The sequence below is a fragment of the Roseibium sp. genome, from assembly GCF_039982295.1.
Taxonomy (GTDB): Bacteria; Pseudomonadota; Alphaproteobacteria; order Rhizobiales; family Stappiaceae; genus Roseibium.
Map to the genome: position 1 here is coordinate 1 of NZ_JBDWYP010000058.1, position 55,624 is coordinate 55,624.

General features: G+C 55.7%; 58 protein-coding genes, 1 tRNA gene and 1 pseudogene (1 of these 60 cut by a window edge). 25 read left to right on the forward strand and 35 right to left on the reverse strand.

From position 1 onward, the window contains the following. Window positions 1-220: 220 nt before the first annotated feature. From ABJZ52_RS12065 to ABJZ52_RS12090, 6 genes are all read right to left on the reverse strand, one after another. A complete protein-coding gene (locus ABJZ52_RS12065) occupies window positions 221-1,510 on the reverse strand; it encodes an amidase family protein (RefSeq protein ID WP_348191618.1) in 1,290 nt (429 codons plus the stop codon). 111 nt (window positions 1,511-1,621) lie between these two features. Continuing rightward, window positions 1,622-2,275, reverse strand: coding sequence for a DUF2848 domain-containing protein (locus ABJZ52_RS12070; protein WP_348192506.1), 654 nt, complete (start codon window positions 2,273-2,275; stop codon window positions 1,622-1,624). A 12-nt stretch (window positions 2,276-2,287) separates the two neighbouring features. Next, entirely contained in the window at window positions 2,288-3,568 is a 1,281-nt protein-coding gene (locus ABJZ52_RS12075; protein WP_348191612.1) for a TRAP transporter large permease, read from the reverse strand. Then, the gene (locus ABJZ52_RS12080) at window positions 3,565-4,098 is read right to left on the reverse strand and encodes a TRAP transporter small permease (protein WP_348192509.1); all 534 of its coding nucleotides are present in this window, start codon (window positions 4,096-4,098) and stop codon (window positions 3,565-3,567) included. The genes ABJZ52_RS12075 and ABJZ52_RS12080 overlap by 4 nt, the downstream gene beginning before the upstream one ends. Window positions 4,099-4,110: 12 nt before the next feature. Next, window positions 4,111-5,157: a TRAP transporter substrate-binding protein gene (locus ABJZ52_RS12085; RefSeq protein ID WP_348192512.1), complete on the reverse strand. Its 1,047-nt coding sequence runs from the start codon at window positions 5,155-5,157 to the stop codon at window positions 4,111-4,113. A gap of 23 nt (window positions 5,158-5,180) precedes the next feature. Next, a complete protein-coding gene (locus ABJZ52_RS12090; RefSeq protein WP_348192515.1) occupies window positions 5,181-6,020 on the reverse strand; it encodes a putative hydro-lyase in 840 nt (279 codons plus the stop codon). Between the two features lie 108 nt (window positions 6,021-6,128). On the opposite strand from ABJZ52_RS12090, the gene ABJZ52_RS12095 reads away from it, so the two are divergent. The 6 genes from ABJZ52_RS12095 to ABJZ52_RS12120 all read left to right on the forward strand — a co-directional run bounded on the left by ABJZ52_RS12095 (window position 6,129) and on the right by ABJZ52_RS12120 (window position 11,647). Further along, a complete protein-coding gene (locus ABJZ52_RS12095; protein ID WP_348192518.1) occupies window positions 6,129-7,031 on the forward strand; it encodes a LysR family transcriptional regulator in 903 nt (300 codons plus the stop codon). A gap of 259 nt (window positions 7,032-7,290) precedes the next feature. Continuing rightward, window positions 7,291-8,163, forward strand: a complete 873-nt coding sequence (locus ABJZ52_RS12100; RefSeq protein WP_348192520.1) for a PhnD/SsuA/transferrin family substrate-binding protein — start codon at window positions 7,291-7,293, stop codon at window positions 8,161-8,163. Beyond that, window positions 8,163-8,975 (forward strand): phosphonate ABC transporter ATP-binding protein, encoded by an 813-nt coding sequence (locus ABJZ52_RS12105; protein WP_348192523.1) that lies wholly within the window; start codon window positions 8,163-8,165, stop codon window positions 8,973-8,975. The genes ABJZ52_RS12100 and ABJZ52_RS12105 overlap by 1 nt, the downstream gene beginning before the upstream one ends. Then, a complete protein-coding gene (gene phnE / locus ABJZ52_RS12110) occupies window positions 8,968-9,807 on the forward strand; it encodes a phosphonate ABC transporter, permease protein PhnE (protein ID WP_348192526.1) in 840 nt (279 codons plus the stop codon). Before ABJZ52_RS12105 ends, phnE begins: the two co-directional genes overlap by 8 nt. Next, the gene (locus ABJZ52_RS12115; RefSeq protein WP_348192529.1) at window positions 9,804-10,481 is read left to right on the forward strand and encodes a class I SAM-dependent methyltransferase; all 678 of its coding nucleotides are present in this window, start codon (window positions 9,804-9,806) and stop codon (window positions 10,479-10,481) included. Before phnE ends, ABJZ52_RS12115 begins: the two co-directional genes overlap by 4 nt. Next, window positions 10,478-11,647 (forward strand): alpha-D-ribose 1-methylphosphonate 5-triphosphate diphosphatase, encoded by a 1,170-nt coding sequence (locus ABJZ52_RS12120; RefSeq protein ID WP_348192531.1) that lies wholly within the window; start codon window positions 10,478-10,480, stop codon window positions 11,645-11,647. The genes ABJZ52_RS12115 and ABJZ52_RS12120 overlap by 4 nt, the downstream gene beginning before the upstream one ends. Before the next feature lie 800 nt (window positions 11,648-12,447). On the opposite strand, the gene ABJZ52_RS12125 is transcribed toward ABJZ52_RS12120, so the two are convergent. From ABJZ52_RS12125 to ABJZ52_RS12140, 4 genes are all read right to left on the reverse strand, one after another. Continuing rightward, window positions 12,448-12,524 (reverse strand) — tRNA-Arg (locus ABJZ52_RS12125). Window positions 12,525-12,811: 287 nt separating this feature from the next. After that, window positions 12,812-14,293, reverse strand: a complete 1,482-nt coding sequence (locus ABJZ52_RS12130) for a HAMP domain-containing sensor histidine kinase (RefSeq protein WP_348192534.1) — start codon at window positions 14,291-14,293, stop codon at window positions 12,812-12,814. 75 nt (window positions 14,294-14,368) lie between these two features. Continuing rightward, on the reverse strand, window positions 14,369-15,796 hold the full coding sequence (locus ABJZ52_RS12135; protein WP_348192537.1) for an FAD-dependent oxidoreductase: 1,428 nt from the start codon (window positions 15,794-15,796) through the stop codon (window positions 14,369-14,371). Between the two features lie 54 nt (window positions 15,797-15,850). Then, window positions 15,851-16,645, reverse strand: coding sequence for a VTT domain-containing protein (locus tag ABJZ52_RS12140; RefSeq protein ID WP_348192540.1), 795 nt, complete (start codon window positions 16,643-16,645; stop codon window positions 15,851-15,853). A gap of 391 nt (window positions 16,646-17,036) precedes the next feature. Between ABJZ52_RS12140 and rpmH the strand changes: the two genes are divergently transcribed. The 9 genes from rpmH (at window position 17,037) to dapD (ending at window position 24,698) form a co-directional block, all read left to right on the forward strand. Continuing rightward, complete coding sequence (gene rpmH, locus ABJZ52_RS12145; RefSeq protein ID WP_153770627.1) at window positions 17,037-17,171, forward strand: 50S ribosomal protein L34; 135 nt, start codon at window positions 17,037-17,039, stop codon at window positions 17,169-17,171. Between the two features lie 29 nt (window positions 17,172-17,200). Continuing rightward, entirely contained in the window at window positions 17,201-17,641 is a 441-nt protein-coding gene (gene rnpA / locus ABJZ52_RS12150; RefSeq protein ID WP_348192544.1) for a ribonuclease P protein component, read from the forward strand. Between the two features lie 6 nt (window positions 17,642-17,647). Next, the gene (gene yidC, locus ABJZ52_RS12155; protein WP_348192547.1) at window positions 17,648-19,465 is read left to right on the forward strand and encodes a membrane protein insertase YidC; all 1,818 of its coding nucleotides are present in this window, start codon (window positions 17,648-17,650) and stop codon (window positions 19,463-19,465) included. 211 nt (window positions 19,466-19,676) lie between these two features. Continuing rightward, window positions 19,677-20,318: a CatB-related O-acetyltransferase gene (locus ABJZ52_RS12160; RefSeq protein WP_348192550.1), complete on the forward strand. Its 642-nt coding sequence runs from the start codon at window positions 19,677-19,679 to the stop codon at window positions 20,316-20,318. Window positions 20,319-20,388: 70 nt separating this feature from the next. After that, entirely contained in the window at window positions 20,389-21,036 is a 648-nt protein-coding gene (gene yihA, locus ABJZ52_RS12165; RefSeq protein ID WP_348192553.1) for a ribosome biogenesis GTP-binding protein YihA/YsxC, read from the forward strand. Between the two features lie 86 nt (window positions 21,037-21,122). Beyond that, window positions 21,123-22,010 carry an acetylglutamate kinase gene (gene argB / locus ABJZ52_RS12170; protein WP_348192556.1) on the forward strand — a complete coding sequence of 296 codons (888 nt, stop codon included), beginning with the start codon at window positions 21,123-21,125 and terminating at the stop codon, window positions 22,008-22,010. Then, window positions 22,007-22,747 carry a pyrimidine 5'-nucleotidase gene (locus tag ABJZ52_RS12175; RefSeq protein WP_348192559.1) on the forward strand — a complete coding sequence of 247 codons (741 nt, stop codon included), beginning with the start codon at window positions 22,007-22,009 and terminating at the stop codon, window positions 22,745-22,747. The genes argB and ABJZ52_RS12175 overlap by 4 nt, the downstream gene beginning before the upstream one ends. 78 nt (window positions 22,748-22,825) lie before the next feature. Next, window positions 22,826-23,692: a LysR substrate-binding domain-containing protein gene (locus ABJZ52_RS12180; protein WP_348192561.1), complete on the forward strand. Its 867-nt coding sequence runs from the start codon at window positions 22,826-22,828 to the stop codon at window positions 23,690-23,692. 157 nt (window positions 23,693-23,849) lie between these two features. Next, window positions 23,850-24,698 (forward strand): 2,3,4,5-tetrahydropyridine-2,6-dicarboxylate N-succinyltransferase, encoded by an 849-nt coding sequence (gene dapD / locus ABJZ52_RS12185; protein WP_348192564.1) that lies wholly within the window; start codon window positions 23,850-23,852, stop codon window positions 24,696-24,698. Between the two features lie 53 nt (window positions 24,699-24,751). On the opposite strand, the gene ABJZ52_RS12190 is transcribed toward dapD, so the two are convergent. The 4 genes from ABJZ52_RS12190 to ABJZ52_RS12205 form a co-directional block, all read right to left on the reverse strand. After that, a complete protein-coding gene (locus tag ABJZ52_RS12190; protein ID WP_348192567.1) occupies window positions 24,752-25,363 on the reverse strand; it encodes an isochorismatase family protein in 612 nt (203 codons plus the stop codon). 255 nt (window positions 25,364-25,618) lie between these two features. After that, window positions 25,619-26,200, reverse strand: coding sequence for a hypothetical protein (locus ABJZ52_RS12195; protein WP_348192265.1), 582 nt, complete (start codon window positions 26,198-26,200; stop codon window positions 25,619-25,621). A 3-nt stretch (window positions 26,201-26,203) separates the two neighbouring features. Continuing rightward, a complete protein-coding gene (gene dapE / locus ABJZ52_RS12200; protein ID WP_348192268.1) occupies window positions 26,204-27,385 on the reverse strand; it encodes a succinyl-diaminopimelate desuccinylase in 1,182 nt (393 codons plus the stop codon). Window positions 27,386-27,437: 52 nt separating this feature from the next. Further along, window positions 27,438-27,866, reverse strand: a complete 429-nt coding sequence (locus ABJZ52_RS12205; RefSeq protein ID WP_348192270.1) for a DUF805 domain-containing protein — start codon at window positions 27,864-27,866, stop codon at window positions 27,438-27,440. Window positions 27,867-28,094: 228 nt separating this feature from the next. Here ABJZ52_RS12205 and ABJZ52_RS12210 point away from each other — a divergent pair, with 228 nt between their 5' ends. Further along, window positions 28,095-28,910 (forward strand): DUF2189 domain-containing protein, encoded by an 816-nt coding sequence (locus ABJZ52_RS12210; RefSeq protein ID WP_348192273.1) that lies wholly within the window; start codon window positions 28,095-28,097, stop codon window positions 28,908-28,910. Here the strand turns inward: ABJZ52_RS12210 and truA are convergent. From truA to def, 5 genes are read right to left on the reverse strand one after another with little or no spacing between them, the layout of a single operon-like run. Beyond that, window positions 28,907-29,704, reverse strand: a complete 798-nt coding sequence (gene truA, locus ABJZ52_RS12215) for a tRNA pseudouridine(38-40) synthase TruA (protein WP_348192572.1) — start codon at window positions 29,702-29,704, stop codon at window positions 28,907-28,909. The genes ABJZ52_RS12210 and truA overlap by 4 nt on opposite strands. Window positions 29,705-29,712: 8 nt before the next feature. After that, entirely contained in the window at window positions 29,713-30,252 is a 540-nt protein-coding gene (locus tag ABJZ52_RS12220) for an N-acetyltransferase (RefSeq protein WP_348192575.1), read from the reverse strand. Window positions 30,253-30,296: 44 nt separating this feature from the next. Continuing rightward, a complete protein-coding gene (fmt, locus tag ABJZ52_RS12225; protein WP_348192578.1) occupies window positions 30,297-31,238 on the reverse strand; it encodes a methionyl-tRNA formyltransferase in 942 nt (313 codons plus the stop codon). 42 nt (window positions 31,239-31,280) lie between these two features. Continuing rightward, the gene (locus ABJZ52_RS12230; protein ID WP_348192581.1) at window positions 31,281-31,913 is read right to left on the reverse strand and encodes a MarC family protein; all 633 of its coding nucleotides are present in this window, start codon (window positions 31,911-31,913) and stop codon (window positions 31,281-31,283) included. Window positions 31,914-31,943: 30 nt separating this feature from the next. Continuing rightward, on the reverse strand, window positions 31,944-32,462 hold the full coding sequence (def, locus tag ABJZ52_RS12235; RefSeq protein ID WP_348192584.1) for a peptide deformylase: 519 nt from the start codon (window positions 32,460-32,462) through the stop codon (window positions 31,944-31,946). 190 nt (window positions 32,463-32,652) lie between these two features. On the opposite strand from def, the gene rmuC reads away from it, so the two are divergent. Then, a complete protein-coding gene (gene rmuC, locus ABJZ52_RS12240) occupies window positions 32,653-33,822 on the forward strand; it encodes a DNA recombination protein RmuC (RefSeq protein WP_348192587.1) in 1,170 nt (389 codons plus the stop codon). 19 nt (window positions 33,823-33,841) lie between these two features. Here rmuC and ABJZ52_RS12245 read toward each other — a convergent pair whose 3' ends face one another. The 3 genes from ABJZ52_RS12245 to ABJZ52_RS12255 all read right to left on the reverse strand — a co-directional run bounded on the left by ABJZ52_RS12245 (window position 33,842) and on the right by ABJZ52_RS12255 (window position 36,553). Further along, window positions 33,842-34,705 carry a C40 family peptidase gene (locus ABJZ52_RS12245; RefSeq protein WP_348192589.1) on the reverse strand — a complete coding sequence of 288 codons (864 nt, stop codon included), beginning with the start codon at window positions 34,703-34,705 and terminating at the stop codon, window positions 33,842-33,844. Window positions 34,706-34,743: 38 nt separating this feature from the next. Further along, window positions 34,744-35,094: a MarR family transcriptional regulator gene (locus tag ABJZ52_RS12250; RefSeq protein WP_153770609.1), complete on the reverse strand. Its 351-nt coding sequence runs from the start codon at window positions 35,092-35,094 to the stop codon at window positions 34,744-34,746. A 70-nt stretch (window positions 35,095-35,164) separates the two neighbouring features. Further along, a complete protein-coding gene (locus ABJZ52_RS12255; RefSeq protein WP_348192593.1) occupies window positions 35,165-36,553 on the reverse strand; it encodes a leucyl aminopeptidase family protein in 1,389 nt (462 codons plus the stop codon). A gap of 203 nt (window positions 36,554-36,756) precedes the next feature. Here ABJZ52_RS12255 and ABJZ52_RS12260 point away from each other — a divergent pair, with 203 nt between their 5' ends. Continuing rightward, on the forward strand, window positions 36,757-37,536 hold the full coding sequence (locus tag ABJZ52_RS12260) for a tetratricopeptide repeat protein (RefSeq protein WP_348192596.1): 780 nt from the start codon (window positions 36,757-36,759) through the stop codon (window positions 37,534-37,536). 56 nt (window positions 37,537-37,592) lie between these two features. On the opposite strand, the gene ABJZ52_RS12265 is transcribed toward ABJZ52_RS12260, so the two are convergent. The 9 genes from ABJZ52_RS12265 to ABJZ52_RS12305 form a co-directional block, all read right to left on the reverse strand. Continuing rightward, window positions 37,593-38,579 (reverse strand): type II secretion system F family protein, encoded by a 987-nt coding sequence (locus ABJZ52_RS12265; protein WP_348192599.1) that lies wholly within the window; start codon window positions 38,577-38,579, stop codon window positions 37,593-37,595. Window positions 38,580-38,591: 12 nt separating this feature from the next. Beyond that, window positions 38,592-39,314: a type II secretion system F family protein gene (locus ABJZ52_RS12270; protein ID WP_348200094.1), complete on the reverse strand. Its 723-nt coding sequence runs from the start codon at window positions 39,312-39,314 to the stop codon at window positions 38,592-38,594. Window positions 39,315-39,619: 305 nt separating this feature from the next. Then, window positions 39,620-41,107 (reverse strand): CpaF family protein, encoded by a 1,488-nt coding sequence (locus tag ABJZ52_RS12275; RefSeq protein WP_348192605.1) that lies wholly within the window; start codon window positions 41,105-41,107, stop codon window positions 39,620-39,622. Window positions 41,108-41,138: 31 nt separating this feature from the next. Continuing rightward, window positions 41,139-42,443 (reverse strand): CpaE family protein, encoded by a 1,305-nt coding sequence (locus ABJZ52_RS12280; RefSeq protein WP_348185989.1) that lies wholly within the window; start codon window positions 42,441-42,443, stop codon window positions 41,139-41,141. Window positions 42,444-42,451: 8 nt separating this feature from the next. Beyond that, window positions 42,452-43,168 (reverse strand): CpaD family pilus assembly protein, encoded by a 717-nt coding sequence (locus tag ABJZ52_RS12285; protein WP_348192608.1) that lies wholly within the window; start codon window positions 43,166-43,168, stop codon window positions 42,452-42,454. Between the two features lie 10 nt (window positions 43,169-43,178). After that, window positions 43,179-44,639: a type II and III secretion system protein family protein gene (locus tag ABJZ52_RS12290; RefSeq protein WP_348192611.1), complete on the reverse strand. Its 1,461-nt coding sequence runs from the start codon at window positions 44,637-44,639 to the stop codon at window positions 43,179-43,181. After that, window positions 44,636-45,403, reverse strand: coding sequence for a Flp pilus assembly protein CpaB (gene cpaB, locus ABJZ52_RS12295; RefSeq protein WP_348192614.1), 768 nt, complete (start codon window positions 45,401-45,403; stop codon window positions 44,636-44,638). Before cpaB ends, ABJZ52_RS12290 begins: the two co-directional genes overlap by 4 nt. A gap of 190 nt (window positions 45,404-45,593) precedes the next feature. Next, window positions 45,594-46,100, reverse strand: a complete 507-nt coding sequence (locus ABJZ52_RS12300; RefSeq protein ID WP_348192617.1) for a prepilin peptidase — start codon at window positions 46,098-46,100, stop codon at window positions 45,594-45,596. Between the two features lie 164 nt (window positions 46,101-46,264). Then, entirely contained in the window at window positions 46,265-46,438 is a 174-nt protein-coding gene (locus tag ABJZ52_RS12305; protein WP_348192620.1) for a Flp family type IVb pilin, read from the reverse strand. A 514-nt stretch (window positions 46,439-46,952) separates the two neighbouring features. On the opposite strand from ABJZ52_RS12305, the gene ABJZ52_RS12310 reads away from it, so the two are divergent. The 6 genes and pseudogenes from ABJZ52_RS12310 to ABJZ52_RS12335 all read left to right on the forward strand — a co-directional run bounded on the left by ABJZ52_RS12310 (window position 46,953) and on the right by ABJZ52_RS12335 (window position 51,291). Then, complete coding sequence (locus ABJZ52_RS12310) at window positions 46,953-47,408, forward strand: pilus assembly protein N-terminal domain-containing protein (RefSeq protein WP_348192623.1); 456 nt, start codon at window positions 46,953-46,955, stop codon at window positions 47,406-47,408. A gap of 122 nt (window positions 47,409-47,530) precedes the next feature. Next, the gene (locus ABJZ52_RS12315) at window positions 47,531-48,013 is read left to right on the forward strand and encodes a TadE/TadG family type IV pilus assembly protein (RefSeq protein WP_348200095.1); all 483 of its coding nucleotides are present in this window, start codon (window positions 47,531-47,533) and stop codon (window positions 48,011-48,013) included. After that, a pseudogene (locus tag ABJZ52_RS12320) lies at window positions 48,007-48,186 on the forward strand (TadE/TadG family type IV pilus assembly protein); the annotation flags it as partial. The gene ABJZ52_RS12315 and the pseudogene ABJZ52_RS12320, both read left to right, overlap by 7 nt. A gap of 84 nt (window positions 48,187-48,270) precedes the next feature. Continuing rightward, window positions 48,271-48,588 carry a hypothetical protein gene (locus ABJZ52_RS12325; protein WP_348200097.1) on the forward strand — a complete coding sequence of 106 codons (318 nt, stop codon included), beginning with the start codon at window positions 48,271-48,273 and terminating at the stop codon, window positions 48,586-48,588. Between the two features lie 119 nt (window positions 48,589-48,707). Further along, the gene (locus ABJZ52_RS12330; RefSeq protein ID WP_348192629.1) at window positions 48,708-50,120 is read left to right on the forward strand and encodes a bifunctional enoyl-CoA hydratase/phosphate acetyltransferase; all 1,413 of its coding nucleotides are present in this window, start codon (window positions 48,708-48,710) and stop codon (window positions 50,118-50,120) included. A 4-nt stretch (window positions 50,121-50,124) separates the two neighbouring features. Beyond that, the gene (locus ABJZ52_RS12335; protein ID WP_348192632.1) at window positions 50,125-51,291 is read left to right on the forward strand and encodes an acetate/propionate family kinase; all 1,167 of its coding nucleotides are present in this window, start codon (window positions 50,125-50,127) and stop codon (window positions 51,289-51,291) included. On the opposite strand, the gene ABJZ52_RS12340 is transcribed toward ABJZ52_RS12335, so the two are convergent. After that, a complete protein-coding gene (locus tag ABJZ52_RS12340; protein ID WP_348189016.1) occupies window positions 51,288-52,214 on the reverse strand; it encodes a PhnD/SsuA/transferrin family substrate-binding protein in 927 nt (308 codons plus the stop codon). The two genes, ABJZ52_RS12335 and ABJZ52_RS12340, sit on opposite strands and share 4 nt — an antisense overlap. A 90-nt stretch (window positions 52,215-52,304) precedes the next feature. Between ABJZ52_RS12340 and ABJZ52_RS12345 the strand changes: the two genes are divergently transcribed. Continuing rightward, window positions 52,305-52,922 (forward strand): HAD family phosphatase, encoded by a 618-nt coding sequence (locus tag ABJZ52_RS12345; protein WP_348192636.1) that lies wholly within the window; start codon window positions 52,305-52,307, stop codon window positions 52,920-52,922. Between the two features lie 9 nt (window positions 52,923-52,931). Here ABJZ52_RS12345 and ABJZ52_RS12350 read toward each other — a convergent pair whose 3' ends face one another. The 3 genes from ABJZ52_RS12350 to ABJZ52_RS12360 all read right to left on the reverse strand — a co-directional run. Next, a complete protein-coding gene (locus ABJZ52_RS12350; protein WP_348192639.1) occupies window positions 52,932-53,963 on the reverse strand; it encodes a histone deacetylase family protein in 1,032 nt (343 codons plus the stop codon). 26 nt (window positions 53,964-53,989) lie between these two features. After that, a complete protein-coding gene (locus ABJZ52_RS12355) occupies window positions 53,990-54,994 on the reverse strand; it encodes an aldose epimerase family protein (RefSeq protein ID WP_348192642.1) in 1,005 nt (334 codons plus the stop codon). 91 nt (window positions 54,995-55,085) lie between these two features. Beyond that, window positions 55,086-55,624, reverse strand: the 3' end of a protein-coding gene (locus tag ABJZ52_RS12360) for a phosphomannomutase/phosphoglucomutase (protein ID WP_348192645.1). Its footprint extends 961 nt past the window's final position; only the last 539 of its 1,500 coding nucleotides appear in the window; the start codon falls outside the window, past its right edge; the stop codon is at window positions 55,086-55,088.

Consider the following 55,624-nt stretch of genomic DNA (forward strand, 5'->3'; position numbering starts at 1 on the left):
TAATTTTGGACGCAGTGTCCGTCCGCCAGCGACGTTGCCGCCGTCGATGAACGTGGTTATAGGTCCACTCCCCATAACCGTCAACGCCTAAATCCAAAAAAAACAAACTAAATAAAAATTCAAAACATCAATTGTGGACAAAAGAGAAGAAAATTTGAAATATATCAATTATTTCAATTACTTGCCTATAACACCACATTCACATCGGCGAGCTCGCTTCTCAGCCAAGGCCTGCCAGAACCTCCTCTACAGCTTTGCCACAGCCCAGCAGTGCGGCGTCATTGTTCCTCACCCCGATCAGCATTGCACTCAGGGTCAGTCCGCTTTGCCGATAGGGCATGGCCAGACTACAGCCATCCGCGCAGTTGGCAAGTGATGGATTGCGCAGCGCCAGCAGATTGGCTCGGCCAAATTCCGCGTCATCTGAAAGATCCGACACTTTTGGTGGCAGCAACGGCGTCGTCGGCATCAGCAGAAAGTCACCGCCAAGCTCGGCTGCAAAAGCCTCGGCAAAGGCATTCCGATTGTTAAGCGCCTGACGATAGCCGACCGCAGTGAGTTCATCTGCGCGAGACATTCTGGAATGAACGCGAGGATCGAAATCTCCGGCACGACTTTGAAAGAGATCTTCATAGTGAGCGCGCGATTCAACCGAGGTCATCTGCCAAGGACCGAATGTCCCATACAGATCTATACAGCCCAGGTCCCTCTCGACAATTTCAAGGCCGGCGTCACGCAGGACGGCAAGAACCGCCTCGAAGCCCTTCGCGATCACGGGATCCATTTCGTTGAAGCCAAAATTGCGTGCGACGACGAGACGGCCGGCCCTGGGAGCTTTTGGCGCGGTGGTTAGACCGGCCATCACCTGCCAGGCCAGTTCGCAGTCGGCAACGGACCGCGCCATCGGACCGAAGCTGTCGAGCGTATCCGACAATGGCTTGCCTCCGGCCAGAGGAACAGTCGCCTGTGTTGGCTTGAACCCGGTGATGCCTGTGAACGCGGCTGGAATGCGAAGTGAACCGCCCGTGTCGCTGCCGATTGCGATGTCACACAATCCAAGGGCGACCGAAACTGCGCCACCACTGGTGGAGCCACCAGGTGCGCAGCCCGGATAGGCCGGATTATCGGGCGTGCCATAATGCGGATTCAAACCAAGGCCGGAATAGGCAAACTCGGACATGTTGGTCAGACCAAGGAAGACCGCACCGGCCTCACGCAGCCTTGCAATGGCGGGCGCGTCCTGCTCCGCGGGCGCGTCGCCCTGTAAAACCCTGGTACCAGCTGTTGTCGTTTCGCCAGCAACATCAAAAAGGGCCTTGATGCTGGTAATCGCGCCGGCAAGTGGCGAGTCATTGGACGAGGCAAGCGCAGCCTGTTCTCGCGCAAGACGAGGCAACTCCCTGGTAAAGACCGACACAGCTGCGGGATCCTCGGCCAGTCGCGCCAATGCGCTTTCTGTACGTTCCGAAGCAGTCTCAGCGCTCCAAGCGAGATCGGTCCTGGCACTCATCTTCATTTTCTTTCCAAAATTCCGCCGTCGATACCCCGATGTTTTTCGAAGTTCCGACTGTTTTACAAGCCATTGTCGGCCCCAGACGGTACGCTTGAATTGTCCGCTTCGCTATGAAACAGCGGAAAGACAACGAGTTCGATACTGCCATTCGATCTTCGCGCCGGAGACCGGATCGCTCAAAGACATCTTGAAATCTTCAGCCGGCCTTACTCCGCCAATGGCAGGCAGGGTTCCACAAAGCATGGTGGTCCCTTCCGGCATTTCGATCCCGGCCATCAAGGTGGCGAGAGGTAAAATCGAGGATAGGGTTCCGTCCTGGTAGAGTTTCCAGGAACCGTCTTCCAGAATCCAGGAGCGCAGCTCGAGCTGATCAAGGTGGTCTGAAACGTCGTCAAGCTTCCAGAGATCAGGAGCGACCGGCTTGGCGCAGATCTGCTTGGAGTGCGCCACGGAATAGGTTTCGAGCGCCCGATCCGTATGATCTGACGCAAGCCCCAGCCAGAGCGTGCCGTCGGCATTCAGCAAAAATGGCTCGGCCTCACCTGAACTCTCCGTGCCCAACACCTGAATCTCGCTATCTTGAGTCAGGAGTGCGGGCGCGCATTGGTAATAGAGAGGCACAGTCGAAGGAGCCGGGACGCCGATGGCCGCCAGTTCTTCGATGTGATGATCGACAGCAGCCCTGTCTCGCCCGGTCCACCCGGCAACAATCAAGGTGTGCGGTGTGCATTCGAGCACACCGGTCGGTGTCTGAAATTCCATTACAGGAGCCTCTTACAAGCTGGATGGGAGAAAGAGAGCGAGTTGCGGAGCCAGGATGAGAAGGCCAACCATCAACAGCATTGCGAAGGCATAGGGAATGCAGCCCAGCATGACATCTTTGAACGGCGCCCTGCCGCGAGCGGACTGAACCACGTAGAGATTCAGGCCGACCGGAGGTGTGATCAATGCCATCTCTACCAGAATGATCATCAAGATCCCGAACCAGATCTTGTCGTAACCCAGATGCACGATGATCGGCACGACGATGGGAATCGTCGCGACCATGAGGGACAAGGTCTCGATGAAAAATCCAAGAACAATGTACATCAGCACGATCACAAGGAGGGTCGCCAGAGGCCCCAGGCCGAGCCCGTTGAGCAAATCCTGCAAGGCACGGCTGACACCGGCAGCCGTCAGGACAAAGTTCAATACATAGGCCCCAATGACAACCAGCATAATCATCGCCGATGTGCGCACCGCACCGCGCAGCGCCTGGGACAGCATATCAAGACTGAACGCCCGCTGCTGAACGGCAATTGCCAACGCGATGCCGACCCCGATGGCGGCAGCTTCAGTGGGTGTCGCCCAACCCGCATAGATCGAGCCAACGATAGCTGCGAAAAGGCCGAAGATCGGAATCAGGTCAAGGAGCCCAATGAACCGCTCGCGCCAGGCACTCGGGCGCCGCGGGCCGCCGAGGGACGGCCACATCACGCAAAGGATCACCGTGAAGATCATGAAGAGCAGCGCCATCAGCAGGCCCGGCAACAGACCTGCGAGAAACAGCTGAGGGATCGAGCTTTCAGTCAGAAACCCGTAGACAATCAGGTTGATTGAAGGCGGAATGATAATGCCAAGTGTTCCGCCAGCCGCAATTGCACCGGAGAAAAGCTTCTCGTTATAGCCCAGCGCCCGCGCCTGCGGCATCGCAACAGTTGCCACTGTCGCGGCAGTCGCGACCGACGAGCCGGACGTTGCAGAGAACATGGTCGATGTGGCGATATTTGCATGGATCAGGCCACCTGGAAGCCAGGACACCCATTTGTCGAGCGCGGTGTAGGTCCTGCTTGCAACGCCGCTGCGAACCAGAATTTCTCCCAACAGCACGAACAATGGAATGGCGATCAAGGTCGCGCTGTTGGAAGACGACCAGACGACCTGACCAAGGCCGCGCATCAACGGGAAAGGACTGAAGAAAAAGTCGATTCCGAAGGCCAGTAGAAAGAGAACAATCCCGACCGGGATGGATAGTGCGAGAAGGCCGAGCAGACCGAAGGCTGTAAAAGGGATCATTCGCTTCCCCCCATACCAACAGCTTCTTCAATCGCGCCCTCGTCGCTCAAGAACAGCTTTTGCATGACATAGACAACCAGAAGAACGGCTGAGATCGCAAACCAGAGCCAACCGGACCACCACAAGATTTGCGGGATCCACAAGGGTGTTTCCAACGGAGTGTTTGCTCTTGCTCCTGTCGAAAGCGTTTTGGCAACGACAGACCAGCCACGCCAGGCGACGACCAGTGCCGTCGCTGCAAGGCTCATGATGGCGATCGCATCGAGTTGTGCCCGGCCTTTTGACACAAGGCGCTCGCGCACGAGGTCGATCCGCACATGCGCCCTCTCCGTCAGGGCATAGCTCACGCCCCAACTTGATGTGATTGCCATTGCGTAGCCGGAGATCTCGTCGACTCCGCCCAAGGATCCGCCAAGTTGGCGTGTCAGAATTTCAACGAGTGTATAGAGAACGCAGACCATCAGCATTGCGCCGACAGCAAGTGCAACCCTGTCGTTGATTTTCTTCAAGAGATAGATGAGCGGAGTCACGAGTTTCCAGCCTTAGTTCAGGGTCAGTTCGACGCCGGTGACGTTGCCGACACTGTCGTTCCAACGCTTGGCCCATTCAGGCCCGGCGCGTTCGGCCCACTCCGGCAGCACCTCGGAGATCAGAACCTCTTTTGCCTTGGCCAGATCTTCGTCATTTGCGGCGACAAGGATCATGTCGTGCGCATCGCCGTATGTGCATTCGCCGGTTCCGGTCAGGCAGGCAATATCATTTGCAAGCGCACCCTGGGCCGACTGCCATGCGGGAGCCTCGAACTTTTCCTTGATCGCACTTTCCAGAGTGCTCTTTTGAGCATCGCTGAGCGCGTTCCACTTGTCGAGATTGATCGCGGTGACAACGGGATCCCAGCCACCGAGCGGGAGGGTGATCAAATGGGTCGAAACTTCCCACCAGCCCGCATTGTACCCCGAGCCAGCTCCGGTGACGGCGCAATCGACAACGCCGCGTTGCAGGGCACCTGGCACTTCGCCAAAGCCGATATTGACGCCCTCAGCGCCCAGCGCTTCCAGGAACTTGGCGGTCATCCGGCCCGAGGCGCGCACTTTCTTGCCCTTTAGGCCTTCCAGATTGCTGACTTCCCCGTTGCAGAAAACGACCTGCGGCGGATAGGGCGCAATCGCCAGGACCTTGGCATTGAAGACATCCTTGTAGATATCGTCGACCATCGGACGGGCTGCCTCAACAGCCTTCTGTGCGGTGGCAGCATCCGTGGCGATAAGGGGCACATCCAGTCCTTCGAGGGCAGCGCTGTCGGCGACCGCATAATCGCCCACGGTCATGCCCACATCAAAGACGCCCTCAGACAGCATCCGGAACACATCGCCGCCGGCAATGCCCATCTGGTCATGCGTGGTCATTGTGGCCGTCAAGTCGCCGCCGGAAACTTCAGACAAGGTCTCCGTCCAGAAAGGCATTTCATACTGCTTGTAAAGTGGCAGGCTGCTCCAGCTGCCAACGACGGACAGCTCTTCCGCCTTAAGAGCGCTCGCTGCCGTCAGCGCAGCAAGAGAGAGCGTGGATATTGCGAGAAGTTTTTTCATGTTGTTCTCCATTCCGGAAAGGTTCAGAAAATCGGTTTTTTATTATCGTTGTAGGGATAAATCGGCGCACATTGATCGCTGACATCAGCGATGAGCATGGCGCCCGGGGCGTGCGTGATCGAAAGAGCGGGCTTGGCCTGCATGATCGCAACTTGCGGAGTGACACCGCAGGCCCAAAAGAGAGGAACCTCGCCCTCCCCTATGTCGACCGCAGTGCCCCAATCAGGCTTGCCGACATCCGCAATGCCAATTTCTTCTGGCGCACCGATGTGGAGCGGTGCGCCATGGGCGAGAGGATAGGCCCTGCAGATCTCAAAGACTTCGTCGATCCGGTCTTTTTGGACCGGACGCATGGACACGACTGTATCGCCACCAAAAGGTCCGCACGGAACGGTCTTTATCGACGAGCGGTACATTGGCACCGTCACATCCATTTCAATGTGGCGCATGGGAATGCCCGCACGCAGCAGTGCGTTTTCAAAGGTGAATGAACAGCCGATCGCAAAAGCCACGAAATCGGGCTGCCACACCCCCATCAAATCCGGCACCTGTTCGGCCAATGCGCCATCGCGGTAGATGTTGTATCGCGCGGCATCAGTGCGAATGTCCACGGTGTTGCCGAGCCGCTCCACCTGCGGATTGCCAGGCTCAGACACGCCCGCAAGCGGACAGGATTTCGGGTTCAATCGGCAGAACTCATGAAAGCTCTCCGCCAGATCGCCTGAGACAATTGCGAGGTTACATTGCAGATGTCCCTTCGCGAGACCTGCCGTGTGGCCCGTATACAGACCGGACCGGACTGCACTGCGGACCGCAGCGAAATCGCGTTCGACAAGTTCTGAAAAACTGACCATCTGGACCATACGCCCCCCTTCACTATGGAAAGGCTGAAGCTGACGGCCTATAAAGTCAAATTGCCATTTCTTGTTCAAAGTGATCGAATTTTCTGATCACCAAGTAGGACGCACAATATGACTCTGGAACAGTTGAGAACCTTCCTTTGGGTTGCCCGTCTTGGCGGGGTCCGTCGTGCCGCAGAGCAAATGAACATTTCCCAGCCCGCAGTCTCCTCACGCATTGCGAGCCTGGAAGCCTTCCTTGGCGCAGAGCTGTTTACCCGGAGTTCGACCGGTGTGTTTCTGACCAAACAAGGAGTGCTCCTACGCGCTCATGCGGAGCAGATCGCCGCACTGGTCGAGCGGATCAAGGCAGACATCATGCCGGCAGATAGCGTGAGCAGCCTTCTCAGGCTTGGTGTTGCTGAAACGGTAGCCCAGACATGTCTGCCGGATTTCCTGACCCGCCTCCACCAGACGTTCCCGAAACTGAAGATCGAAGTCTCGGTCGACATCTCACTCAACTTGCGAGAAATGCTGCTTGAACGTTCCCTGGACCTTGCAATCCTGATGGGTCCAATCTCCGAATATACGGTCGACAATGTCGATTTGCCACCGTTTCAGCTGAACTGGTATCGCCCCCTGAACATGGCTGAGCCCGACCTCAGGGTGACGCCTGTCATCACCTATAACCGGAACTCCAGACCTCACCGGGAACTGACCCGCGAACTTCGCGAACGCTATGGCAGCACGGCGCAGATCTTCCCGACCAATTCACTGTCCACCGGCTTTGAAATGGTTGCATCCGGACTGGGCGTTGGCATCCTGCCTCATGCCCTTGGGCGCAGATTTGTCGGTGAAAACAAGATCGCTACATTTGATCCAGGCTGGCTGCCCAATCCACTCCAGTTCACCGCCACCTATATCGGAGAACCACGTGATGAATTGGTCGCCGAGGCAGCGCGGATCCTTCAGGAGGTCGCTGTCGACTATCACCGCCGTATCGCTGATATCGACTTACAAACCGCCGAAGTCTAGATCTATCGCATAAAAAACAACAACTCACTGAGTAACTAAGAAAAATCTATTGCGCCACCTAATTTAGTATATTCTCTCCAATCATAAAAAATTCAATATACCCACAAATACAGAAATCAATACTTTCCTTATCCATATTCTATTTTACAGAAACGACATATTTCCATCACTGCCAGGTCAAGCAGGAATGGTATCCGGGATCGGGTTTTGCATATCCCCGCCAGCTTACGCAGCTCGCGTTCACCAGGGAGATCCTGAAATGAAGTTTCTAAAATCCGCAGCCCTCGCGGCTGCCACCCTTGCCCTGTCTTTTACGACATCCTTTGCAGACAATTTCAAATTGGCTGTGACCGATGTTGAAGGCCTTGAGCGCCTTCAGCTCGAGTGGGGTCCGTTCAAGGGCGCGCTTGAATCCGCAACTGGCCATACTTTTGAATTTTTCCCGGTTACAAGCCGCACAGCAGCTGCAGAAGCGCTGCGCGCCAAGCGCGTCGACTTCGTCGTCACCGGTCCGGCTGAATACATCGTCATCAACAAGCTGACGGAAGCCACGCCTCTGATCGGTCTCGGCCGCCCTGATTATTTCTGCGCAATCGTTGTTCGCGCTGACAGCGGCATCGTTCGCCCGGCCGAACTTGAAGGCAAGAAGGTTGCCTTTGGCGACATTGGCTCGACATCGAACATGCTCTGCCCAATGCAGCTGATGGCCGACTACGGCATCAATCCTGCCAAAGACGTCGATCGCCTGCATACCTCGCGCAACATTGCTCATGAAGCTCTGAAGAAGGGCGACGTCGCAGCCATCGGAACCAACCACAACTCGTGGATCAGCGTTCGCAACAAGGACGACAGCGTGCCGAATGGTTTCTTCCGCATCATCGCACGATCCGGCGACTTGCCGAACGACATGCTGATGGCTGCCGCACATGTCGACACCGAGACTGCCCAGGCCATTCGCCAGGCGATCCTCGACAACAAGGAAAGCATCATCAACGGCATCCTCGCTCATGAGGAGAACGACAAGTACTCCGGCATGGACCTGGTCGCGATCGAAGACGGCGCTTATGACATCGTCCGTTCGATGTACACCACCGCCGGTTTCCCGCAGTACGACAACTTCATCGGCGAATAATGCAGACCGCAGCTTTGACCACCGGCGTGCAAGCGCCGGTGGTCCATCCCCCGTCACCGGCATCTCCCGCCAAACTGGATCTAGCGATCCGCGGCCTATGCAAGTCATTCGAGACCAATCGCGCGGTTTTGACTGATGTCTCCTTCTCAATCGCCAACAAGGAAGCTGTCGCACTGATCGGATCAAATGGCGCCGGCAAGTCTACCGCCCTGAGGTGCGCCATGCGGTTGGTCGAACCCGACAGTGGTGAGGCGGTGCTCTTTGGCACGGAATTGCGTTCGGCCAAAGCCCGTCAATTGCGGAAAATCCGTAGCGATGTCGGTTTTGTCTTTCAAAAGCACAATCTGGTCCCACGCGTCTCTGCTTTGACCAATGTCGTGCATGGCAACCTGGGCCGAGCGAGCGGAATTCGCGGCTGGAGCCAGGCCTTCTCAGGACGCCACATCAGAGAACGGGCCTATGCCTGCCTCGAAAGGGTCGGCCTGTCCAGGCAGGCAATGAAACGCGCTGATCAACTTTCGGGTGGTCAATCTCAGCGCGTTGCCATCGCCCGTGCCCTGATGCAGCAACCCAAAATGATCGTCGCGGATGAGCCGGTCGCCAGTCTGGACCCGGTCGCCGGCCAAGAGGTCATGGACCTGTTTCATCATCTGGCAAAGGAAGAGGGCATCACGCTGCTCTTCACGACGCACAATGTTGCCCATGCGCTTGCCTATTCGGATCGTGTTGTCGCTCTTCGCGGCGGCAAGGTGGAACTCGATCAGACCAGCGCCCTCCTGTCCTCCTCCGACCTGAACGAATTCTATGGTTGAAACCTCACAAACCCGGCCTGGACGCCGGTCGATTCCAACGCGGCTAGAGCGACAAAATCCGCTGACCTTCGTCGCCTATGTCGCGTTGCTCGCTTTTGTTCTTTGGTCTTTCCAGGGTGCAGGCTGGTCGTTTTCGGCGCTCGTTTCGGGTGGTCCGTCGATGGTCGACTTTCTGTCCCGGGCATGGCCTCCAACGACGGAGCGCTTGCCGCAGCTGTCGACCGCACTGCTCGAGACCTTTCAAATGGCGCTGGCCGGAACAGTGATCGGTGTCATCTTGAGTATTCCGCTTGCCATGATGGCAACCAAGGGCCTAACGCGGCCAACCGTTCTGGGCCGAGCTGTCGGTGCATGCGCCCGGCTTCTGATCGCATTTTTCAGGACGGTCCCGGACCTTGTCTGGGCACTGGTCTTTGTCATCTCTGTCGGCCTTGGTCCATTCGCAGGAACGCTCGCCATCGCGGTCGACACCATCGGCTTTTGTGGCCGTTTCTTTGCTGAGTCCATGGAAGACGTTGAAAAGGGTCCTGGCGAGGCATTGACCGCCGCTGGTGCAAGCCGATTGGACACGATCTTTTGCGCCATCATTCCAGCTGCCATGCCGTCTTTCATCACGACCTCCCTCTTCGCTCTCGAAAAGGCGACGCGCTCGTCCGTCGTCCTGGGCCTTGTCGGCGCCGGTGGCATCGGCATTGAGCTGAAGGTCGCCATGGACTTTTTCGATTACCAACTCGCGATGACCATCATCCTGATGATTTTCGCGCTCGTGCTTGTTGTTGAGCGCCTGGGCTCGATCGCGCGCCGCAACATTCTTGAAGGAAACTCACAATGAGTGAACTAAGCTCTCTCGAACAAACCGACACTGCCCATCTTGAATGGCAAAAGCGTTGGCAGACAGAAGAAGGCCGCGCCGACTGGCTGGTCGCAGAGCCTGATGTCGCCACGCTTGTTGAACAGATGGCCAAAGACGGACCAAAGACCGCACTGGACCTCGGCTGTGGTGTAGGCCGTCATGCTCTCGCATTCGCCCGCGCTGGTTTCAAGACGCATGCGATTGATCTCGCCGAAGCGGGTTTGGCAGAACTAGGCGCCAGCGCAAATGCCGAAGGTCTTGATGTTGAAACGCACCTTGGTCCGATGAATGCCCTGCCGTTTGACGACAACAGCTTCGACTACGTTCTTTCATTCAACGTCATTTATCATGGCGATCCGGACATCGTGCGTCAGTGTATTTCAGAAATCGTGCGTGTCCTGAAGCCCGGCGGTATTTACCAGGGCACCATGCTGTCCAAGCGCAACGTCAATTGCGGCAAGGGGCGGGAGATTGCACCCGATACGTGGGTCAATGATAACGATGATGACAAGGCGCATCCGCACTTCTACTGCAATGCCAGCGAGCTCGTCGCGCTTTATAGCGATTTCGAGCTACGGTCTCTGGAAGACAAGCTGCACAAAAAGCCCGGCTCGTGGCACTGGCACCTGATCGCGGACCTGACAGCCAAATGAGACCCATCCTAATTCGCAACGGGCGCGTTCTCCTTGACGATACATTGGAAGATGCCGACGTGTTGATCCTAGATGGCATCATCCAACCTCTTGGAGCCTCGGTACCGGCTGATGCCCTCCAGCTGGATGCTCGCAACCGCCTGGTTTTACCCGGCATCGTCGACGTTCATGGAGATGCCTTTGAACGCCAGATCATGCCCCGTCCAAAGGTTTCCTTCGACCTTCCTCTTGCGCTTGGCGAAACTGACCGGCAACTCGCCGCCAATGGGATCACCACAGCTTACCATGGGCTGACGCTCTCCTGGGAACCAGGCCTGCGCTCAATCGAGGCAGGCAGCGCCTTTCTTGAAGCTCTGAATCGCGTGAGAAAGAACCTCTCCGTCGACCACCGCGTACAGATCCGCTGGGAAACCTTCGCGTTTGAGGCGATTGACCTGATTTGCGACTGGCTGGAGCGCCCACTCGACCTTTCGATTGCCTTCAACGATCACACAAGCTCAACACATCGAAAAATCACAGCCGGAAATCATAGCAAGCTGTCCGATTGGGCGAGCCGCGCAGGCCTTTCGAATGAGGGGTATTTGGCCTTCTTTGGACAGGTATGGGATCGACGTGCCGCAGTTGGCGATGCGGTTGACCGCGTCGCGACGATGACAAGAGCATCTGGCGTGCCGATGCTCTCGCATGACGATCTCACACTGTCAGACCGGGCCGCATTTCGCAGCCTTGGATCTGACATAGCCGAGTTTCCACTGGCCGAAGAAATTGCAAGCGACGCTCGATCGCATGGTGAGCATTGCGTCTTTGGCGCCCCCAATGTCGTGCGGGGCGGCAGTCACACGAATGCCCCGACCGCCGCCGACATGGTCACCCGTGGTCTTGGAACGGTCCTCGCCTCGGACTACTATTATCCGTCCCTTTTCTCGGCTGCGCAAAGACTGATCAGAGACTATTCCATGCCGCTTGCAATGGCTTGGGCACAGGTTTCAACCAATCCGGCGCAGGCCATGAGACTTGCTGACCGCGGCAGGATCGAGCCAGACCTTCGCGGTGATATCGTTATTGCCCAGGATCTGGCGCAGGACGGCGCCAGGATAGAGGCCACTCTTTCAGAAGGCACGATCGCCTATCTGGCAAACGGCGCCCTGCTCGAATGCACGCAGTGAACGACAGTCAAGTATCAGTTCCATCCGAACCAGGTGAGCACGTGGAAGCGACAGGCGTCGAAGATATGGCGGATGCGTCTTCCCGTTGAGGAAAATCCGAAGGGCCGACGGAAGCGGAGGTCAAGGCGTCGCACGCCAAGATCATGAAGTTGACCATCGGCAAAGACTTTTTAGCGCAAGGGCGCAAGAAGTGAGCCTGGCAAAGAAGAAGGCGATAGACTGGCGGGACCATACGGATCTGAGCATCAGGCAGCAATGCTACTTGGTGAAGCCAGGCCGGTCGTCATTCTACCACACGCCAGTCGGGTTCAGCGAGGCAACGCTGGAGTTGATGAAGGCCATCGACCGCGCCCTCACCAAACATCTGTTCTTCGCAAGCCGACAGATCGCTGCCGATTTGCGCCGGGGCGATGTCTTGGTTGGATGGACGCGGTCGGAGCGAGGACAACATCGTCATCGAACGGCTCTAGCGGTCCTTGAAGCAGATAACAGTCTATCTGGGGCACCTGACAGACGGCCTCAAGGAACATCGAGTCTTCCGGCACTGGATGATCTTCTATAACACCGAGCGACCTCATTAAGCCCTTGAGTAAAAAAACTCCCAGAGAGGTATACTGGGCTGACACAGATCTGAAATTGGCGGCATGAAAACCAACCCTGCGACATCTTAGATCGTACGCTGACGTTTCCGGAGAACCAGGATCACATCACATCGACCATGGCAGACAACGCGATCGCAAAATTCGAGAACAAATTGCAACCAGATTTTGCAAAACGGAGTGCAAAACAATGCTAGATGATGGCGCACCGGGGAGGATTCGAACCCCCGACCCCCAGATTCGTAGTCTGGTGCTCTATCCAGCTGAGCTACCGGTGCATAGGCGTGTGATCCGTTGTGAGGCGTCGTCGTTTTCGAGCTTCAGGCTGGATCCAGCGCGTTGTCCGTCTCGGTGCGGCGATCTCGCTGCCCCGGGACTGGAGGGACTTCTACTTTGCCCGCCTGTGCTTTGCAAGCGCCGTTTTGGTTTTTTTTGAACCGCTCGAAAGCCAAGCACCAAAACAAGCAAATCCGCCGTTTTCACCTGTGAAAAACTTCCAGGGCAAATTTCCAAGTCCCGTTTTTCCCCTATCGCTTTCCCTCGCCATGATGGCCCGGCCGCACCCTCAGCGCCGATCGGGCATCTGGATCCTGAAGCATGTGCCCTGCCCTTCATCGTCCAACGAGATTTCCCCGCCGTGCGCCTTGAGAAGCTCCGCGGCGATGGCAAGCCCCAGCCCAACGCCTCCGGCCTTGGACCCGCTGTGAAAAGCCTTGAAGAGAGCCTTCTTGATGTTGGCAGGGATGCCCGGGCCGGTATCTGAGACAATGATATGGACACAATCGCCGCGGCGTTCCGCCTCGAGAACGATCCGCCTGACAAGCGTCTCATCGCGTTCGCCTTCCAGAGCCTGAACAGCATTTCGACACAGATTCAGGAGGACGCGAAAGATCTGCTCAGGATCGGCGTCGATCTCGACACTGCCGTCGACCCGGTTTTCAAAAGCAATCGTCGCATGATCCGACAAGCCGAGCACTTCAGCGACATCATCACACACCCGCGTCAAGGCAATCAGGCGACGCCGGGGCGCTTCTTCCTGGGCCTTGCCGTAGGACATGACGGCCTGAGTGTAGGAGACCGCGCGGTCAAGCGTTGCCAGGATCTTTGGTGCCAGGCGGTTCACAGTCGGATCCGGCACATGCTCCAACCGCTCCAGGAACAATTGGGCCGAGGCAAGCAAGTTGCGCAAATCATGATTGATCTTTGAAACCGCCAACCCCAGATCAGCAAGCCTCTGCTTTTGTTGCAAGGCACGGGAGAGCGCCTGCTGCATTGCCGCCAGACGAACCTCTGCGTCCCCAAGCTCATCGTTCCGTCCCGATGGCGCCGTGATGCGGGATGCGTCCTCGGGTGCTTCCGCGAAAAAATCCATCGACCGGGTCAGCCGTTGCAGAGGCCTTACAAAAAGCGCGCGCAAACTGATGTAGACCAGCGCTGCCGTGATGATGGAAATCACGAGCGACAACGCCAGAATGCGACCTGAGAACGCCAGCATGTCCTGCTGAAGCAGACTGACCGGCAAGACAATATCGACGTGTTTGACCACCCCCATCTGACCTGCCCCGACGACGCGCATCAGTCCATCGCCGCTATAGAAAAGGACCCGGAAGCTCTCGACGATCGCCCGCAGGGGTGTCATTTGCGCAAGGTCGACAACAAACTCGACCTCAAAAGGTGCACTGCTCATTGCAATCAGACTGCGGCGGCTGCCCAGATCCAGGGAAATGGCAACAGCACCAGTGGTCCGCAAAAGCTCTTCCTGAAGGCGTGGTGCGATCGTGTTGGTTTCACTCAGAACCGCGGCTGCCACTCCGGCGGTCGTAAGACGATCCGTCAGCCAGGTACTACGAAAATTCGCAACCGAAGGCACGTAGATGAAGACCTCCGCCAACATCACGAAGACAATCGTCAGCAGCAGAAGCTTGCCGGAAAGCCCACCAAGTTGATAGCGGGATCTTGCGAGTTGCTCGCCTGCCGCCGCAAGATCGGATGCCTCATTCCCGACGGAAGGCTCAATGTCGCCCCCGGGAAGACCTTCGTGCTTCATTCAGGTCACTTTCACCGCTGTTTCGCGCAAGGCAGCAAATCATAAGGGCGAGATCAAGGCACCATCGCCATCGTCTCACCCAAACTGTGTCAGAAATCGCACGAGGCGCCGCACCCAGGGATTAGAAGGCGCATCAGCGTAATAGGAGGTCGCGGCACGGCGCACCAATTCTCCCAATGTCGGATAAGGCGCAACAAAACCCGCCAGGTCCTTCATTGTCATCTTCTTCGAAATCGCAAGGGACAGGAGATTGATCACTTCGCCGGCCTGGGCGCCAACGATGTCTGCCCCCAAAAGCTTGCCTCTCGGGCCTGCAACAAGCTTCAAACGACCGATTGTGGCACCTTCCGCCTGAGCCCGATCATTCGCGGCATAATCGGCGGTCAGGATCTTGACCTTGTCGCCGTGCCGTTTCCTTGCCTGCTCTTCGCTCATTCCGACGTGGCCAAGCTCGGGAGACGTGTAGGTGACCCAAGGCATGTTGACCCGGTCCTCCCGAACAGGCAGGCGGAACAGAATCGAACGAATGACAAGGCCGCCATGATATCCGGCTGCATGCGTGAATTGCAGACCACCAATCACGTCACCGATCGCGTAGACTTTCCGGTTCGACGTACGCAAGCCCTTGTCGACCTTGATGCCGCCGCGCTCGACCTCAACCCCGGCAGAATCAAGGCCCAATCCGTCGAGATTCGGCTTGCGGCCCGTGGCAACCAAAAGATGGCTGCCTTTGACTGTAACCGCGCCCTTTGAACTGTCGGCATTCACCTGAATCAGGCCATCTACCGATGATACGGACTGGACTGCAGTGCCTTCCAGAATTTCGACACCATCCTGCTTCACTGCGCTCAGAACGATGGCAGCCAGTTCCGGATCGTCCTTGCCCAGAGCTTTCTGGGCCTCAATAACAGTGACCCTTGATCCCAATCGGCTGTGCGCTTGCGCCATCTCCAATCCGATCGGCCCGCCGCCAATGATGATCAGGTGTTCCGGCGCCTTGCGAAGCTCGAACAGGCTCTCGTTTGTCAGATAGTCCACATCCGACAGCCCGGGGATCGGCGGCACCGCCGGGGACGAACCGGTGGCGACCACAAAGCGCCTGGCCCGGATTTTGATTTCACCTGCCAAAACCGTGTCAGGAGATGTGAACCTGGCTTCCGCCTTCATCACATTGACACCCAGTCCTTCGAAACGTTCAACAGAATCATGTGGTGCGATGGACGCGATCACAGACCGGACATGATCATTCGCACTGGCAAAGCTGGCCCCGGAAAAATCCGCCTCTACTCCGATCTTGGCATCAGGACCATGAGCCTTGGCCGATTTCGCCGCAGACAGGAGCGCCTTCGATGGAACGCAGCCATAATTGAGACAATCACCGCCCATCAGCCCCTTTTCGACAAGCACCACATCGACACCAAAGGCAGCAGCTGCCGCGGCGACGGTCAGGCCACCGGACCCGGCGCCAATCACACAAATGTCGGGGGTCAAAGTATCGGGCATTGTTCTCGCTTTCGCGTTGTTGTTCGTTCAAGAGCGGCTGACATTGGCCGCCATCTAGCTGTCCGTTCCGCGACTGCGGATTTTCTTCAGCGCGACCGGGATCAAGGAAGCGATTCCCAAGGCGAAGAACGCCAGCAAGAGTTCAGGCGTCACAAGCGCTCCAAGCTCAACGTGACAGGTCCCGGCTGCCGCGCATCCTGGGTTGGCGGCCTCCTGAGCTTCAATCACACTGTCGAGGCCCGCACCTATGAATGCAAACGCGTAGGTTCCCGGAACGATCCCGATCGCTGTGGCGCCGACATAAGTTGCCAGCGGCACATGGAAAATCGCAGGGGCGATATTCACCAGCCAAAATGGAAAAACCGGGGTCAGGCGCAGAAAAAGAAGGTAATTGAAAGCGTTCTCACGGAAGCCGGAGGCAAGTCTTGCGACGAAAGGACCGGCCCTCCGCGTAAAGACCGAGCCAAGCGACGAGCGGGCCGCCAAATAGATAACCGTTGCGCCCAGTGTCGCTGCCACGACTGTCGCCGTTCCACTGATCAGCCAGCCAAAGAGAAAGCCTCCGGCAATGGTCAAGAGCGATGCGCCGGGGAAGGACAGCGCAACTGCAACGGCATAAATCAGAATGAATGCCAGAACAGCGGCAGCCAGGTTCTGGGTGACATAGTTTGCCAGGTCCTGGCGATTGCGGATCAGTTCGGACAGCGTGAGGTGTTCATGCAAACCCATGAACCAGGCAGTTGCCATCGCAGCCAAGATGCACAACACAGGGAACCAGCGACGGATCGTATGGCCAGCACCTGTGGACGCCTCCGCATCGTCGCCGTCTTCTGCGGCATGTTTCGACATATTTCTTGCCCCGCTGACATTGGATCTTGGCACTGCCAAGTTCATCCGCAATTCGTTCGAAGTGCCTGCTCCCAGTCAGGTGTAGTCGAAAAGTGCAAATGAGAACTGTACTTCACCGACAATTGAGTGATGGTTGAACAAATCCGCCATCAATTCATCCAACTGCGCTTCCCGGCTCGCCAGATATGCGAACCCTTTTTCACTCGATTTGTGCAATATATTTGACATCTGACGCGTTGACTTGAGGCCTCCTGCCCCGTATAAGCGCGCTCGACCGGGACATGCACTCGGATCATCGCCTTTGGTATGGGCGCGCCGATGAGGCGTTTCGAGTGCTTCCTCCAAGAATTTCGAAAAACAAGGGCCGCGCTCATCTGCGCGGATAAGAACAATGAAGCGTACGTATCAACCGAGCCGTCTTGTCCGCAAGCGCCGTCACGGCTTCCGTTCGCGCATGGCGACGGCAAATGGCCGTCAAGTTCTCGCGCGCCGTCGGGCAAAGGGCCGCAAGCGTCTGAGCGCCTGATCGGGCTCATGCACGCGGCGTTGCCGGTGATGACTGTACCAGACACACAGCCTGCGCCGCCGATGAAAACACTTAAAAAGCGCTCCGAGTTCCTAGCTGTCGCCAAAGGCGGACGGGTGGGTCGGCGCGCTTTTGTGCTTCAAGGCCTCAAGCGCGACTGTGATGATGCTCCCCGCATCGGGTACACAGTGACCAAAAAAACGGGGAATTCAGCCGCGAGAAGTCGGATCAAACGCCGTCTGCGCGCAGCTGTCGCAGCCTTGGATGCGAATGATATTCCACAACGCGCCGATTTCGTCCTGGTCGGACGTGAATCCGCGCTCTCCCTTCCCTTTCAAAATCTGGTATCGGATCTTAAGTCCGGAATGCCGCTTGCGCTCGACCCAAAGTCGGGACAGCGTCGCAGAAAACCGCGCTCGTCAAATGGCAAGCCCGGACCAGAGACAGTGCCGAGCAGAAAACAGGGGTAAATCCAGTTGTTCTCCGAAAATAGAAATACGATTCTGGCAATCGTGCTATCCCTGATCGTGCTTCTGGGCTGGCAATATTTTGTCGCCCAGCCGCAGTTGGAGCGACAACAGGCGGAGCTGCAGGCACAGCAAGCAGCGGAGCAAGCGCAGGCCGAACTGAATGGCGACCCGACCAAACCGACTCCGAATGCGGTACCAGGGCAAGCAAGCGCCCCGACCAGCAGCGCTGCGGCTATCGGCCTGACGCGCGAGCAGGCGATTGCCAGCTCTGAACGCGTCAAGATCGAGACGCCGAAACTTTCAGGCTCAATCAACCTGACCGGCGCGCGCCTCGATGATCTGCGTTTGAAGGATTACCACGAGACCGTCGACAAGAGCAGCCCGACCATCGTGCTGCTGTCGCCCAAGGGCGGTCCGACACCTTATTATGCCGATTACGGCTGGGTCGCGGATCCCGGATCAGATGTCGTTCTGCCAGAAGCTGATACGCTCTGGACAGTCGAGGACAATGATCAGCTGACGCCGTCGACGCCAGTCACATTGAGCTACGACAACGGCTCGGGCCTGATTTTCAAGCGCACCTATTCGCTCGATGAAAACTACATGTTCACGATCGAACAGTCGGTTCAAAACAACACTGATACCGCCGTGAACCTTTATCCTTACGGCCTCATCGCGCGGAACGGTCAGCCGGAAACTGCAGGCTTCTACATTCTTCACGAAGGCCTTCTCGGCGTATTCGGTGAAGAGGGCCTGCGCGAAATCGACTATTCCGATCTTGAGGAAGAAAACCAGATCCGCCCCGCAGAGGTTGATCAAGGCTGGCTCGGCATCACTGACAAGTACTGGGCAACGACACTCATTCCGACACCTGGCGAGACCTTCCAGCCCAGCTTTAGCTACTCCTCAGTCTCGAAGAACTTTCAGGCAGATTTCCTCGGCCAGGGCGTCAGCGTTCCGGCCGGGGGCGAAGACGGCACGAGCTCATATCTCTTTGCCGGGGCCAAGCAGAAGCACCTTCTGGACGCCTATGAAGACAGCATCGGCGTTGCGAAATTCAATCTCCTGATCGACTGGGGCTGGTTCTATTTTCTGACCAAACCGATGTTCTTTGCCATTGACTGGCTTTTCCATCTGGTCGGAAACTTCGGCGTGGCGATCCTGCTCGTGACAGTCGGCGTGAAGCTCGTCTTCTTCCCATTGGCAAACAAGTCCTACGTCTCCATGAGCAAAATGAAGCTCGTGCAGCCGCAAATGACCGAAATTCGAGAGCGCTACTCGGATGACAGAGCCAAGCAGCAACAGGCGCTTATGGAGCTCTACAAGAAGGAAAAGATCAATCCGCTTGCAGGCTGTTTGCCTGTGCTGATCCAGATCCCGGTCTTCTTCTCGCTCTACAAGGTGCTTTTCGTCACGATCGAAATGCGGCACGCACCTTTCTTCGGCTGGATTCAGGATCTGTCGGCTCCCGATCCAACGACGCTCTTCAACCTCTTCGGCCTGATCCCCTGGGATCCGCCACAGATGCTGATGCTCGGTGTTTGGCCGTTGATCATGGGTGTCACCATGTTCGTCCAGATGAAGATGAACCCGGCGCCGCCCGACCCGACCCAGCAGATGATCTTCACCTGGATGCCAGTGATCTTCACCTTCATGCTGGCCTCGTTCCCGGCCGGACTGGTGATCTATTGGGCATGGAACAACACACTCTCGGTGGCGCAGCAATGGCTGATCATGAGCCGACAAGGTGTAAAGGTGGAGCTGTTCGACAATCTGAAATCGACCTTCAAACGGAAGAAAACAGAAGTCGAAGACAAGAGCTGACGACTCTTTGAAACCCTGCTAAAGATCAAGGGCTCCGCATTGCGGAGCCCTTTTTATTGAACTCGTTACGAACCTGCCGTCTGGGAGAGCCGCGCCAATGATCTTCTAAGTCCAGACCCGTTCTGCAAGGTCTTCGCCGACCACCGGGTCAACTGCAGCCCCATCAGCTGCATCCGTTCCTTGCTCAACATCTGATACTTACGGAGGCCCCATGCACGGTCCAGATCCGCAGACACGTTTTCCCTTTCAAGGCGAACAACACACGGTCTTTATCAAGAACGTCATTTCCGGCAGTAATATCGAGGCCGGCGACTATAGCTATTACAACGACCCGCTCGAAGCAGAACGCTTCCAGGAAAAATGCGTTCGCTACCACTTCGACTTCCTCGGGGATCGCTTGGTCATTGGCAAGTTCTGCGCTCTGGCAACAGGCGTCGAGTTTATCATGAATGGCGCGAACCATGCCTTCGACGGGCTATCCACCTACCCGTTCCATATATTTCAGGAAGGCTGGGAAACAGGGTACGACACCTCCGTTTTCCAGAAACAATCTCGCGGCGACACCATCATCGGAAACGATGTCTGGATCGGAACGGGAGCAACTATCATGGCCGGCGTTCGGATCGGTGATGGAGCAATCATTGGCGCCAACGCCGTCGTTGCACGCGATGTCCCTCCCTACAGCGTGGCAGTCGGCAATCCAGCCATGATCGTGAGACAACGTTTTTCCGACGACATTGTCTCCCAGATGCTGGAAATCGCCTGGTGGAACTGGCCGATCGACAAGATCACGAAAAACCTTTCTGCGATACGTGGCGCTGATCCAGCCGGATTAAGCGAGATTGACGGCTAACACCCGGCAAGCCATGGCGTCCTGCATCGTCTACTCGACGCGGGGCGCATTGCCAGCTAGAAGACCAGACATGAGCGAAGAAGAAAAATTCACCAAAGATCAAATTGAAGCTGGCCGTCTGCTATTCGCCAAGCGCTGGGATTTCCTGACCAGTGTTACCGACATGGCGAACCTGCCCGACATTGGCGACACGGAGATTGCCTTTGCCGGGCGCTCCAACGTTGGCAAATCCAGCCTCATCAACGCATTGACCGGACGCAAGGGACTGGCAAGAACATCGAGCACGCCGGGTCGAACCCAGATGCTGAACTTCTTTTCAGCCGATGAAGCGCCGCTGACGATCGTCGACATGCCGGGGTATGGATACGCGCAAGCGCCGAAGGATCTGGTCGAAGCCTGGACAAATCTGGTATTCGCCTATCTGCGCGGTCGGCCGACCCTGCGCCGCGTCTTCCTGCTGATCGACAGCCGGCATGGCATCAAGCCCATCGACTTGCAGGCGATGGCACTGCTCGACAAGGCGGCCGTCATTTACCAGGTTGTCTTGACCAAGTCGGACAAGATCAAACCTCCGGCCCTGAACCGCCTCAAGGACGAGACGCTTGCCAACCTGTCCAAGCGGCCCGCAGCCTATCCGGAAATCATCGCGACGTCCTCGGAAAAGGCGAACGGCATCGAGGAGCTGCGCGCGGAGATCAATCATCTGGTCCTGAATTGAGTTCAGGCCTTCTGATTGAGAAGCAGGCCGAAAAAAGCTATCAAGCCACGCACAAGACGTGAATACAAAGTGAGACCACCCGACCAATGACTTCCTCGGATCAGCACAGCCGCGCCCATGTCATCGCTCAGGCCCTGCCGTACATGCAGCGCTATGATGATCGAACCGTGGTCGTCAAATACGGTGGCCACGCAATGGGCGACCCGGAACTTGGCAAAGCCTTTGCACGTGACATCACCCTGTTGCGGCAGTCCGGCGTCCATCCTGTCGTTGTCCACGGTGGCGGGCCCCAGATCGGCAAGATGCTCACACGCCTCGGTATCGTGAGTGAGTTCAAGGCGGGTCTGCGCGTGACAGACAAGGCGACGGTCGAGATCGTCGAGATGGTTCTGGCCGGGTCGATCAACAAGGAAATCGTCCAGTCGATCAACGCTGAAGGTGGTCGGGCAGTAGGCCTTTGCGGCAAGGACGGGAACATGGTCACCGCCGAGAAGCTTCGGCGCACCGTTATCGATCCGGATTCAAACATCGAGAACGTCGTTGATCTGGGTTTCGTTGGCGAGCCGGCGGATGTCAATCCAACTGTTCTGAAGCTGGTGCTGAAGGAAGATCTCATCCCGGTCGTTGCGCCTGTTGCTCCGGGCCCCGAGGGCGAGACCTATAATATCAACGCCGACACGTTTGCCGGAGCGGTTGCCGGATCCCTCAATGCCAAACGCTTGCTGTTTTTGACAGACGTCCCCGGCGTTCTTGACGGCGAAGGCAACCTGATCAAGCAACTGACTGTTGCCAAGGCGCGTGAACTCATTGCGGACGGGACGATTTCCGGCGGCATGATCCCGAAGGTGGAAACATGCATCGAGGCTCTGGATCAGGGCGTGGAAGGTGTTGTCATCCTCGACGGGAAAGTGCCTCACGCCGTGCTGCTGGAACTCTTTACCGATCGCGGTGTCGGGACATTGATCCGCCCGTGACCGGCAAAAAAATCATCTCTCGCGAGGGTTCCCATGCCCATGCGCAGGACCTGCGGGTCTTCAAGGGGGTCGAAGCCTGGGTCTTCGATCTCGACAATACGCTGTATCCTGCCGAGACCGATCTCTTCAGCCAGATCAATGATCAGATCGCCAGCTATGTTGCCCGCCTGCTCAACCTGGGCAAGGACGAGGCAATGGCGCAGCAGAAGGCCTACTATCATCAATATGGCACCACGCTGCGCGGCCTGATGATGGAACACAACATCGACCCTGACGATTTCCTCAGACACGCACATGACATTGACTATTCAAACATAGCCCCCGACCGAGCCCTTGGCGCCGCGATTGCTGACTTGCCCGGGCGCAAATTCATTTTCACAAATGGCGACAGGCCCCATGCAGAGCGAACAGCTGCAGCTTTGGGGATCACCGAACACTTTGAAGACATCTTCGACATAGTAGCCGCCGACCTGATACCGAAGCCAAACCGGAAAACTTACGACATGTTCCTGCAAAAAACTGGCGTCAGCCCAGCACGTGCAGCAATGTTCGAAGACCTTCAGAAAAACCTCGATGTGCCGCACCGGCTTGGCATGCGCACTGTTCTGATCGTGCCCTCGGGAACGAGAGACGTTTTTCGCGAGGGCTGGGATCTGGAGGGCGAAGACCGAAGTCCTGTCGATTTCGTCACTGACCACCTGGCCGGTTTCCTGACCGCAGTGAAAGGCGCACTCTAAAGCACGACGTTAGCCGCTGGCTCTGGGCTTCTACCTGTCGTATATTGAGTAAATCTCAAACGATGGGTCGATCGAGCCATGGCGTCCTTGCGCGCTCTTCATGCATTTTCTCTTCTGGCGCGCCATGGCCGGGCAGCACAAGCGGCTGAAGAACTTGGCGTCTCGCCATCCGCACTTTCCCATCTGATGCGCAAGCTCGAAAGTGAGCTTGGTTCAACGCTTGTTCTACGAGATGGGCGCGGGCTTACGCTCACCGAAGAAGGCCAGCGTCTTGCTCTTGGCATGGGCGACGCCTTCGATCGGATTGAAGGCGCTGTAGACAGTTTCAAGCGACGTGGACGCACAGAACTCAGAATCAGTACGGTCTCCACATTTGCAACCCGCTGGCTCATTCCGCGCCTCCCCGAGTTTCAAGCGATTCAGCCCGACGTTGAGATCCTTCTGTCCGCCTCAACGCGCGTCATCGATCTCGAGCGAGAGAATTACGACTGCGCCATTCGCCTAGGCAAAGGAAACTGGCAAGCCATCGACAGCACCTTGCTGTGGCAAGAACATCTTGCTGTTGCCATGGCGCCTTCTTTGCTTCCCCTCGAGGATGGCAAGCCCGGTGAGATACTTTCCGAGCTGCGCTTGCTGCACAGTGCAAGCCGCCGCAATGATTGGTCGCTTTGGCTTAACGAAGCTGGACTCGACCATAGTGAGGCGACATCCGGAACGCTCCTTGAAAGCCGTGATCTGGCAATTCAGGCGGCGATTGCCGGTATGGGGGTGCTCGTTATCGACCGACGGTTCGTCGAGCAGGAAATCGCAGCCGGCCACCTGATCATGCCCGATTGGCCAATCCTCGAGCTCGATACAGGCTACTGGTTTGTCCGCTCTCCCAACCGGCCCATTTCAAGGCCCGTGTCGGCCTTCAAGACCTGGCTCCTGGAAGCAGCGGGCTAAAGCAGTCTGTTTCAAATCGTGTTCGCCAAAGCTGGGTGTGCCCGTCCTCAACGTTTCTGTGACTCCGGACGCCCGCCTTTACCTTGACAGGGACGAGCATCGCAGCTTAGGTCCGCGCGATGAGAAACAACCGCCATGCCGGAGAGAGTCCCAGCCGATGAACACAGATCTCGCCAAACTTGCCGAAACAATCGATGCGGCATTCGAGGATCGCGACAATATTGATACGCACACCACAGGCGACGTACGTGATGCTGTCGAGAAGACACTCAACCTGCTCGATCGCGGTGAGCTACGCGTCGCGGAGAAAAAAGACGGCGAGTGGATTGTAAATCAATGGACCAAGAAAGCGGTTCTTCTGTCTTTCCGGCTCAACGCGATGGAAGTTATCAAGGGCGGCCCTGGGGACGCGACTTGGTGGGACAAGGTTCCTTCCAAGTTTGACGGATGGCGTGGCGTTGATTTTCAGGAAGCCGGCTTCCGCGCCGTTCCAAATTGCACGGTGCGTCGCTCCGCATTCATCGGCAAAGGCGTTGTACTGATGCCGTCGTTCGTCAATCTCGGCGCCTACGTCGATGAAGGAACAATGGTCGACACTTGGGCGACCGTCGGCTCCTGCGCACAGATCGGCAAGAACGTGCACCTTTCCGGCGGCGTCGGCATCGGTGGCGTCCTGGAGCCTCTTCAGGCCGGTCCGGTCATCATTGAGGACAACTGTTTTATCGGGGCGCGCTCGGAAGTTGTTGAAGGCGTTGTCGTGCGCGAGGGTGCCGTGCTTTCGATGGGTGTGTTTATCAGCGCCTCCACGAAGATCATCGACCGCAACACAGGTGAGATCTTCATCGGAGAAGTCCCTGCCTACTCGGTCGTCGTTCCGGGCAATATGCCCGGCAAACCTCTTCCCGACGGGACACCGGGCCCAAGCCTCTATTGCGCGGTCATTGTAAAGCGCGTCGATGAACAGACACGTTCCAAAACCTCTATCAACGACCTTCTACGCGACTAAAGCTCAAACATAAGACGCTACAGCACCCGCGCAGCAACGCTTCGCGGGTGTTTTCATATCGCACAGACGTTGGGCAAAACTGCTGCAAAAAGGTCTGCCATCGAGGCCATCGCAGCGTCATGTACCGTATATCCCGGTAAACTACCTCCTGCGGGCAACGGCAGAGGCCGACTCGCGCAGGCACTTGCCACCACTGCGCTGCGAAATCCATGTTCAAAACCGCCACGGATCGTATTTGATACGCACAGGTGGGACATAAAACCGCCAACGATAATGTTCTTGACGCCATCCCTTTGAAGCTGTTCGGCAAGACCTGTGTCTGCAAAAGCATTCGGCGTGGTTTTGGAAATGACCAGCTCACCTGGCCTGGGAGTGCCCTCAGAACAAAATATGCCGCTGGCCGCCGGCTCGAAAAGATCACCAAGCCCACCTTCATTGCACGCATGCACAACAGGTATTCCCAGTTCCGAGGCACGGGCGCGAAGTTGTACAATTTCGCTCAGAGCTTCATCGACGCCGCTTAGCCGCAGGCGTCCCGATCTATATTCTTCCTGAACGGCAACAAGGATTACGACCGTTTCAGCAGAGGTAGGCCGCCGCCACTCAGACGCTCCACCCGTAAGCTCCAAAAGAGTTTGAGGGCGCCTCGCCCCAGCTCGCATCATGCAGTTTCTCCAGACCTTCCATGAAGGAAACTATACTTTCACATGAGGGAATTAAACACTCGATACTGCAGGAAGCACTTACAAAATGCAGGAGTGATCGACCGAATTTTCTGAGCCTCTACGGCTTCTGACCTCCCGTAGACGCACAGTGTCCGCCGAGGTCCCCGATGTCAACGAAACAACAGTTGCTTACCGACTGGCCCGCAGAGGCGCTTGCGGAACCTCAAAACGGCCAAATCGATAGGACCGTGGAGGTCACAACCCCCAAATCCGGCCCGCAATCTCGCCAATCAACAACGACAGAATGATGTCCAGCATGACGACGCCGATCGTCATGCTCATGCTTGCTTGCAGGGCCACACGCGTGATGATGAAGCGGTACCAGATAACGACAATCAAGGTCACGAGGGACAGCAAAACCATGATGCCAGGCGCGATCAGTCCTGCCAGATAGAGAAGACCGACAAAGACATACGGCAGAGCTGCGAGGAGGCTCGTCCAGTTGCGCGCAACGATGAAAGGTACATAGCCTGCAGAAATGCCGAGAGGCTTTGCGAGTCCGGCGAGCAATAGAGGCAAGACCACCCAGTCCAATCCGAGACTGGTAAATTGGGCCAGCCAGAAAGACCCCGCGGGAAGAAAATCTGTCTCGTCCAGCAAGAGCTTTCGCTCAGCCAGTGAACTGACAACAAAAAGTGGCACAAGCAGGAAGACAACCGCGAACGAGCGCCAGAACCCCTCAATCGACAGATCGAAGCCACGCATGCCTTCGGGACGATTGCGCAAAAGCATCCAGCTTCCCTGAAGAGCGCGCGCAATTTCTTGTCCGCTCAGCATGGATCAACCACCTTTGGTTGCCTTGAAATAATCATTGAGGAATTGCCGATAGATGGCTGTGAGACCATCGACGTCAGCCAACGCAACACATTCGTCGACCTTGTGCATGGTTTGGCCGACGAGACCGAATTCAACGACAGGACAATAGTTCTTCACGAACCGGGCGTCGGAGGTACCGCCGCCCGTCGTCAGCGCGGGAACTCTGCCCGTTGTCGCTTCGACGGCACTGCTCAACGCCTTGATGAGTGTTTCATCACGGGTCAGGAAGGACTCGCTCGCGTCACGCCGGAACGTGACCGACCATTCAAGATCATCGCTCGCTGCGTCTGACAGGATACTCTCGATTTTAGCCTTCAGAGTATCCAGGGACCAAGTGTCATTGAAACGGATGTTGAAACGCGCTTCGGCCTTCGCCGGGATGACATTAAATGCTGGATTGCCCACATCAAACGTTACGATTTCCAGATTGCTCGGCTGAAAGCGATCGTTACCACCGTCGAAGACAACATCATCCAATGCAGTCATCAGACGCATGAGGCCCGGGATCGGGTTATTTGCATTTTCCGGATAGGCGGCATGGCCCTGCGTGCCGGTCACGACAACAGTCCCCGACAAGGACCCACGACGACCAACCTTTATGGCATCACCGAGCTGCGTCGGATTGGTCGGCTCTCCAACGATACAGGCATCAAAGCGATGCCCCTGCTCTTCCGCCCATTGGAGGAGCTTTACCGTACCATTCACCGCCGGCCCTTCTTCATCACCAGTAATCAGGAAGGATATTTTCCCGCCAAACTCGGTGCCATTGGCCTTTAGGAAATCCAATGCCGCAGCAGCAAAGCAGGCGACACCACCTTTCATGTCGACGGCGCCCCGACCAAAAAGCGTGTCGCCGACGATCTCTCCGCCGAAGGGAGCGTGGCTCCAATCAGCCTCGTCACCTGGCGGAACCACATCCGTGTGCCCGGCGAAGACGAAATGAGGGCTTCCTGACCCAATCGTTGCGAAGAGGTTCTCGACACTCGGGGTGTCGCTGTCGGTGAATGTAACGCGATCTAAGTTGAAACCTGCGCCACCCAGAAGTTTCTCCAGGTAATCCAGCGCCCCGCCCTCTACCGGCGTCACAGACGGGCAACGGATCAGATCACGGGCGTATTGAATTGCGGGAGAACGCTGGGCGGACATGGAACCTCTGGATTTGCGCGGTCACGGTCTGAATTAGCATAGCCTGAAGCGATCAGGGCTTGCGACGATAATAGCTGTTCGGAAACGGACCAAAACGGTTGGGCATCTGCTGGCTCGGAATAAAGCCAAGCACGAGCACTACAAGAATATTGACGCCGGGAACAAAAATCAAAAGCGCGAGAAAACCGGTGACGCCAATGTCCTGGCACCGCTTGATGACCAGTGCCAATTCAACCCATTGAAGGACAAAGAACAGGACCGGAAACAACGGATTCGATTCAACGAAACCCTGAAGGGTCAGGTCTTCGATCGTGACATCCGGGTCGATCGAACCGAACCACATGTTGATTGCGATGCCGATAACAATCCAGACCAGGAACAGAACCAGCCAATAGGGCTCACGGCCCAGCCGCCCAATAGGGCTTGCAAAAAGCCAAGCCAATCCGGGTGTCGCGTTTACCTGGCTTTCGTTCGAAGACATTCAAAATTCGCTCGCGGCTCAGAATTGCAAATACAGACCAGCAGTTAGTCGCAAGCTGCCGCTTGATCAAGCACAGATCCGGTTTTGCGGCCAGCGAGCTGCTCCAAAAGCAATCTTCCGCTGGTTTCCGTGCGAATTTTCAATGAGCATACCGAAAAGTACGGTTGGCGTCCGACTTTCCGCTGGTCATGATGGCGAGGTCGTTTTGGGAGAAACGCGGGAGGAAAAATGACAGACAGCACGGACAAGATCGATACGGATACAGCATCACCTTTTCGAAAGGCACCAGTCGTTCGCCAAATCTCGATATCTGACGTGATCGATGCTCTCGGCGATGGCATGCGGGACTTCCGCAAAGCGCCGATCTTTGGCCTCGCTGTGGGCGCATTCTTCACCTTTGGCGGCCTGCTTATCGTGCTGACTGCAGCTGCATTCGACATGAGCTACCTGAGCTACCCTCTTGCCGCAGGTTTCGCACTGTTTGGCCCATTCGCAGCAGTCGGGCTCTATGAAGTCAGTCGCAGACTGAGCCGAAACGAACCGCTGAGCTGGTCTGCGATCCTTGGCACCATGTGGGCACAGAAAAGCCGCGAACTTTCCTGGATGGCGTTTGTTGTCCTGTTCGTCCAGATCATGTGGATGTACCAGGTGCGCCTTCTGCTTGCACTTTTCCTCGGCTTCAGGTCCTTCGCTTCCTTTGGCGAATTCCTGTCGGAGATCGTCAACACACCTGAAGGCCTCATGTTTCTGGCCGTAGGACATGTCGTCGGCGCAATCCTGTCCCTCATCCTGTTCTCGTTGACGGTCGTCTCCTTTCCTCTCCTTATGGAGGAAGACCGGGACTTCATCACCGCAATGATCACGAGCGTGAAGGCTGTTGCGATGTCTCCCGTTCCGATGATCGGCTGGGCTATCGTGGTCACGATCAGTCTGATAGTTTCGATCGCACCGGCTTTCGTCGGGCTGGTCATCACGCTGCCTATACTCGGCCACACAACCTGGCACCTCTACAAGAAGTGCGTTGAACCGGAGGTCCAGTGCTAGCGCTGGCTTTCTTCCAATTTCTTGGCCTTCGCCTTGGCAAGGTCCTCGTCCTTGGGTCGGTAGTCGACGCCGGTCAGATACAGACCATCAGCAGGCGCGACAGGCCCGCAGAATTTCCTGTCGCGAGCCGCCAGAGCAGCTCGGACATCCTGCGCCGTCCACTTCCCCTCGCCAACCAGCTTGAGCGTGCCAACCATCGACCTCACCTGATTGTGCAGAAATGAACGCGAGGAGCATTCAGCAATCACAAACTGTCCCTCTCGCCTAACCGTGAAGGCCTCGAGCGTTTTCTCCGGACTTTTGGCCTGACATTTTGAATGGCGAAACGTCGTGAAGTCGTGATGGCCGACAAACTCTTGCGCAGCGTCATTCATCGCCCCCGCATCCAGCTCTGCCTTCACATGCCAGGCGAGGCCACGTTCAAATGTGAGACGCGCAGGACGATTGAAGATCCGGTAGCGGTAGGAGCGGCGAATGGCTGAAAATCGGGAGTCGAACCCCTCATGCTTTTCGGCACAATCAAGCAGCACAACCGGGTCGGGCTGAATATGAAAATTGACCGCACGCAAAACTGTTGCTGCAGGCCATGCCTTCTCAAGGTCCACATGAGCCACCTGGCCAGTGGCATGGACACCGGCATCCGTTCGTCCAGCACCACCAATGGTGACTTCTTCGCCGCTGAATGCCTTGATTGCACGCTCAAGAGCGGCCTGAACAGACGGTCCATTCGCCTGGCGCTGCCATCCGCAGTAGGGCCGTCCATCATATTCAACAGTGAAGCTGTAACGCGGCATTGCGTATCTTACTCGAATTCCTGAAAGGGGGTGGCAAAGGTGACTTCGATCGGCAGATCGGCTTCCACCGCCTCTGAAAGAGCATTTGCCTGGAACGCATCACCTGCATAGGGTCCGCTGATCTTTCGCGCCAGGGCCGGATCAAAGCCGAACCGTGGATAATAAGTCGGAGGACCAAGCACCAGAACGAGATCTTCCCCCAAATCCTTGAGTTGATCCAGCCCGGCGCGAATGACCCTGGAACCAATTCCCTGACGCTGAAATTCCGGCCATACAGAGACGGGCGCGAGACAACTGATTTTGAGCTCCTGGCCCGCGCCAATATTGGTTGGCGTCACACGGCTGAACGCAACATGACCGAGGAGCCTTCCCCGCTCTGTGACTGCGACAAGTTCGAGAACCAGCGCCCCGCAGTGTCTGAGTTTATGGACCAGGCCCGCTTCAGTTGGTTGATCAAAGGCAGCCGTCACAAGCTCCTTTACACCAAGCTCATCAGCAGGCTCGACCTTTCGAACGATCAATTTTTCCGGCTCGAACTGATCGCTCATTCTACAGTCCCCTCCTGTCAGCTCTGCTGCTGTCTGTCATGGTTTCAAGGCAGCGTGTCGCCCACTGATAGCGTTGCGCCTCTCAGGAAGTCCTCGCCAGACACTGCTTTCTTGCCCGCGCGTTGCACCTGAACGAGCCTGACAGCACCAGTACCACATCCCACGACAGGACCATTGCCGTCCAACGCCAGGACCTCGCCGGCCGGACCAGCGCCTTCCGCAAGCTGACTGCGGAGAACTTTGACCCGCTCAGCCTTGCCCGCGAGCATCATTTCGCACCAGGCTCCTGGGAATGGCGAGAGTCCACGAATATGATCATGCACGCCTTTCGCACCGAGCGCCCAATCAATCCGGGTTTCATCCTTCGAGAGTTTGCGCGCATAGGTGATGCCGCTCTCAGCCTGCGGCATTTGATTCAAAGCGCCGCGAGACAATGCCGCGAGCGCACGGACCATCAAGTCACTGCCCAGTCCAGACAGTTGGTCATGCAGTTCTCCAGCGGTCGTATTGTCGCCAATCGCGACAGTCTCGGACATACACACGGGGCCAGTGTCGAGACCTTCCTCCATCCGCATGACCTGAACTGCAGTCTCCGCATCGCCTGCCATGATTGCGCGATTGATCGGTGCAGCACCGCGCCACCGCGGCAGCAACGAAGCGTGGAGATTGAGGCATCCCTCGCGCGGCGCTTCGAGAACAGCCTTTGGGAGAAGCAAGCCATAGGCAACGACGACCGCAACATCCGCATCGAGATCAATGAATTTTTGCTGCTCTTCAGGATCTTTCAAAGAGGCGGGCGTAAAAACCGGGATTCCGAAAGATTCCGCGGCTTCATGAACCGGGGACTTCTTGAGCTCCATGCCACGGCCTGCAGGTCGTGGAGGTTGCGAGTAACAGGCAACAACATCATGGCCATGGCCAACGATTTCCATCAGTGTCGGGACGGAGAATTCGGGCGTACCCATGAAAATGATGCGAAGTGTCATATCGTTTCCGGCTGTTTGAGCAATCGCGCCCTTATTGCGCGATCAGGCCAGTCCCGGCAACAGGGCTTTGAGGCTGGACACCATCATTTCCATCGCAATTGCCGCCAGGATCATTCCCATCAGGCGACTCATGACGCTTGTCGCGGTCTGGCCAAGCAGCTTTGCCAAGAAAGGCGCCGAAAGGAACGTGACGCCCAACAATGCAACTGAAGCTGCCGCGGCAGCGCCATATGCAACTTCCTGAGCAAGCCCTTCAGCCTGACCACGAAAGATAATGAGTGTGGAAATAGTCCCAGGCCCCAAAAGGATCGGCACAGTCAACGGATAGATTGCCGGATTGTCCTGAGAAGCGTGATGCTCCTGTTCCTTTTCGGTCCCATGGTGCGCCTTGCTTTGCTCGCCCGAGATCAGATTCAGCGCGATCAAAAGGATCAGGAAACCACCCGCTAGACGAAAGGCATCCAGAGAGATACCGAATACGGCCAGGATTTCATTTCCGGCCAGGGCGACGATGCAGCAGCCAACGACAAGAGCGACAATCAAGATGATCGCGACCGCCCGTTGTCCGGCCGGTGTCTTGTCCGCAGTGAGCGACAGGAAGACCGGAAGATTGGCGATCGGATTCATGATCGCGAACAATGCGGCGAACATCTTCAGGAAGAACGCATAATCCATTGATTTTTCTTCCACTTAAATCGGCTAAGGTCAGCCCTTGCCGAACTGTCTGGCCTGTTTTGCAAATTTCTTCATCACACGGTCGCGCTTCAATTTCGAAAGATAATCGATGAAGAGTTTGCCGTTGAGGTGATCCAATTCATGCTGGATGCAGGTTGATAAAAGGCCGTCGGCCTCGATTTCCTGCTCGGCACCTTCCCGGTTGAGAAACTGAACCCGTACCGACGCGGGACGTTCGACCTCTTCGTAGAATTCCGGTATCGAAAGACAGCCTTCCTGATAGACGGAAAGTTCTTCACTTTTCCAAACGATTTCCGGATTGATGAAGACCATAGGCTCCTTGGGCGCATCTTCCTGGGCAACATCCAGCACAAATACGCGCTTCAAGACGCCAATCTGACTGGCGGCAAGGCCAATTCCCGGCGCCTCATACATCGTCTCAAGCATATCGTCGGCCAGAGCGCGCACGTCGTCATCGACAGAAGTTATGGGCTCACATACTTCGCGCAGGACCTGATCGGGAATAATTATGATGTCACGTTTCGTCATGGGACTGACATAGGCAAAGCCGTGCCAAGGGTCAACGTGAAAGGCAAGTAAATATGCCCGTTTCGCGGGCCGTTTGGCCGTTAGATCCGATCCGGAAAAGCTTGATCACGCGCCCGGCAACGATGGTTGTCGTTGGACGGCAGTCAACATGCGGACTGCACGTGCGAGCGAATCGTTCTATGTTTGTTTCATGCAAACTGTTCTTTTTGTCCTGAGTGGCCATCCTGTAACTGCGCTGGAGGCTTCTGTCGCTGGCGGTCTTTTCCTGTTGTTGCTTATCGCGTGGCTGGTTTTGGGGTCGCGACGACAGATGCGTATTCGCGCCGAAGCCGAAACCGTCGCCACCGAGCGGATTCACGAGCTGGAGAGCCACCTTGCGACACTTTTGAAATCGCAAGGGGAAATGACAGGCCGTATGCAGACGATGGCCGAGGTGTTCGGATCGCGGCAATCCGACATGATGCGCGCGGTAAACGACCGTCTCGACGGAATGGGCCACAAACTCGGCATATCGATGGCCGACACGACCAAGCAGACGCACGAGGGACTGAGACAGCTGCATGAGCGCCTGGCCGTGATCGACCGCGCCCAGCGCACCATCACCGATTTGTCAGGGCAGGTCGTGGAGCTGCAAACCATCCTTTCCAACAAGCAAACGCGAGGCGCTTTTGGCCAAGGACGGATGGAAGCCATTATCCAGGATCAGCTGCCGCCAAGTGGGTACAATTTTCAGGCGACGCTCTCGACCGGATCCCGACCGGACTGCCTGGTTCACATGCCCAACGGAGCGCCATCCCTCGCAATCGACGCAAAGTTCCCTCTCGAAGCCTACAACCTCCTCAGGCAGGCCAAGAGCGAGGAACAGCTCAAACAGGCGCAGTCCCAGTTTCGGCGGGACTTTACCAAGCACATTCAGGACATTCGGGAGAAATACCTTCTGCCCGGCGAGACCCAAGACACGGCTTTCCTCTTCGTGCCATCCGAAAGCGTCTTTGCCGAGCTGAATGAAGGCTTCGAAGACCTGGTCCAAAAAGCCCACAGATCACGTGTCGTGATCGTCTCCCCATCCTTGTTGATGCTATCGATACAGGTGATACAGGCTGTTCTTCGCGATGCCAGGATGCGCGAGCAGGCACACCTCATTCAGGCCGAAGTCGCCCACCTCACTGCAGATGTTGGACGCCTCAATGATCGCGTTTTGAAGCTGCAGTCCCACTTCGGACAGGCCAACAAGGATATAGACCAGATCCTGATTTCGACGGACAAGATCGCCAAGCGCAGCCAGAAGATCGAAGATCTGGACCTTGGCGAGATTCCCGGAGAAGCCGCCGCAGCAGAGGCGCTCCCTTCGGAACATTGAGCGCGGAGCGTAAGCTCATTCACAAGCGCCGGAGGCTTGTGACAGCTCCCCACTCATTTTTTGAGATCCGCTCCACGGCCTCATCAAGAGGCTCACTGGACACAATCATGGTGTGGCCGTTCGCATGCAGAAGACAGTTCTGCTCCTGAATGATCCCGACATGTCCCTTCCAGAACACCAAGTCGCCACGTTGGAGGTCGGACAGTTCGATATCAGACAGCAGAAAACCTGCGTCCTTCTCCTGCATATCGCTGTCGCGTAAGAGCTTATGCCCGGCAAAGCGGGCTGTCAGCTGGACCAGCGCTGAACAATCAAGGCCGAGGCTCGTGCGGCCACCCCATCGGTAAGGCGTGCCGATGAACTGTTCCGCAACACCAACCCAATCTATGAGCGTCTCGCCCAATGGCATGAGGTGACGCTCAACCACAGCCGATCCATCGCTCAGGATTGCGTAGTCCAGACCGCGCGTCGTCTTGCGGTCGACAACAGAAACATGCGCTCCGATAGAGAGCAGACCAAGGGGCGGAAATTTAAGATCGGCGACCGGATAGCGATAGGTCCGCAGAGCTGACACTTGATGCGTCGATGAGTGGTGTGGTCCCAGCCCCTCCGACAAGACCCAGCCGACATATCCATCGGTCTCGAGCTGCCCCCAAGACCAACCATCGTCCGTCTCCTCGAAAACGGTCACAACCTCGCCATGGAGTACCTGGCTGTCGATTGATTTCTCAAGATCAGGAGCCGGCCGCATGTCCAACAAGTCAGCAGTCACGGTCTTGGCGACTCCCGGAACGAAATTTTCAGCTGCCACACGATCCTCGTAGCCACTCGTGGCAAGGTCAGCACGAACCGGATGTAGACGACGATCGAGGTCAATAGGCATTCAATAATCTCCAAATCCACTTTGGACGCGACAAGTCACTAACGGGGTAGCTCACGTGCCTTTTCAACGACAAGATCGCCAAGTTGCTCAAGATAAAGCGCACCCTCGACCGTTCTCGTGATGATAACGTTCCGCCGATCAGCTTCATCTCTTTTCCGGGATAGAAGCCGCATACCTCCTAGAGTATCCAGCGCCCGCGTAATCGCAGGCTTTGTGACATTCAGCTTGGCAGCCAGTCCTCTTACCGTATGCGGCGGCGGCTCGAGATAGACCGTCATAAGGATCGTGATCTGGCGCGCAGAAAGATCCTGCTCCTGATCTCTCACAAGCGCCAGATTTACCTCGTGCAAAAGCTTCAGCGCCTGAGAGGCGCGTATCTCAACTGCCATATCGGAGGTGCATCCTCTTCGATTTCACATCCGATCATTCAAGCATATAACCGTTTCGGAGCCGTTATCTTCAGGACGAATATTTCTCGCTGACAAGATCGAAGAGGCAGCGAATACCCTGCGCCTCTCCTCCAGACGGTTTTCCGGGCTTGTCAATCGGCGTCCAGCCATAGATGTCGAAATGCACCCAGGAAGCGGAATTTTCGACGAACCTGGACAAAAACAGCGCTGCGGTGATCGAACCGGCAAAACCCGCGCCCGATGTATTGATATGGTTGATATCGGCGATCTTGCTATCGAGGTACTTCATGTAGGGTTGCCAAAGAGGGAGACGCCACAGCGGATCTGCGCTCGCCTCAGATAGAAGAGCGATCTCTTCTGCCAGCTCATCATCTTCAGTGTAAAAAGGTGGCAAATCCGGCCCAAGCGCGACCCGCGCTGCCCCCGTCAATGTCGCCATATCGATCAGAAGATCCGGCGTTTCCTCATCAGCAAGTGCGAGCGCGTCTGCAAGCACCAGCCGGCCTTCGGCATCCGTGTTCCCGATTTCGACCGTAAGCCCCTTGCGACTTGGCAAGACGTCACCGGGCCGGAAAGCAGTTCCCGAAATGGCGTTCTCGACACAGGGCACAATGACCCGAAGGCGGATAGGCAGTTTCGCGGCCATGATCATGGATGCCAGGCCGAGGACGTTAGCCGCGCCCCCCATGTCTTTCTTCATCAATGTCATTGCATTGGCAGGTTTGATATCGAGCCCCCCCGTGTCAAAGATGACCCCTTTGCCGACCAGGGTAACCTTGGGCGCCTTTTCATTCCCCCATGTGAAATCGGCCAGCCGCGGCGCGTTCGCACTCGCCCGGCCCACAGCATGGACCATTGGAAAACCGCGCTCCAGCAAGGCTTCTCCGACGATGACTTCTCCTTTGCCACCATGCTCTTCAAAGAGTTTGGTGATTGCAGCTGCAAGCTCCTGCGGACCAAGATCATTGGCTGGTGTGTTGATCAGATCGCGCGCAAGCTTTACGCCATCCAACACCGTGTATAGGCGTTCGAGGTCAATGTCGTCCGGAACCACAAGTCGCGGGAGGTCGCCCCCCATTTTTCGGTACCGATTGAAGCGATAGGACGAAAGGGCGAACCCAAGGAGACCCAGTTCAATATCTGGAGATGGGGTCTCGAAGACATAGTCCCCGGATGGCAGCGCAGTTACGAGCGAACCCAAGGCAAAACTCGAAGAAAGCCCACCCTCATCGGTGCCGTAAAGAACCGCGAGCGTCGTGCCTTCGGCTGCCGGAACCAGCAATGTGCGTCCTGGCTCACCCTTGTATCCATGACGAGCGACCCAGTGTCCGGCGGCTGATCCGAGCTGATCAACGACACCTTCAACACTTGCCTCGTTGACCGTATAGATCGGAGTAGGGTTCAACGCGTCGCTTTTGCGGATAAGAGAATGGCGCAAGACTTGCTCCTTGAGGATGAAGGGCTTTGATCCTCAAAACTGTTACGCGCCCCTCCCCTGATTGGCAACCTGAAGAGCCAGACCTTCCAAGGCAATGCGCTCAGATCTCACATGCAAAATGCGACATTTAACAAAGCATTAGGGTTAACAGGTTATTTCAAAGGTAGTCCTTAACATTGCGTCCTCTTGTCAGGAAGTCAGCCATGCCTTCTCAAGCCAACAATATGCAGCGCCGTCGTTCGCGCCTGATCCCGATTGCCGCGGCAATGAGCGTACTCATGTTGGCAACAGGGTGCTCGACGACGAAGCGCGGCAGCATCGGAACGCATGCCTCTGCCACCAGTCAGCCCTATGCGGCCCCGGGGTCCGCTCAGGCACGACGAGCCGTTTCAACCTGGGGCGCGCAGTATGAGAAAAATCGTCAGGACAAAACGGCCACTCTTGGCTATGCGGATGCACTGCGGCAAAATGGACAGATTACACAATCGATGGCCGTTCTGCGCAGTGCCGTGATCGCCCATCCCAAGGATCGCGAGATCGCGTCGGCATACGGCAAGATCCTGGCGATGAACGGCAAGTTCAGCGAAGCCCTTAACGTTCTGCAGCGTGCTCAATCCCCGCAAATGCCTGACTGGAAGCTCATGTCAGCAGAAGCGGCTGTACATGACCAGATGGGAAATCATGAGCGTGCACGAGCTCTCTACAATCAGGCACTCAAGATCCAGCCAAACGACCCGAGCCTTCTGAACAACCTCGGCCTGTCACACCTCTTGTCCAACCAGCTGCCGGAAGCCGAGTACACGCTGCGCAAGGCCTCAGCTCTTCCCGGCGCCGACAGCAGGGTGAGGCAGAACCTGGCCCTCGTCCTTGGCGTTCAAGGCAAATTTTCCGAAGCTGAACAAGTTGCTCGCGCCGAGTTGGATCCGCGACAGGCAGAGGCAAACATCGCCTACCTCAGGCAGATGCTCTCAAGCAACGGCTGATTTATATGATAAGACCCAATTGGCCTTGAGCTTATTTTTACGGGTGAAGCTCAGCTTCACTTGGGTGAACCAAATGTATCCAGCACCTGCATAACTGCCGGACCCAAAATAACAAAGAACAATACTGGCAGGAAAAAGACAATCATCGGAACTGTCAGTTTGGGCGGCAGGGATGCTGCCTTCTTTTCGGCTTCCTGCATACGTTGCTCGCGATTATCATCCGACATTACCCGGATCGCATTTCCAACAGGCGTTCCGTATCGTTCGGCCTGAATGAGAGCCATCATGACATTCTTCACGCCATCCACGCCGGTTCTCGTGGCAAGGTTTTCGTAGGCGAGCCTGCGCTCGCCGAGATACGACAACTCGGCGTTCGTCAGCGTCAATTCCTCTGCTAGCGGAACCGATTGTACACCGATCTCTTCTGCGACCCGTCCAAACGCGGCTTCAATCGACATTCCGGACTCAACACAGATCAGCATCAGATCCAGTGCATCGGGCCAAGCCCGGCGGATAGAAAGCTGGCGGTTGGTAATTCGATTTTGCACGTACAGGTTCGGTATGAACACGCCCAAGCCCGCAACAAAGATGCAACCCGCAATCCGTGTCACAAGCGGAAAAGCATCAACGAGAATTACAAAGGCATAAAATGCCGCGACGATCAGCAGAATCCCGGGCAGCGCAACACGCGCAAATAGGAAAGTGTACAGTGGGCCGGTGCCGCGATAACCTGCCATTCTCAGCTTGTTCTTGGTCTCTTCATCAGACAACATCGCCATCAAATTCAGACGATCCACGATGTTCTTGACTTGCTCTTTGGGTTTAGCACGTAACGCAGTGCGTGGATCGTTCTTCTCGGCCGCGAGACGCGACCGTTCCCGCGCACGCATCTTGTCGCGCTCAAGCGCGACCGACTTCATACGTGACTTCAGACTGTCACGCTCAAAAAATGGCACGACCAGTGTGTAGAGCGTTCCAGCGACCGCCACGGCGGCCAAGACAGCGATCAGGAATTGACTGTTGGCAATTGCTTCCAGGTCCATTTCGTCTCTTTCCTAGAAGTCGAAGTTTATCATCTTGCGCATCACCATGATGCCGCAGAACATCCAGAACAAACCGCACGCAATGATGATGTGACCAGCCGTTCGCGTAAACAAAAGCATGATGTAATCGGGAGCGATCATGTACATGGCGCCCGTAACCAAAAATGGCAGCGCACCAATAATACCGGCAGAGGATTTTGCCTCGGAACTGAGCGCCTGGATTTTACGTTTCATTGTTTTTCGGCCGCGCAACACCTTGGACAAATTTCCCAACGCCTCGGACAACCCACCACCGGCCTTTTGCTGAATCGCCACCACGATCGCAAAGAAATTAGCCTCAGCGACGGGAACACGCTCGGGAAGTCTCGCAACGGCATCCGTTAGCGAAATGCCCATAACCTGCGTCTCGACGATTTTCTGAAATTCACTTGCGACCGGTTCAGCTGCTTCATTTGCAACGATCCGGATGCAGTCTCCCAACGGCAAACCTGCTTTTACACCACGAACGATGATGTCGACTGCGTTCGGTAATTCATTCAAAAACGCGTCAAAACGTCGGCGGCGTTTGGCGTTGATAAACCACCTGGGAAAGCCAAGCCCACCCGCAAATCCGAGCGCCAGAGCGACCAGAAGGTTCTTGCTGAAGACAAGACCCAACAACAAAAATACTACGGCACAAGCAATGCTGAAGAAAACGAAGTGCTTTCGCTCCCAGTTCAAGCCCGCCTGCTCCATACGCACAGTCAACGGGATATTGGATTGCTTGTTCAGCTTCTTTTTTTGCCGTTCCTCGAATTCCTTAAGCTGATCCTGGACAGATTTCCGCCGTTTGTCGCCATCTTTTGTTTGCGAACGAACCTCAACTGATTGGGATCGGGTCGCGATCACATTGATGCGCTCGTCTCGACGCCTGGTGCCAGACAGCGCAGGCTGAAACAGAGCGTAGATCACGCCACCGATGCTCACGGCGACCAAGATCGCAACGCCGAGAGTGGTCAGGCCGGGACCAAGCAAAGACTGAAGGTCAGGCATGGGCGCGCTCACTCATTGACATATTCCGGTTGTTCAGAAGCATCCAATGCGGCGGCGAGGCGATGCTCTTCGCCAAAGTAACGCGCACGCTCCCAGAACCTCGGACGACCAATACCCGTAGACCGGTGCCGCCCAAGAATTCGACCGCTCGGATCCTCACCAATCATGTCATAGAGGAAGACGTCCTGGGTGATGATGACGTCGCCTTCCATGCCCATGACCTCTGTCACATGCGTAATTCGACGAGATCCGTCACGAAGCCGCGTGGCTTGCACCACCACATCGATCGACGACACGATCATTTCCCGGAGGGTCCGAGAGGGCAGAGAGAAACCACCCATGGTGATCATAGATTCTAGGCGCGACAGCGCCTCGCGCGGAGAGTTCGCATGCAATGTGCCCATGGAACCGTCGTGGCCGGTGTTCATTGCCTGCAACAAATCAAATGCCTCGGGCCCGCGAACCTCACCGACGATAATTCTTTCAGGCCGCATGCGAAGGCAGTTCTTGACCAGGTCTCGCATGGTGATTTCGCCCTCACCCTCGAGATTCGGCGGCCGCGTTTCCAGGCGCACCACATGAGGCTGTTGCAGCTGAAGCTCCGCTGAATCCTCACAGGTGATAATGCGTTCGCTGCTCTCGATATACGCCGTAAGGCAGTTTAGAAGCGTAGTCTTTCCCGAACCCGTGCCACCAGAAATGAGCACGTTACATCGAGATTTGCCGATGATCTGCAGGATTGTTGCGCCTTCCGGGGTGATCGACCCGAATTTGACCAGCTGATCGAGAGTAAGCTTGTCCCTCTTGAACTTACGAATTGTAAGCGCGGGGCCATCGATCGCGAGCGGCGGAGCGATGACGTTTACACGGGACCCATCGGGAAGGCGCGCATCACATATCGGGCTGGAATCGTCGACGCGGCGTCCGACCTGACTCACGATGCGCTGGCAAATGTTCATAAGTTGCGCATTGTCGCGGAAATGAACGCCGGTCTGCTGCATTTTGCCTTCGGTCTCGATGTAGACCGTATGGGCACCATTGACCATAATATCTGCGATATCATCACGCGCGAGAAGCGGCTCCAGCGGACCATAGCCAAGAACGTCGTTACAGATGTCCTCGAGCAAGTCTTCCTGCTCAGAAATCGACATCACAACATTTTTAAGCGCAATAATATCGTTGACGACGTCCCGAATTTCATCGCGGGCGTCTTCTGGACCAAGACGGCTCAGTTGCGAAAGGTCGATTGCTTCAACGAGGGCGCTAAAGATCTGCCCCTTGGTCTCATAATACTCGCCGGACTTCCGGCTTTTCCTATCATTCGGCTCAGTTTTTGGTTTAGGCGCATCTGTCGGCGGCACCTCAGGGGTTGCCGCATCGTTCCTGACTGCGACTTCTTCGATAGGCGTAGCCGAAGGAGATGCTTGCGCCGCTTCTGGCCGCAAGGACCTTCCCGACGCCGCTCCTGAGGGCGATGTACCACGTCTACCGAACATCGTTGTCTATTTCTCCGCTACGCTGGCGAGGCTAAGCCGTCTTGCCAATCAGTTTCGAAAGCAATGAATTCAACCCGTTGCGCTTTGCCTTGTTGGTATCGCTGCGGCCAGATACCTGTTGTGCAAGCTCCGAGAACAGGGCACTCACGCTATGTTTTGCGTCCAACTCGGCGATCATCTGCCCGTTGTTGGCAGCTGTTCCGAAGAGCTGTGGATCAAACGGGATGATCAGCGGCGTCGGCAAACCTAGAGCAGACGCAAATTCATCGGGCTTGATCTCAGGCCGTTTCGGCACATTTACCCGGTTCATGACCAGTTGCGGCAACCTGTCATTCGGACGCAGTTGCTTCAATGTATCGACGACATTCTTCGCATTGCGAAGATTGGCGAGATCCGGCTCCGCAACGATTACAACCTCATCGGCACTAACCAGGACATTCTTGGTCCAGCCGCTCCAGACATGCGGCACATCCAGTACAATTGTCGGCGTAGAGCTGCGCATGGTATCGATAAGGCCATCGAAGGCATTCTCGCCATAGTCGTAGGTTCGCTCAAGAGACGCCGGAGACGCCAGCAAACTCAGATGCTCGGTGCACTTGGACAAGATGCGATCCAGGAACGTTTCGTCGAGACGTTCTGGTGAAGACACGGCTTCCAAAACGCCCTGCAATGGGTCCTGATTAAAATCCAGTCCGGCTGTTCCGAAGGGCAAGTCGAAATCTGCAACCGAAACTTCGTTTTCAAAATTGCGAGCAAGCGCCCAGGCACTGTTATGTGCGACCGTTGAAGATCCGCACCCGCCCTTTACGCCGAAAAATGCGATTGTGCGACCTAGAGGTTCTGTATCAGGATCACCGTAAAGCTCACCGATCGAACCAATGAGCTGATAAACGTCTATTGGTGCAACCAGATACTCGCTGACGCCTTGATGAATGAGATCGCGATAGAGAGAAACATCATTGATGCCACCGATAACAATAACCTTCGTGCCAGCGTCGCAAAACTCTGCGAGCCGCTCCAGATCTGCGACAAGCGCTGATCGCTCGTTGCCAGCCTCCACGATGATAAGGTTTGGCGTCGGGGCTTGCGCATAAAACTCAACCGCCGCCGGAATGCCGCCCATGTGAACTTTCACATGGGCTTTCGCCATCCGTCGATCCTCGGCCGCGATCTCAATCGTGCGGCTGGTGTTGTCACTAAGACAAAAACCTTGAACCGAGATCCTTGGAATTGGGCGAATATCGATGCCTGCATTTGGCGCGGGCGCTTGCGGTTCTGAAACCGTGTTCGGGTTCAGATCTGCGCCCGTGTCGGACAATTTAAGCTCAGTGCTCATTGACATCATCACTCCGAAACGGTCGCGCCGTCGCCTTCTTTGTACTCGCTTGCCGTCACTTCACCCGCCCTGAATTTTTCAAAGACAACTGCTCTGCGCATCTGGTCCGGAGGTGTGCTTGCGCGTGGCGTGATCAGATCAGCCGGGTTGCTGACCATTGCTGCGAGATTCGCTTGCTGTGCGCAGCCGAAATTATAGTAATCGTTGTTCTGATTGACGCCGCCGCCGATATCTTTGGGCCATTCGCCACAAGGCCCGGCGGTGGCCATGACTCTGGCATACGACAAGCGAATAGGTGCCTCAGCCGACGCATCCTCAACCCGATAACTACGTGTCGCCGTCTGACGTCCGGACACTCCACCGCGTTTCAAAGCAGCGCGAATTGACGGCACAACCGCATGGACGGCAGCTTCATTCCCGGAACCAGAAGGCACAAGGATCTCGACTTTGCCATCACCATGAGCCTTCGACTGTTTCGCGAAAGCAGCAACACTGTCCGACAAATGCCTGTTCAGGCCTCTGGTGTTAAAACCAATCGGCAGATCAAGAGTCTCCGGCTGCTCGGTAATGACTATCGGATGTCTCAGCTGATAGTCGTTTGCCGCAAGCATTGCGGACTGGTTTTCCGCCGACTGTGTCTGGCACCCCGCGAGCAATCCCGTTCCGAGCAGGCAAACAGCCAAGGATCTGACTTTCGGGAACATTTCAACGTAAGATAAGCTCATCGTCTGTTCCTCACTTGTAAATAAAGCCGACCTGGCCGTGATAGGTACCCTCGGCAACCTTCCCGGGACTGCGGAAAATCTTGTTGAGACGGTTCAAAAAGACCGTCTCTGCGTCCGACGGCGGCAGAAGGTTCTTGTCTGGGCGGGTGATCTTGCTCCGAGCGACAGGAGACACCGCGTAGGGTGTCACAAAGACAACGAGCTCGGTCTGTTCGCGAAGAAAATCGCGGCTCTTGAACAGGGCGCCCAAAATCGGAAGCTGCATCAAACCTGGAATGCCATTGATCGACTGGCTATAGGTCTCCTTCAGGAGACCTGCCATAACCAAAGTGCCCCCTGAGGGAAGTTCCAAAGTCGATTCTGCGCGTCGTACCTTCAGGGCGGAGATTGTGATGTCTCCGGCTGTTACTGCACCGTCAGTCGTGAGCTCGCTTACCTCGGTCTTGACCCGAAGGCTTATGCGCCCACCGGACAGAACAACAGGCGTGAAGTCCAGGCCGACACCGAATTTCTTGAATTCGACCGAAACCGTGTTGTCGTCTTGAGCGACGGGGATGGGGAACTCGCCACCAGCTAGAAAACTCGCATTTTCGCCAGAAATGGCAGTCAACGTAGGTTCAGCGAGCGTCCTGATGACACCATCTCTCTGCAATGCTTCAATATTCGCGTTGACCGATGAACCACCTGCAAGAAATGTCGTTCCCACGCTGGATTGGTTCACGACACTCGAATTGACATTGAAGGACGTAGGGTTGTTGAACGTCGTCGAATAGTTCCCGATACCAATCGTGCCACCGAGTTCGACACCAAGCTGTTTGATGATGGAACGCTCGACTTCGGCAACCGTCACTTTGAGGTGAACCTGATCTTTGCCGTCGACGGCGACCATATTCAGAACCTGAGCGGCCGTGACACCTTCACCCGCGAATCGGGCCGCCAAATCGCCGGCGCGTTGTGCGTCGCCGGTGCTCTTTGCCGTTCCGGTGAGCAGAATATTTCCGTTCAGGGCTTCCGCTTTGATGCTTGAGCCCGGGACGACCCGGCGGATTAGCGCTGTCAGGTCTGTCGTATCAGGCTCGACACGTAGATTGAAGCTTGCAAGTTCACGACCTGAACGGCTGAAGAGGACAAGGTTGGCCTGCCCCGCCTTGTTTCCAAGCACGAAAACCCTGTGCTGTGTGCGAACCACTGCGTCAGCGATCTCCGGATTTGACACTAGAACATCTGCGACGGGCTCAGCAAGATTGACAATAAGCGAGCGCCCAATCCCAACGTTGATCATTCGTGACTTCACACGCTCACCCGATGCGACATGGACCTGGGTAGGGAAATCCGTCCCTGCAGAAGCCGCCGTCGAATAACCGCATATCGCGAGAAACAGGCTGAATAGAAAAACCGGCAGGCCGAACCCTCTCGTTAAACGGTCTTCAAAAGTCCTGGCGTGAATACGCTCGCTGAAGGAAATAATCATCGTGTCGGTGCCTGACTTGAAACGCCATATTTCACAAAACTCACCCCACCGCGTTTGCGCACCACATCAACTTCGTCATCAGACGAGTCCTGGGCACTGCGCAAAGCAAGAGATATCGTTCCAACTTGTTGGGACTGCGCAACGATCTCGGCTTGATCGAGCGTGAGTTCCAACGTCGCGGTACGTTTTGGAGAGAGACTTTTCTTGTCCTGTTCTCCCGCCGTCGTCTCATCAATTGCCAGCACTCGTACATTTTCGAGTATGGTTTCGCTGACAGCCGAGTTTCCATTCCCGGTGCGCGTCAAGATGAGATCGATTTTGTCGCCGGGAAGTATGAAGCCTCCGGCGGTTGTTTCTGCCTCGACACTCACGGCAATCGCCCGCATACCCTTGGGAAGCATCGCCGCCATAAAGCCCTTTTCCGTATCAATGAGGCGCTGAGCTCGAATTGGTTCACCGTCGTAGATAGGGGCTTTCGCAATCTGCCCTGTATAAATTGAGCGTGCCTCTGGGTCAGACGACTTCACGATTGCGCCCTTGGGTACCGCATCTTGCGGCCATTCCGTCCATTGCAGATCTTTGGGAGACAATTTAGCTCCCAGAACGATATCCCGCGCTGCAACCAACACTTCTTCGCTCTGGCCAGTTTCCGCCTGGGTAACAACAACCTGGGGTTCGGGAGATTTGCTATTCATCACCATGCGAGCGGCCAGAAGACCTGCCCCCAACGCCACCCCAAGAACCACCAATCGTGCGTACTTCATAGAAAATCCACCGGCCTGGACGGCAGAGGAAGCGCCGTCGGCTTTCAATATCGCTCGCAATTCGTCAAAACATGGTTAACCCATAGTGACGAAACTTGGTTAAATTCGATTAGTGATTTCTTTGCTGACGTTTACTATTTTTTTACTTTGAAAAAGCTCTGCAGGTGCTCGAGCCGAAGCTTCAGGGCGCTTAGCTGAGAAGATCGAACCACGCAGAAGAAGAGTATGTGTGCAAAGCGGCGGCCGATATCGCGATGCCGTAGGGGATACCCGTTTGCTTGTCGTGAAGCTTCAACAGCCATCCCTGCCCCAAGCAAAAGCCCGGCAGCACGGGAATGAGCCTAAATGCCAAAATGCCCAAGGTTAATGCCATGCCGTAAACTGCGGTTAGCAGCAGAAATTGCGTCAAGCTGGCACCGAAGCCGAACCAGAGGGCAATTGCACTCGCGACCTTCGCGTCACCGCCACCCATCCAGCCCAAAAAGAACATAATAAAGCAGGGCAAAAAGACGGCCGCGCCACCGAGCAAGTGAATACCCCACTCCTGAACGGAAAATCCGGCCAGGACACCCATCAATCCCAATGCCAGGATCAGCAGAATTGAGACCCGATTGGGAATGGTCATAGTGAGGAGGTCGGATGCTCCCGCAAAAACGACGAGCACTGGAAAGACTGAAAATATCGCTGCATTTTCCATATCGGTTGCCGTTGTTCGTTTTGACCTAGATGCAAACTATCTTTTGCTGCTGGCCAAACGGTTAACCAACGCAAAAACGGGCGAAAGTCGCCCGTTTGTTTTTCAGAGCGGCCGGCTCGCTAATCGCCCGACCGCTCCAAACGTATATATTCTCAAGCCAACTCTTAGGAGGCAGAAGAAAGCGCGTTAGAGATGCTTGTGAAAAGGCTGTTCAGATTCGTCGACATCGTGCCAAGGACCGTGATCAAAGCAACGGCGATAAGACCAGCAATGAGGCCGTATTCGATTGCGGTTGCGCCAGATTCGTCCTTAGCAAAACGTGCGAAAAGATTTTTCATGAGTTTACTCCAATGTACCACTTGTTTTGACAGCTTCTGCGTTCGTCGTGCCTGTTGGTCGGCCGTTCGAACATGAGGTCAATGTAGCCGCCGCCCGTTTCCAAGGAGTTAAAATTACCAAGTAAGTGATGTTTTTTACGCAGCTCCCTCTTTATAGTTAATAGTATATTTCTTATTTTTCTAAATTTTTCTTCAATTCCACCTCCCGTATAATTATCAAATTTCTCCACTTAGTCATCATCATAACTCTTATTTCATTCAAATTATTTTAAAGTTCGAATTTATGTCAGTTAATTTTTTTATAATTTTGGCATTTTTACTTGATACGCCGACGAGATGAACATTGCCGAATTCTGTCATCGAGCATCTTCCTATTTCCTATTTAAACGCTCTATTTGCCATCCAGCGTGGTGCCACAAAATACACCGCGCGTTAGGGCTTCCTTCACCTTGTTCTTGGTAAACATTCGTAAACCTCATCAGATCTGAGGTAGGTCATGACGATGGATTTTTCTATGCTCAAAAGAATGTGCATCTGCGCCTTCCTTACGTTTTCCGGACAGGCAGCATCCTCGGAAGAGGCTGTTGTTTCGGTGACAGTAGACCGCGCGAAGGTATTCCGGATCGACGAGCCCGCGAGCACAGTTATCGTTGGAAATCCATTTATCGCAGACGTCTCCATGCATGACCGCTACACGGTCGTTGTCACTGGAAAGGCCTACGGCAGTACAAATCTGGTTATTCTGGATGACGCCAACAAGCCGATTATAGATGAAGTCATCATTGTAAAGGCGTCTGGCGAGAATACCGTATCGGTTACAAGAAACTCGGCCCGGACAACCTATTCATGCGCACCTGTTTGCGAGCCAACCCTGCGCATGGGCGATAGCGAAGAAGCTTTTGCATCTGCTGCACAACAATCAACAACGCGCAATGACCTTGCAGTCCAGGCCGCTGGCGGTTCAAACTAGAGCACTCCATGATGAAGTCGGCAAACAAGAATTGCGGGCAGATCCGTTCCAATCGTCGCTTTTCCTCTGTGTCACGTCTCCTCGGGCATATGTTGCGGCGATACACGAAGGACCGGAATGGAGTGACAGCCATTGAGTTTGCGGCTGTTGGACTTCCGTTTCTCATGCTGGTCTTTGGACTTTTTGAATTCGGCTTGGCATTCCTCGTGAATCGCGTTCTCGACAACGCAACACTTGAATCCGCGCGACTAATTAGAACCGGCCAGGCACATCAAAGCAGCTTTGACGCAGCTGCCTTTAAGACTGACGTCTGCACAAACATGACAGGTATACTTTGCCAGATGTCCAGGCTGACTATCGACGTTCAAACCTATAGCGACTTCGCTTCTCTTGACGATATCCCCGACCTCATAGATGAAGACGGCGAGCTAAAAGAAGACACGGATTTCAATATTGGGGCGGCGAATGACATTATCGTGGCCCGTGCAGTCTATCGCTGGCCAATGTTCACTTCGATGCTACGCACTGATGCCGGTGACACGGGAGATATGGAACGACTTCTGTTTTCGACTGTGATCTTCAGGAATGAGCCTTTCCCATGGTAGCTCCGCGCGAACAAAATCGACGAAGAGAGACAGCCTCTCAGCTTATCTCGGATCGATCCGCTGTGGCTGCGGTTGAGTTCGCCCTCATCCTCCCATTCCTTCTTTTGTTGCTCATTGGGATGGCCGAGACGACCAGTGCCTTGAATCAGGATAGGAAAGTCAGCCAGATTGCGAGCTCTGTCGCCGATCTCGTCGCCCAAAGCGAGTCCATTTCGACCTCAGAAGCGGCTGATATCATGCTTGCGGCGTCTGCAATCATGAGCCCTTACGAGAGCTCAAGGTTGTCGGTCACGATCGCAAGTGTCACCTTCGATGATGAAGGCAACGGCGAAGTCGACTGGAGCGTCGATCAAGATGGCGGCACCCCTTGGGCTGCCGGATCAGAACCTCCGATCGATATCCCTGAAACAATCGCAAAAGCCGGAACATCAATCGTCGTCGGACAATCAAGCTACACTTATATTCCAATGTTTGCGAGCCTGGCTCAGAACCTGTTCCCCAGTGCATCAACCATTCCTATGGGCGACGTTTATTTTTTAAGACCCCGACTATCGACCTCTGTGACCTTTAACTGAGCCCTGACGTAGCCATTTGCCCGTATTTGATCCGTCGCACAAGACGGCTAGTCTGTTCGTGTCTACGCTGCATTGCAGCAAATTGAAGCGCGACACCGGGCAAATGGATGAAGGCAAGAATGGCTACGAACAAGACATTTGATCAGATTGAGGTCGGTGATTGCGCGGAAATCACTCGTGTATGTTCAACCAACGACCTGCTCATCTTCGCGCATGCCTCCGGGAACAGGAACCCACTCAATCTACCCGACACCGATTGGACAGGTGACGGCGTGGTCGACACGCCGCTGGCCCCATCCATGTGGGTAGGCGCTTTGATATCGGCAGTTCTGGGTAACATTCTACCTGGGCCCGGAACCGTCTACAAAAAGCAAACTCTGGCGTTTGACCGCCGCGTAGCGGTGGGTGACAGTCTGACGGTTCGGGTCGAGGTGACCGCCAAAAGACCGAACGAAATGCTCGATCTCGAAACCACGGTCAGCACGGAATCCGGTGACCTTGTCGCGTCGGGCATGGCCGAAGTTGTCGCACCAAAACAACAGATCGAGTTTGACGCCTCGGAGCTACCTGCACTCCTGATCGAGCGCCACCGGCATTTTAACCGCCTGATCACGCTCGCGAAAACACTGTCGGCACTCCCAACGGCAGTCGTTGCTCCCGATGACGAAAGCTCACTGGAAGGGGCAATTCTCGCGGCGAGAGAGGGCCTGATCGAGCCCATTTTGATCGGAGCACGCGATCGTATCGAGGCGGCAGCCAAGGCTATCGACGAGGACCTTTCTCCGTTTTCCCTCATCGATATAGAAGATGAGGCAGCGGCTGCGGCAAAAGCCGTCGCAATGGTTCATGAGGGCAAAGTCAAAGCCATCATGAAAGGGCATCTGCACACAGATGACCTTCTGAGGCATATCGTTAAACGTGACGGCGGCCTTCGCACAAAGCGGCGGATCAGCCATGTTTTTGTGATGGACATTCCAGGCCGTGCGACACCCGTACTGATCTCGGATGCAGCCATCAACATTGCGCCTGATCTCAACACCAAAGTCGACATCACACAAAATGCGATCGACGCGGCTCTATCGCTTGGCTTGCCCTTGCCGAAGGTCGGTGTTCTTTCTGCGATCGAAACCGTCAACCCTGCTATTCCGTCCAGTCTTGACGCAGCGATCCTCTCAAAAATGGCAGAACGAAATCAGATCAGGGGTGGCATCGTCGATGGGCCGCTTGCGATGGACAACGCGATCGACGTCCAGGCAGCCCGCACAAAAGGTATCACTTCTCTCGTTGCCGGGCGTGCGGAAGTGCTCATCGTGCCAAATCTGGAATCGGGCAACATGCTTGCGAAGGAGCTGACCTTCATCGCCCATGCGGAGGCAGCCGGCCTTGTTATTGGCGCGAAGGTGCCGATCATGCTCACCAGTCGGGCGGACGACAGCAGGGCACGACTCGCATCCTGCGCGCTGGCCCTGTTGTTCAACCATTGGAAAGCGACGGGTAATCCCGTCGAAACTCTTGAGCCGATCGAGGGATGAGCAGATGAGTGATCCGACCATCCTCGTGCTGAACTCCGGCTCTTCGTCGATCAAGTTCGACCTGTACGATGGAGATGCAGAGACGGTGAAGGGCCAGGTCACGGGGCTCGGGGCCAAGCCCTGGATCTTCATCGAGAACTGTGTTGATGGGACATGCAAGGACGAGGCGCTATCTTCAGACGCAGGCCAATCGCACAAGACAGCGCTCGGTGCACTCCTGTCCTATCTCAAGGATCTCACCAGCGTTACCCGGATAGACGCTGTTGGCCACAGGGTCGTTCATGGTGGCCACCTTCATTCCCGGCCGCGCGTCATTGATAACGCATTACTCGCAGAACTCGAAACCCTGATCCCGCTGGCGCCATTGCACCAGCCGCATAATCTAGCCGGCGTCACCGCTGCCAAGTCGGCGTTCCCGCAGGCCATACAGGTTGCGTGCTTCGACACCGCGTTCCACCGGCATCATCCGTGGGTCAACGATACGTTTGCGCTGCCGGATTCTTACTATGACGAAGGGATCCGCCGCTACGGATTTCACGGCCTTTCCTACGAGTATATCTGCGAGCACCTGAAAGAGAGGCGCCCGTCCGCACATGATGGTCGACTGGTCATAGCGCACTTGGGAAACGGGGCCTCGATGTGCGCGATCAAGAATGGAAAGAGCATCGGCTCGACGATGGGCTTCACCGCACTCGACGGACTGCCGATGGGCACGCGCTGCGGCCAGCTGGATCCCGGGGTTGTCCTCTACCTCTTGACAACCAAAGGCATGAGCCCCGAGGACGTCTCCGATCTTCTTTATAGAGAATCTGGACTGAAGGGTCTTTCAGGCATCAGCCAGGACATGCGGGCGCTCAGCGAAAGCACATCACCAGAAGCCGCCAAGGCGATCGACTATTTCGTTTTTCGCGTACGCCGCGAACTTGGCGCGATGGCAGCCGTCCTAAGCGGACTCGATACGCTGGTCTTCACCGGGGGCATTGGGGAGAACGCGACTACAATCAGGGAGCGCGTTTGCGAAGAACTGGACTGGCTGGGATTGAAAATTGACCCGGACAAGAATGATGCAGGAGAGACTGACATTTCCAGCACAGATTCTCGCGTAAGCGTGCTTGTCATTCCCACAAATGAGGAAGCCATGATCCGCCGGCACACAGCCCGGTTCCTCTAGGGATTGGCTGCGAGCACTTCCTGAAAATCAGGTGCATACGATCTGAGCATGGCGCGGTAGTCAGCGTGGACAACGGGCTCCAGCCCCCCCGGGAAATCAGGCTCGATTGAGAAATAGGCCGCGGGAGATGCATCCCGCAGTTCGAGCAACGCGCCTCGAAGCGCGCGCTTTTGCTCATCAGGAAGATCAGTTCGAACCGAGTGCGCGTTGTAGGGAATGGCAGGCGAGCGCCAGACAATCTGCAATTTGTCCAGCCCGGCTGCCCCGCTCGTGAACAACTCGTTCAAAGTTCCCGCAGTGTAACCGGTCTCCATCTTGCCAGACAGCGTCGACCATCCCAAACTCGCATCAATCCTCTCTTCAAGCACGGCCTGCAAACCTTCGACCGGGTCCTTTACCCTGACACTGGTCCGAAAATGCTGACGCACATCAATACCTTCAGCAAGCAAGTTGGAAAGTGGCACCCTATAGCTGGAGATGGAATTTGACTGCCCGATACCCAGTCGCCCACCTTTCAGATCGGAAAGTGTCGCGCCTTGATCCGCCGATTTGACGATCAGTACAGAATAGAAGCGGGCTGGAAAATGATCCGGACGCGCGGTCGCCAGCGGTTCGATGCAGGCACACTGGGTAAAGGCGGCAGCATAGGACGCCGGCGAGAGCCGAGCATAGTCGATATCCCCTTTGACAAGGGCTTCCGCGAGTTCGCCGAGCGTATCGATCAGAAACAAATCAACTGGAACATCAAGTTCGTCTTCCAGATAGAGGCGAAATGGCTCGATGCGTTCTCGCATCGCTTCATCCGCACCAACCGCAACCCCCAATCGCAACCTCTGCAGGCCTTCCTGCTGCGCCCAGCTTGTTGTCGCGGGCAGGAGAACCAACGCGGCCAGCGCGAGAAAGAGAGAAACTCTGATTTTCATAATTTTGCCATCGGTTGGTACCTAGCTTCGAAGCACGCATCGATGCTTAAAGATTTAATCGCCATCTCAATAGCAAATTCAGGAGTTTTCATGACCACCGCCATTTCAACAGTCGTTTTTGATGTCGGAAATGTCCTGATTGAATGGGACCCAGAACACCTTTATCGGGATTTGATCCCGGACGCAGCAGAGCGGCAATTCTTTCTATCCGAAATCTGCTCAATGGATTGGAATCTTCAGCAGGATTTAGGCCGCAGCTGGAGCGAAGCAGTGTCATCGCTAAGTTCCCAGCACCCCGAGCACGCCGAGCTTATCGCAGCTTACTCGTCACGTTGGCACGATATGGTTCCAGGCGAGATACAAGGATCAGTCGAGGTCCTGGAAGCTTTGAAGACGGCAGATGTTCCGCTTTATGCGATCACCAATTTTTCCTCGGAGAAGTTTGCCGAAGCACAGGACCGATTTCCCTTTCTCAAGACCTCTTTCAAGGACATCATTGTCTCGGCCGAGGAAAGATTTCTAAAACCCGATCTCAGGATTTATGAAGCCCTTTTCGCGAGAAATGCCATCACGCCATCGGAATGCGTCTTCATCGACGATTCAGAGAAAAACGTCGCAGGTGCCCGAGACGCCGGTATGGCGGCTCTGCATTTCACGGGTGCCGACAAACTCCGGCAGGATCTGCGAGAGATGGGATTGCCGGTTTGAGCGCGCGGTTCAACCGCGCTCGAAACCTTCCAGAACATTCACGCAATTGGTGCCGAGAGCTTCGACGGCATAGCCACCTTCCATGAGGAAGACCGTCGGCAGACCAAGGAGTGCAAGCCGTTTCCCAAGCTTCGTAAAATCGTTGCTTGCGAACTTGAAACCTGAAATCGGATCCTCTTCGAAGCAGTCGAGGCCAAGCGAGACGATCAAGTAGTCAGGCTTGTAGATTAGAAGCCAACGACACGCATCATCAAGCGCCTTTTCATAAGCTTGCCAGGTGGTGCCAAGCGGCATCGGCCAGTTCCGCGTATAGCCCTTACCGGCATTCTCTCCTGTTTCATCTTCATGGCCCAGGAAATACGGATATTCCACCTTCGGGTCGGCATGCAAAGAAAGAAAAAGCACATCTGAGCGATCGTAAAAAATCGACTGGGTGCCGTTGCCGTGATGGTAGTCAACATCAAGGATGGCAACCCGGTCAGCGCCATGATCCCTGAGCCATTGTGCTGAAATGGCCGCATTGTTCAAAAAACAATAGCCACCGAAGAAATCACGCCCTGCATGGTGTCCAGGCGGGCGGCAAAGGCCAAACGCGGCTTTTTCACCTTGCTTAACCAATTCTACTGCTGTCAGCGCAGTGTTGGCCGCCGCTTTTGCAGCTTCAAAAGTGTGAGGGCCAATCGGCGTGCCTGCATCCATGGAATATCGACCCAAAAGGCCATCAATGTGATCGGGTGCCGGGTCTTCACGCAATGACCGTATCGGCCACACAAAAGGAAATGCTTCAGAGCTCCGGCCGACCGCAGTCCACCGCCCCCAGAAGCTCTCCATGAATGCGAGGTAGTCTCGCGAATGAACGCGGGCCAGCGGCTTTTCGCCAAAATCCTTTGGCTCGATCACTGCCCCAAGTTCACGACTCTGAACCGTGCTCAAGACAATTTCGGCGCGTTCCGGAATTTCAACGGCCGGTTTCAGCTGACCGTCAGAAATTTCATGCTTTGGAGCATGCTTGAGCTGGTTCTGAGAAAAAATTGTTTTCAACGAGACGCCCCTCCAATCAAAACCGCTCAGGAAAAACGGAATTCGGTGATGTGGTTGTAAGTCTCATCCGGACGCAAAAGCACTTCAGTGAAATTGTCATGATTGACGCTATCCGGCCAACGTTGAGTCTCCAGGCAAAGTCCGGCGCAGGCACCGTAGTCTGCGCCACCCAAACCGGGCGAGTTGGTCTCAATCTTGTAGCCGTCGTAAAGTTGAATTCCGGGCTCGGTGGTCCAGACCTCCATACGGCAATCCCCTTGCGGATCCTCGAGGGCGGCAGCAAAAGCAACCTGATCAAGAGGCTCATCGCCCAGGCAGAAATTGTGATCAAAGATCACGCCTTTTTCTGAGGCCTTCCTTCTCAGCTTCCGGCCTTCGCGAAAATCATAGGGCGTCCACTCAACCTTGCGAATCTCGCCTGACGGAACGAACTCATCAGTCACGGGCAAGTACCGATCGGCAGCAATCTCAAGCACATGGCCCAGGATGTCCGGCGTACCGGCAAGATTGAAATAGCTGTGCTGGGTCACATTGACGATGGTCGTCGCATCGGTGGTTGCGGTGAACTTGACACGCAACGCGCCTGCGCCTGTGAGGGTGTAGCGGCACAAGACTTCAACACGCCCGGGGTAGCCCTCATCTCCGTCTTCCGAGACGAGCTTCAGAAGAACGCCTGCCTTGTCATGCTGCTCCAACGACCAGACACGATCGGCAAAGCCAACATTGCCGCCATGAAGGTGATGCTTGCCCTCAATGTTCTGCGCCACTTGATAGGCATGGCCGTCAATCTCGAACCGGCCATTCGAGATCCGGTTTGCGCACCGACCCGGTACTGCGCCGAAGAATGCATTGTTCTGCAGGTAGCTTTCAAGATCCTCAAATCCAAGGACAACGGTCTTTCCGTTAAAGGCCAGGTCCCGGACAATAGCACCGTAGGTCAAGACTTTGGCTTCAAGCGGCCCTTTTTTCAGGCTGATTTCCTGAACCACAGTTCCGTCTGGAAGTCTCCCGAAGTCCCGGATCGTCGACATTGCATTCCTGTTTCTTCGTATAGCGTCTGTACGCAGATCGACGCGAAAGGAGTAGAGGACTGATACTCTACCCCGCTCAATTCACACGGCTTTAAAGCGTCTGATTGTATTCGCCGACTTCCGGGTTCTCGCGCAGAACCGTATCCACCGCCTTGAACATCGCATGAAGTCGCTCTTCGGAAGTCGGGCTTTCAACAACAACAACCAGTTCCGGCTTGTTGGAAGATGCCCGAACCAGGCCCCAGGTGCCGTCATCGGTCACAACACGGACGCCGTTCACGGTAATCAGGTCAGTGATCGGGCTTCCGGCGACCTTCTCGCCCTTCATCTGCATGTCCTTGAACCGTGCAACGACGCGGTCGACGACGTCATATTTGATTTCATCTTCACAATGCGGAGCCATCGTCGGTGAGCCCCAGGTCTTGGGCAAGTCACGGCGGAGATCCGCCATTGTCTTGTCCGGATTCCGGTCGAGCATATCGAGGATCGCAATCGCGGATACCAGACCGTCGTCATAACCACGGCCAATGGGAGCGTTGAAGAAGTAATGCCCCGATTTTTCGAATCCGACGATTGCGCCCAACTCCGTCACCCGGCGCTTGATGTAGGAATGGCCGGTCTTGTGGTAGT

Bases quoted from the DNA above. Each gene is read 5' to 3' on its own strand.
- ABJZ52_RS12065 (WP_348191618.1), bottom strand. From the start codon at position 1,510: ATGAGTGCCAGGACCGATCTCGCTTGGAGCGCTGAGACTGCTTCGGAA.
- ABJZ52_RS12070 (WP_348192506.1), bottom strand. From the start codon at position 2,275: ATGGAATTTCAGACACCGACCGGTGTGCTCGAATGCACACCGCACACC.
- ABJZ52_RS12075 (WP_348191612.1), bottom strand. From the start codon at position 3,568: ATGATCCCTTTTACAGCCTTCGGTCTGCTCGGCCTTCTCGCACTATCC.
- ABJZ52_RS12085 (WP_348192512.1), bottom strand. From the start codon at position 5,157: ATGAAAAAACTTCTCGCAATATCCACGCTCTCTCTTGCTGCGCTGACG.
- ABJZ52_RS12090 (WP_348192515.1), bottom strand. From the start codon at position 6,020: ATGGTCCAGATGGTCAGTTTTTCAGAACTTGTCGAACGCGATTTCGCT.
- ABJZ52_RS12095 (WP_348192518.1), top strand. From the start codon at position 6,129: ATGACTCTGGAACAGTTGAGAACCTTCCTTTGGGTTGCCCGTCTTGGC.
- ABJZ52_RS12100 (WP_348192520.1), top strand. From the start codon at position 7,291: ATGAAGTTTCTAAAATCCGCAGCCCTCGCGGCTGCCACCCTTGCCCTG.
- ABJZ52_RS12105 (WP_348192523.1), top strand. From the start codon at position 8,163: ATGCAGACCGCAGCTTTGACCACCGGCGTGCAAGCGCCGGTGGTCCAT.
- phnE (WP_348192526.1), top strand. From the start codon at position 8,968: ATGGTTGAAACCTCACAAACCCGGCCTGGACGCCGGTCGATTCCAACG.
- ABJZ52_RS12115 (WP_348192529.1), top strand. From the start codon at position 9,804: ATGAGTGAACTAAGCTCTCTCGAACAAACCGACACTGCCCATCTTGAA.
- ABJZ52_RS12120 (WP_348192531.1), top strand. From the start codon at position 10,478: ATGAGACCCATCCTAATTCGCAACGGGCGCGTTCTCCTTGACGATACA.
- ABJZ52_RS12130 (WP_348192534.1), bottom strand. From the start codon at position 14,293: ATGAAGCACGAAGGTCTTCCCGGGGGCGACATTGAGCCTTCCGTCGGG.
- ABJZ52_RS12135 (WP_348192537.1), bottom strand. From the start codon at position 15,796: ATGCCCGATACTTTGACCCCCGACATTTGTGTGATTGGCGCCGGGTCC.
- ABJZ52_RS12140 (WP_348192540.1), bottom strand. From the start codon at position 16,645: ATGTCGAAACATGCCGCAGAAGACGGCGACGATGCGGAGGCGTCCACA.
- rpmH (WP_153770627.1), top strand. From the start codon at position 17,037: ATGAAGCGTACGTATCAACCGAGCCGTCTTGTCCGCAAGCGCCGTCAC.
- rnpA (WP_348192544.1), top strand. From the start codon at position 17,201: ATGACTGTACCAGACACACAGCCTGCGCCGCCGATGAAAACACTTAAA.
- ABJZ52_RS12160 (WP_348192550.1), top strand. From the start codon at position 19,677: ATGCACGGTCCAGATCCGCAGACACGTTTTCCCTTTCAAGGCGAACAA.
- yihA (WP_348192553.1), top strand. From the start codon at position 20,389: ATGAGCGAAGAAGAAAAATTCACCAAAGATCAAATTGAAGCTGGCCGT.
- argB (WP_348192556.1), top strand. From the start codon at position 21,123: ATGACTTCCTCGGATCAGCACAGCCGCGCCCATGTCATCGCTCAGGCC.
- ABJZ52_RS12180 (WP_348192561.1), top strand. From the start codon at position 22,826: ATGGCGTCCTTGCGCGCTCTTCATGCATTTTCTCTTCTGGCGCGCCAT.
- dapD (WP_348192564.1), top strand. From the start codon at position 23,850: ATGAACACAGATCTCGCCAAACTTGCCGAAACAATCGATGCGGCATTC.
- ABJZ52_RS12190 (WP_348192567.1), bottom strand. From the start codon at position 25,363: ATGATGCGAGCTGGGGCGAGGCGCCCTCAAACTCTTTTGGAGCTTACG.
- ABJZ52_RS12195 (WP_348192265.1), bottom strand. From the start codon at position 26,200: ATGCTGAGCGGACAAGAAATTGCGCGCGCTCTTCAGGGAAGCTGGATG.
- dapE (WP_348192268.1), bottom strand. From the start codon at position 27,385: ATGTCCGCCCAGCGTTCTCCCGCAATTCAATACGCCCGTGATCTGATC.
- ABJZ52_RS12205 (WP_348192270.1), bottom strand. From the start codon at position 27,866: ATGTCTTCGAACGAAAGCCAGGTAAACGCGACACCCGGATTGGCTTGG.
- ABJZ52_RS12210 (WP_348192273.1), top strand. From the start codon at position 28,095: ATGACAGACAGCACGGACAAGATCGATACGGATACAGCATCACCTTTT.
- truA (WP_348192572.1), bottom strand. From the start codon at position 29,704: ATGCCGCGTTACAGCTTCACTGTTGAATATGATGGACGGCCCTACTGC.
- ABJZ52_RS12220 (WP_348192575.1), bottom strand. From the start codon at position 30,252: ATGAGCGATCAGTTCGAGCCGGAAAAATTGATCGTTCGAAAGGTCGAG.
- fmt (WP_348192578.1), bottom strand. From the start codon at position 31,238: ATGACACTTCGCATCATTTTCATGGGTACGCCCGAATTCTCCGTCCCG.
- ABJZ52_RS12230 (WP_348192581.1), bottom strand. From the start codon at position 31,913: ATGGATTATGCGTTCTTCCTGAAGATGTTCGCCGCATTGTTCGCGATC.
- def (WP_348192584.1), bottom strand. From the start codon at position 32,462: ATGACGAAACGTGACATCATAATTATTCCCGATCAGGTCCTGCGCGAA.
- rmuC (WP_348192587.1), top strand. From the start codon at position 32,653: ATGCAAACTGTTCTTTTTGTCCTGAGTGGCCATCCTGTAACTGCGCTG.
- ABJZ52_RS12245 (WP_348192589.1), bottom strand. From the start codon at position 34,705: ATGCCTATTGACCTCGATCGTCGTCTACATCCGGTTCGTGCTGACCTT.
- ABJZ52_RS12250 (WP_153770609.1), bottom strand. From the start codon at position 35,094: ATGGCAGTTGAGATACGCGCCTCTCAGGCGCTGAAGCTTTTGCACGAG.
- ABJZ52_RS12260 (WP_348192596.1), top strand. From the start codon at position 36,757: ATGCCTTCTCAAGCCAACAATATGCAGCGCCGTCGTTCGCGCCTGATC.
- ABJZ52_RS12265 (WP_348192599.1), bottom strand. From the start codon at position 38,579: ATGGACCTGGAAGCAATTGCCAACAGTCAATTCCTGATCGCTGTCTTG.
- ABJZ52_RS12270 (WP_348200094.1), bottom strand. From the start codon at position 39,314: ATGGAGCAGGCGGGCTTGAACTGGGAGCGAAAGCACTTCGTTTTCTTC.
- ABJZ52_RS12275 (WP_348192605.1), bottom strand. From the start codon at position 41,107: ATGTTCGGTAGACGTGGTACATCGCCCTCAGGAGCGGCGTCGGGAAGG.
- ABJZ52_RS12280 (WP_348185989.1), bottom strand. From the start codon at position 42,443: ATGAGCACTGAGCTTAAATTGTCCGACACGGGCGCAGATCTGAACCCG.
- ABJZ52_RS12285 (WP_348192608.1), bottom strand. From the start codon at position 43,168: ATGAGCTTATCTTACGTTGAAATGTTCCCGAAAGTCAGATCCTTGGCT.
- ABJZ52_RS12290 (WP_348192611.1), bottom strand. From the start codon at position 44,639: ATGATTATTTCCTTCAGCGAGCGTATTCACGCCAGGACTTTTGAAGAC.
- cpaB (WP_348192614.1), bottom strand. From the start codon at position 45,403: ATGAAGTACGCACGATTGGTGGTTCTTGGGGTGGCGTTGGGGGCAGGT.
- ABJZ52_RS12300 (WP_348192617.1), bottom strand. From the start codon at position 46,100: ATGGAAAATGCAGCGATATTTTCAGTCTTTCCAGTGCTCGTCGTTTTT.
- ABJZ52_RS12305 (WP_348192620.1), bottom strand. From the start codon at position 46,438: ATGAAAAATCTTTTCGCACGTTTTGCTAAGGACGAATCTGGCGCAACC.
- ABJZ52_RS12310 (WP_348192623.1), top strand. From the start codon at position 46,953: ATGCTCAAAAGAATGTGCATCTGCGCCTTCCTTACGTTTTCCGGACAG.
- ABJZ52_RS12325 (WP_348200097.1), top strand. From the start codon at position 48,271: ATGAGCCCTTACGAGAGCTCAAGGTTGTCGGTCACGATCGCAAGTGTC.
- ABJZ52_RS12330 (WP_348192629.1), top strand. From the start codon at position 48,708: ATGGCTACGAACAAGACATTTGATCAGATTGAGGTCGGTGATTGCGCG.
- ABJZ52_RS12335 (WP_348192632.1), top strand. From the start codon at position 50,125: ATGAGTGATCCGACCATCCTCGTGCTGAACTCCGGCTCTTCGTCGATC.
- ABJZ52_RS12340 (WP_348189016.1), bottom strand. From the start codon at position 52,214: ATGAAAATCAGAGTTTCTCTCTTTCTCGCGCTGGCCGCGTTGGTTCTC.
- ABJZ52_RS12345 (WP_348192636.1), top strand. From the start codon at position 52,305: ATGACCACCGCCATTTCAACAGTCGTTTTTGATGTCGGAAATGTCCTG.
- ABJZ52_RS12355 (WP_348192642.1), bottom strand. From the start codon at position 54,994: ATGTCGACGATCCGGGACTTCGGGAGACTTCCAGACGGAACTGTGGTT.